Annotated in this window: 62 protein-coding genes (2 of these 62 only partly in view); 43 read left to right on the top strand and 19 right to left on the bottom strand. The window is 45.6% G+C overall.

The features are described from left to right. From AC58U0_RS20400 to AC58U0_RS20385, 4 genes are all read right to left on the bottom strand, one after another. Positions 1 to 479, bottom strand: partial view of an NAD(P)H-dependent oxidoreductase gene (locus AC58U0_RS20400; RefSeq protein ID WP_497380826.1) — the 5' portion only. Its footprint begins 115 nt before the window's first position; only the first 479 of its 594 coding nucleotides appear in the window; its start codon is at positions 477 to 479; the stop codon falls past the left edge of the window. Continuing rightward, positions 479 to 895: an SRPBCC family protein gene (locus AC58U0_RS20395; protein WP_497380825.1), complete on the bottom strand. Its 417-nt coding sequence runs from the start codon at positions 893 to 895 to the stop codon at positions 479 to 481. Before AC58U0_RS20395 ends, AC58U0_RS20400 begins: the two co-directional genes overlap by 1 nt. A 65-nt stretch (positions 896 to 960) precedes the next feature. Further along, positions 961 to 1614 carry a TetR/AcrR family transcriptional regulator gene (locus tag AC58U0_RS20390; RefSeq protein WP_497380824.1) on the bottom strand — a complete coding sequence of 218 codons (654 nt, stop codon included), beginning with the start codon at positions 1612 to 1614 and terminating at the stop codon, positions 961 to 963. Between the two features lie 98 nt (positions 1615 to 1712). Next, entirely contained in the window at positions 1713 to 2633 is a 921-nt protein-coding gene (locus tag AC58U0_RS20385) for an AraC family transcriptional regulator (RefSeq protein WP_497380823.1), read from the bottom strand. Positions 2634 to 2823: 190 nt separating this feature from the next. Here AC58U0_RS20385 and AC58U0_RS20380 point away from each other — a divergent pair, with 190 nt between their 5' ends. The 3 genes from AC58U0_RS20380 (at position 2824) to AC58U0_RS20370 (ending at position 5788) form a co-directional block, all read left to right on the top strand. After that, complete coding sequence (locus AC58U0_RS20380; RefSeq protein WP_497380822.1) at positions 2824 to 4005, top strand: MFS transporter; 1182 nt, start codon at positions 2824 to 2826, stop codon at positions 4003 to 4005. 71 nt (positions 4006 to 4076) lie between these two features. Next, positions 4077 to 5054, top strand: coding sequence for an aldo/keto reductase (locus AC58U0_RS20375; protein ID WP_497380821.1), 978 nt, complete (start codon positions 4077 to 4079; stop codon positions 5052 to 5054). Between the two features lie 251 nt (positions 5055 to 5305). Next, a complete protein-coding gene (locus AC58U0_RS20370) occupies positions 5306 to 5788 on the top strand; it encodes a CcdC protein domain-containing protein (RefSeq protein ID WP_497380820.1) in 483 nt (160 codons plus the stop codon). Positions 5789 to 5870: 82 nt separating this feature from the next. On the opposite strand, the gene AC58U0_RS20365 is transcribed toward AC58U0_RS20370, so the two are convergent. Next, positions 5871 to 6383 carry a CBO0543 family protein gene (locus tag AC58U0_RS20365; protein WP_497380819.1) on the bottom strand — a complete coding sequence of 171 codons (513 nt, stop codon included), beginning with the start codon at positions 6381 to 6383 and terminating at the stop codon, positions 5871 to 5873. A gap of 124 nt (positions 6384 to 6507) precedes the next feature. Next, positions 6508 to 7080 carry a CcdC protein domain-containing protein gene (locus tag AC58U0_RS20360; RefSeq protein ID WP_497380818.1) on the bottom strand — a complete coding sequence of 191 codons (573 nt, stop codon included), beginning with the start codon at positions 7078 to 7080 and terminating at the stop codon, positions 6508 to 6510. A 164-nt stretch (positions 7081 to 7244) separates the two neighbouring features. Here AC58U0_RS20360 and AC58U0_RS20355 point away from each other — a divergent pair, with 164 nt between their 5' ends. From AC58U0_RS20355 to AC58U0_RS20340, 4 genes are all read left to right on the top strand, one after another. Beyond that, the gene (locus AC58U0_RS20355) at positions 7245 to 7541 is read left to right on the top strand and encodes a hypothetical protein (protein ID WP_497380817.1); all 297 of its coding nucleotides are present in this window, start codon (positions 7245 to 7247) and stop codon (positions 7539 to 7541) included. Continuing rightward, positions 7535 to 8170: an HAD hydrolase-like protein gene (locus AC58U0_RS20350; RefSeq protein ID WP_497380815.1), complete on the top strand. Its 636-nt coding sequence runs from the start codon at positions 7535 to 7537 to the stop codon at positions 8168 to 8170. Before AC58U0_RS20355 ends, AC58U0_RS20350 begins: the two co-directional genes overlap by 7 nt. Positions 8171 to 8327: 157 nt before the next feature. Further along, entirely contained in the window at positions 8328 to 8798 is a 471-nt protein-coding gene (lspA, locus tag AC58U0_RS20345; RefSeq protein ID WP_497380814.1) for a signal peptidase II, read from the top strand. 103 nt (positions 8799 to 8901) lie between these two features. Further along, positions 8902 to 9237: a hypothetical protein gene (locus tag AC58U0_RS20340; RefSeq protein WP_060649317.1), complete on the top strand. Its 336-nt coding sequence runs from the start codon at positions 8902 to 8904 to the stop codon at positions 9235 to 9237. Between the two features lie 499 nt (positions 9238 to 9736). Here the strand turns inward: AC58U0_RS20340 and AC58U0_RS20335 are convergent, their stop codons facing one another. Continuing rightward, a complete protein-coding gene (locus AC58U0_RS20335) occupies positions 9737 to 11884 on the bottom strand; it encodes a DNA topoisomerase III (protein WP_497380813.1) in 2148 nt (715 codons plus the stop codon). A 202-nt stretch (positions 11885 to 12086) separates the two neighbouring features. On the opposite strand from AC58U0_RS20335, the gene AC58U0_RS20330 reads away from it, so the two are divergent. The 6 genes from AC58U0_RS20330 (at position 12087) to AC58U0_RS20305 (ending at position 19102) form a co-directional block, all read left to right on the top strand. Next, a complete protein-coding gene (locus tag AC58U0_RS20330) occupies positions 12087 to 13694 on the top strand; it encodes a sensor domain-containing diguanylate cyclase (protein ID WP_497380812.1) in 1608 nt (535 codons plus the stop codon). 108 nt (positions 13695 to 13802) lie between these two features. After that, a complete protein-coding gene (locus tag AC58U0_RS20325) occupies positions 13803 to 14858 on the top strand; it encodes a DUF7847 domain-containing protein (RefSeq protein WP_497380811.1) in 1056 nt (351 codons plus the stop codon). After that, positions 14851 to 15504 (top strand): DUF4129 domain-containing protein, encoded by a 654-nt coding sequence (locus AC58U0_RS20320; RefSeq protein ID WP_497380810.1) that lies wholly within the window; start codon positions 14851 to 14853, stop codon positions 15502 to 15504. The genes AC58U0_RS20325 and AC58U0_RS20320 overlap by 8 nt, the downstream gene beginning before the upstream one ends. Continuing rightward, a complete protein-coding gene (locus AC58U0_RS20315) occupies positions 15488 to 16852 on the top strand; it encodes a DUF4350 domain-containing protein (RefSeq protein WP_497380809.1) in 1365 nt (454 codons plus the stop codon). The genes AC58U0_RS20320 and AC58U0_RS20315 overlap by 17 nt, the downstream gene beginning before the upstream one ends. Before the next feature lie 5 nt (positions 16853 to 16857). Then, positions 16858 to 17778, top strand: coding sequence for an AAA family ATPase (locus tag AC58U0_RS20310; protein WP_497380808.1), 921 nt, complete (start codon positions 16858 to 16860; stop codon positions 17776 to 17778). Then, positions 17729 to 19102 carry a DUF58 domain-containing protein gene (locus tag AC58U0_RS20305; RefSeq protein ID WP_497380807.1) on the top strand — a complete coding sequence of 458 codons (1374 nt, stop codon included), beginning with the start codon at positions 17729 to 17731 and terminating at the stop codon, positions 19100 to 19102. The genes AC58U0_RS20310 and AC58U0_RS20305 overlap by 50 nt, the downstream gene beginning before the upstream one ends. Here AC58U0_RS20305 and AC58U0_RS20300 read toward each other — a convergent pair. Next, positions 19097 to 20068 carry a stage II sporulation protein M gene (locus AC58U0_RS20300; RefSeq protein WP_497380806.1) on the bottom strand — a complete coding sequence of 324 codons (972 nt, stop codon included), beginning with the start codon at positions 20066 to 20068 and terminating at the stop codon, positions 19097 to 19099. The genes AC58U0_RS20305 and AC58U0_RS20300 overlap by 6 nt on opposite strands. 128 nt (positions 20069 to 20196) lie before the next feature. On the opposite strand from AC58U0_RS20300, the gene AC58U0_RS20295 reads away from it, so the two are divergent. The 4 genes from AC58U0_RS20295 to AC58U0_RS20280 all read left to right on the top strand — a co-directional run bounded on the left by AC58U0_RS20295 (position 20197) and on the right by AC58U0_RS20280 (position 22671). Next, positions 20197 to 20994: an RDD family protein gene (locus tag AC58U0_RS20295; RefSeq protein WP_497380805.1), complete on the top strand. Its 798-nt coding sequence runs from the start codon at positions 20197 to 20199 to the stop codon at positions 20992 to 20994. A 14-nt stretch (positions 20995 to 21008) separates the two neighbouring features. Then, positions 21009 to 21689, top strand: a complete 681-nt coding sequence (locus AC58U0_RS20290; RefSeq protein WP_497380804.1) for an NAD(P)H-binding protein — start codon at positions 21009 to 21011, stop codon at positions 21687 to 21689. A 125-nt stretch (positions 21690 to 21814) separates the two neighbouring features. Next, the gene (locus AC58U0_RS20285; RefSeq protein ID WP_057307879.1) at positions 21815 to 22108 is read left to right on the top strand and encodes a Dabb family protein; all 294 of its coding nucleotides are present in this window, start codon (positions 21815 to 21817) and stop codon (positions 22106 to 22108) included. Between the two features lie 146 nt (positions 22109 to 22254). Continuing rightward, entirely contained in the window at positions 22255 to 22671 is a 417-nt protein-coding gene (locus AC58U0_RS20280) for an exosporium protein C (RefSeq protein WP_497380803.1), read from the top strand. A gap of 84 nt (positions 22672 to 22755) precedes the next feature. Here the strand turns inward: AC58U0_RS20280 and AC58U0_RS20275 are convergent, their stop codons facing one another. After that, positions 22756 to 23610, bottom strand: a complete 855-nt coding sequence (locus tag AC58U0_RS20275) for a helix-turn-helix transcriptional regulator (RefSeq protein WP_497380802.1) — start codon at positions 23608 to 23610, stop codon at positions 22756 to 22758. 147 nt (positions 23611 to 23757) lie between these two features. On the opposite strand from AC58U0_RS20275, the gene AC58U0_RS20270 reads away from it, so the two are divergent. Next, entirely contained in the window at positions 23758 to 25056 is a 1299-nt protein-coding gene (locus tag AC58U0_RS20270; RefSeq protein ID WP_497380801.1) for an alpha-glucosidase/alpha-galactosidase, read from the top strand. A gap of 61 nt (positions 25057 to 25117) precedes the next feature. Here AC58U0_RS20270 and AC58U0_RS20265 read toward each other — a convergent pair whose 3' ends face one another. The 6 genes from AC58U0_RS20265 to AC58U0_RS20240 form a co-directional block, all read right to left on the bottom strand. Then, positions 25118 to 25435 (bottom strand): dehydrogenase, encoded by a 318-nt coding sequence (locus AC58U0_RS20265; protein WP_497380800.1) that lies wholly within the window; start codon positions 25433 to 25435, stop codon positions 25118 to 25120. Positions 25436 to 25530: 95 nt separating this feature from the next. Continuing rightward, a complete protein-coding gene (locus AC58U0_RS20260) occupies positions 25531 to 27753 on the bottom strand; it encodes an MMPL family transporter (RefSeq protein WP_497380799.1) in 2223 nt (740 codons plus the stop codon). Between the two features lie 73 nt (positions 27754 to 27826). Beyond that, on the bottom strand, positions 27827 to 29206 hold the full coding sequence (locus AC58U0_RS20255) for a sensor histidine kinase (protein WP_497380798.1): 1380 nt from the start codon (positions 29204 to 29206) through the stop codon (positions 27827 to 27829). Then, the gene (locus tag AC58U0_RS20250; RefSeq protein ID WP_497380797.1) at positions 29203 to 29883 is read right to left on the bottom strand and encodes a response regulator transcription factor; all 681 of its coding nucleotides are present in this window, start codon (positions 29881 to 29883) and stop codon (positions 29203 to 29205) included. The genes AC58U0_RS20255 and AC58U0_RS20250 overlap by 4 nt, the downstream gene beginning before the upstream one ends. A 142-nt stretch (positions 29884 to 30025) precedes the next feature. Then, positions 30026 to 30472, bottom strand: coding sequence for a cupredoxin domain-containing protein (locus tag AC58U0_RS20245; RefSeq protein ID WP_497380796.1), 447 nt, complete (start codon positions 30470 to 30472; stop codon positions 30026 to 30028). Positions 30473 to 30582: 110 nt separating this feature from the next. Continuing rightward, the gene (locus tag AC58U0_RS20240) at positions 30583 to 31059 is read right to left on the bottom strand and encodes an HPP family protein (protein WP_497380795.1); all 477 of its coding nucleotides are present in this window, start codon (positions 31057 to 31059) and stop codon (positions 30583 to 30585) included. Positions 31060 to 31178: 119 nt separating this feature from the next. Here AC58U0_RS20240 and AC58U0_RS20235 point away from each other — a divergent pair, with 119 nt between their 5' ends. The 13 genes from AC58U0_RS20235 to AC58U0_RS20175 all read left to right on the top strand — a co-directional run bounded on the left by AC58U0_RS20235 (position 31179) and on the right by AC58U0_RS20175 (position 41653). Further along, positions 31179 to 32090 (top strand): LysR family transcriptional regulator, encoded by a 912-nt coding sequence (locus tag AC58U0_RS20235; RefSeq protein ID WP_497380794.1) that lies wholly within the window; start codon positions 31179 to 31181, stop codon positions 32088 to 32090. Positions 32091 to 32161: 71 nt separating this feature from the next. Next, positions 32162 to 32761, top strand: a complete 600-nt coding sequence (gene uptA, locus AC58U0_RS20230) for an undecaprenyl phosphate transporter UptA (protein ID WP_497380792.1) — start codon at positions 32162 to 32164, stop codon at positions 32759 to 32761. Between the two features lie 77 nt (positions 32762 to 32838). After that, positions 32839 to 33405: a thioredoxin family protein gene (locus AC58U0_RS20225; RefSeq protein ID WP_497380791.1), complete on the top strand. Its 567-nt coding sequence runs from the start codon at positions 32839 to 32841 to the stop codon at positions 33403 to 33405. An 11-nt stretch (positions 33406 to 33416) separates the two neighbouring features. Next, a complete protein-coding gene (locus tag AC58U0_RS20220) occupies positions 33417 to 34040 on the top strand; it encodes an MBL fold metallo-hydrolase (protein WP_497380789.1) in 624 nt (207 codons plus the stop codon). Positions 34041 to 34350: 310 nt separating this feature from the next. Further along, the gene (locus tag AC58U0_RS20215) at positions 34351 to 34647 is read left to right on the top strand and encodes a hypothetical protein (RefSeq protein ID WP_497380788.1); all 297 of its coding nucleotides are present in this window, start codon (positions 34351 to 34353) and stop codon (positions 34645 to 34647) included. 241 nt (positions 34648 to 34888) lie between these two features. Then, positions 34889 to 35317 (top strand): hypothetical protein, encoded by a 429-nt coding sequence (locus tag AC58U0_RS20210; protein ID WP_497380787.1) that lies wholly within the window; start codon positions 34889 to 34891, stop codon positions 35315 to 35317. 5 nt (positions 35318 to 35322) lie between these two features. Next, the gene (locus AC58U0_RS20205; RefSeq protein WP_497380786.1) at positions 35323 to 35601 is read left to right on the top strand and encodes a DUF2653 family protein; all 279 of its coding nucleotides are present in this window, start codon (positions 35323 to 35325) and stop codon (positions 35599 to 35601) included. 254 nt (positions 35602 to 35855) lie between these two features. Next, entirely contained in the window at positions 35856 to 36299 is a 444-nt protein-coding gene (locus AC58U0_RS20200) for a DUF1761 domain-containing protein (protein WP_497380785.1), read from the top strand. Between the two features lie 293 nt (positions 36300 to 36592). Further along, the gene (locus tag AC58U0_RS20195) at positions 36593 to 37756 is read left to right on the top strand and encodes a YhgE/Pip domain-containing protein (protein WP_497380784.1); all 1164 of its coding nucleotides are present in this window, start codon (positions 36593 to 36595) and stop codon (positions 37754 to 37756) included. Between the two features lie 27 nt (positions 37757 to 37783). Then, the gene (locus AC58U0_RS20190; RefSeq protein WP_497380782.1) at positions 37784 to 38380 is read left to right on the top strand and encodes a TetR/AcrR family transcriptional regulator; all 597 of its coding nucleotides are present in this window, start codon (positions 37784 to 37786) and stop codon (positions 38378 to 38380) included. 7 nt (positions 38381 to 38387) lie between these two features. Beyond that, the gene (locus AC58U0_RS20185) at positions 38388 to 39350 is read left to right on the top strand and encodes a PfkB family carbohydrate kinase (protein ID WP_497380781.1); all 963 of its coding nucleotides are present in this window, start codon (positions 38388 to 38390) and stop codon (positions 39348 to 39350) included. Positions 39351 to 40205: 855 nt separating this feature from the next. Then, on the top strand, positions 40206 to 40889 hold the full coding sequence (locus AC58U0_RS20180; protein WP_497380779.1) for a YkoP family protein: 684 nt from the start codon (positions 40206 to 40208) through the stop codon (positions 40887 to 40889). Then, positions 40886 to 41653: a polysaccharide deacetylase family protein gene (locus AC58U0_RS20175; RefSeq protein ID WP_497380778.1), complete on the top strand. Its 768-nt coding sequence runs from the start codon at positions 40886 to 40888 to the stop codon at positions 41651 to 41653. The genes AC58U0_RS20180 and AC58U0_RS20175 overlap by 4 nt, the downstream gene beginning before the upstream one ends. A 42-nt stretch (positions 41654 to 41695) precedes the next feature. On the opposite strand, the gene AC58U0_RS20170 is transcribed toward AC58U0_RS20175, so the two are convergent. The 4 genes from AC58U0_RS20170 to AC58U0_RS20155 all read right to left on the bottom strand — a co-directional run bounded on the left by AC58U0_RS20170 (position 41696) and on the right by AC58U0_RS20155 (position 45813). Beyond that, positions 41696 to 43495 (bottom strand): response regulator, encoded by a 1800-nt coding sequence (locus tag AC58U0_RS20170; protein WP_497380777.1) that lies wholly within the window; start codon positions 43493 to 43495, stop codon positions 41696 to 41698. 86 nt (positions 43496 to 43581) lie between these two features. Further along, the gene (locus tag AC58U0_RS20165; protein ID WP_497380775.1) at positions 43582 to 44178 is read right to left on the bottom strand and encodes a sensor domain-containing protein; all 597 of its coding nucleotides are present in this window, start codon (positions 44176 to 44178) and stop codon (positions 43582 to 43584) included. Positions 44179 to 44242: 64 nt separating this feature from the next. Beyond that, positions 44243 to 44770, bottom strand: a complete 528-nt coding sequence (locus AC58U0_RS20160; protein ID WP_497380866.1) for a DedA family protein — start codon at positions 44768 to 44770, stop codon at positions 44243 to 44245. Between the two features lie 23 nt (positions 44771 to 44793). After that, positions 44794 to 45813: an AI-2E family transporter gene (locus AC58U0_RS20155; protein WP_497380773.1), complete on the bottom strand. Its 1020-nt coding sequence runs from the start codon at positions 45811 to 45813 to the stop codon at positions 44794 to 44796. Between the two features lie 388 nt (positions 45814 to 46201). Here AC58U0_RS20155 and AC58U0_RS20150 point away from each other — a divergent pair, with 388 nt between their 5' ends. From AC58U0_RS20150 to AC58U0_RS20095, 12 genes are all read left to right on the top strand, one after another. Then, positions 46202 to 46909 carry a CpaB family protein gene (locus tag AC58U0_RS20150; RefSeq protein WP_497380772.1) on the top strand — a complete coding sequence of 236 codons (708 nt, stop codon included), beginning with the start codon at positions 46202 to 46204 and terminating at the stop codon, positions 46907 to 46909. 118 nt (positions 46910 to 47027) lie between these two features. Next, entirely contained in the window at positions 47028 to 48263 is a 1236-nt protein-coding gene (locus tag AC58U0_RS20145) for a CpaE/TadZ family protein (RefSeq protein WP_497380771.1), read from the top strand. Positions 48264 to 48288: 25 nt separating this feature from the next. Then, a complete protein-coding gene (locus tag AC58U0_RS20140) occupies positions 48289 to 49821 on the top strand; it encodes an ATPase, T2SS/T4P/T4SS family (protein ID WP_497380769.1) in 1533 nt (510 codons plus the stop codon). Positions 49822 to 49823: 2 nt separating this feature from the next. After that, a complete protein-coding gene (locus AC58U0_RS20135; RefSeq protein WP_497380767.1) occupies positions 49824 to 50756 on the top strand; it encodes a hypothetical protein in 933 nt (310 codons plus the stop codon). Positions 50757 to 50769: 13 nt separating this feature from the next. Further along, positions 50770 to 51669, top strand: coding sequence for a hypothetical protein (locus AC58U0_RS20130; protein WP_497380765.1), 900 nt, complete (start codon positions 50770 to 50772; stop codon positions 51667 to 51669). A 15-nt stretch (positions 51670 to 51684) separates the two neighbouring features. After that, positions 51685 to 51834, top strand: coding sequence for a hypothetical protein (locus AC58U0_RS20125; protein ID WP_164484210.1), 150 nt, complete (start codon positions 51685 to 51687; stop codon positions 51832 to 51834). A gap of 16 nt (positions 51835 to 51850) precedes the next feature. Further along, the gene (locus tag AC58U0_RS20120; protein ID WP_164484208.1) at positions 51851 to 51997 is read left to right on the top strand and encodes a hypothetical protein; all 147 of its coding nucleotides are present in this window, start codon (positions 51851 to 51853) and stop codon (positions 51995 to 51997) included. Beyond that, positions 51994 to 52419 (top strand): hypothetical protein, encoded by a 426-nt coding sequence (locus AC58U0_RS20115; protein ID WP_057307832.1) that lies wholly within the window; start codon positions 51994 to 51996, stop codon positions 52417 to 52419. The genes AC58U0_RS20120 and AC58U0_RS20115 overlap by 4 nt, the downstream gene beginning before the upstream one ends. 17 nt (positions 52420 to 52436) lie before the next feature. Next, complete coding sequence (locus AC58U0_RS20110) at positions 52437 to 52919, top strand: hypothetical protein (RefSeq protein WP_497380762.1); 483 nt, start codon at positions 52437 to 52439, stop codon at positions 52917 to 52919. A gap of 65 nt (positions 52920 to 52984) precedes the next feature. Further along, entirely contained in the window at positions 52985 to 54169 is a 1185-nt protein-coding gene (locus AC58U0_RS20105; RefSeq protein ID WP_497380760.1) for a M24 family metallopeptidase, read from the top strand. A 108-nt stretch (positions 54170 to 54277) separates the two neighbouring features. Further along, positions 54278 to 56065 (top strand): cache domain-containing sensor histidine kinase, encoded by a 1788-nt coding sequence (locus AC58U0_RS20100; protein ID WP_497380758.1) that lies wholly within the window; start codon positions 54278 to 54280, stop codon positions 56063 to 56065. Further along, on the top strand, positions 56037 to 56995 hold the 5' portion of the coding sequence (locus AC58U0_RS20095) for a response regulator transcription factor (protein ID WP_497380757.1). Its footprint extends 502 nt past the window's final position; only the first 959 of its 1461 coding nucleotides appear in the window; it begins with the start codon at positions 56037 to 56039; the stop codon falls past the right edge of the window. The genes AC58U0_RS20100 and AC58U0_RS20095 overlap by 29 nt, the downstream gene beginning before the upstream one ends.

Genomic DNA, 56995 nt, shown 5'->3' with positions numbered 1-56995 from the left:
ATTTGGTCATCCTTCGCCTTGACCGCACCATAAAATTTATAATGCGGTAGGAAAGTCATGCCGATTTGATTGGCAAACGCTTGAAAGGGTCGGATCAGTTCGCTGATTGTATAACCAATTAAGCCACCCGACTGGTAGGACGATTCATCGCCTCCAATCGACATGGCAAGGACTAATTCTTTCCCCGCAACGGCTTTACCGCCGGCTCCGAAAAGCCAGGATGTCGTAAACACGTCATCGAGCCATTGCTTGAGTAAAGACGGCATACTGTACCATTGGATTGGAAATTGAAATACGATGCGCTCGTGCCTGGCGATGAGGTCTTGTTCATTCTCCACGTTGATTTCATAATCGGGGTATGCCTTATATAATTCTTGAACTGTAATTTGATCGGGATATCCACGCAATTCCGCCAACCAGCGTTTATTTACACGTGATTGTTCGACTTTCGGATGAGCTGCAATGACCAGAATTCTCATCAGTTTCCTCCCTTTGTTTCGGCCTCGATAGTCTCTTTCATAACCTCTGCTCCGCGATTTACACGTGCTTGAATCTCAGCAGTGAGTTGCTCAGGAAGGAAGTCGGTTATCCAGACGAGCTTGGCGCCGCTTTCGCCATGGGGAAAGACATGGAAGGATGCATGATGATGCAGCAGCGGCATGAGTCCTTCTTGTACCGCGTAAGCCATTCGACGTTCCTTTTCATCAACGGATACGATGAACTCGCGGACCATGCCGCCATTTGGCAGGATGAGTGTTCTTTCGTGACCGTCCATAAGGGTATCTTCGGTATAGCCGGGTACCAGTCGATGATGGACAGCACCTACGTCGCTCACCGCGTCCCATACCTGCTCCGGCGAGGCATCAATCAAAATCTCCTTGTAAATTGTTGGCAAATGATCACGCTCCTTGAGTTCATTATATTTTTGATTGAGAACTCAGTCAACCATAAATTGTATATTTAATCCGGCTTGAATAACGAAATTGCCGATTCGGCGATCTGTTGGAATTTTTCCCCCATTAGGCTGTTAATTTCCGCCTCCTCCAAGCCCTGAGCGGCAAGATCTTGAAGCAGCTGATCCAGATAACTCATTCCTTGTGAAATAGCTCCCCAATATTGCATGGCCATAAGGTTCACGTCTCCCTGACGGATGACACCATGCCCAATTCCTTTGTCAATCGCTTGGACCATTGGCTTGATAAAGCTCTTCATCCATTCAAAGGGCGACAATTCTCCGGGCTCATATAGATGATGCAGATCCAGGCTGATTCGCATATAAAAACGCTGGGTCTGTGGATCTTTGATCACACGCTCACAGATGAGCATGGCATAGCTTTTGAATTGCGCGAGCACGGGTGAATCCTGTTCAAAATACACGGTTGTGTAGTGAAGGGACTGGTCCATCATGGTTTCGTAAAGCTCCCGAAAAAGCATCTTTTTATTCTTGAAGTAGTAATATACCAGACCATGTGCAAGACCCGCCTGATCTGCAACATCGCTCAATGTCGTAGCCGAATAGCCCTTTGCCACATAGACGTGAACGGCCGCATGTAAAATCTCTTGCTTACGTTGCTCACGAATAAACTCGTTCTGTTTCTTTGTACGGGGAGACATGTCATCACACCTTGTTTTGATTTTTTATTAAAAGTATACGTTACAGCGATCAAGATGGAAAACGCAAGAAATGATCACTACATCGTATGGCATTTGGATCATCTTACGTTTAGTCCTCGGTCATATTTTTCCTTCAGACGCTTTATGTCTGCTCTGGGAGGAGAACCAAACATACGAGAATATTCGCGGCTGAATTGGGATGCACTTTCATAGCCTACCCGGAATGCGACATCAGCGGCATCCGCTGACTCGGATAATAATAGGCGCCGAGCTTCCTGCAATCGTAATTGTTTTTGAAACTGAATTGGGCTCATAGCTGTTACCTCTTTGAAGTGTCTATGAAATGAAGAAATACTCATATTAGCTATTTCTGCAAGCTCTTCAATTCGCAAAGGCTTATCACAGTCATTGATAATTTGTTCGATAGCGTCCCTGATTCGATAGGTGCTGCTTCCTTCCATTGCGATTTGCGCAAGCGCAACTCCATACTGCCCTTGCAGAAGCCTGTATAGAATTTCCCTTGTGTAGACGGGAGCAAGGAACGGAATGTCTTTAGGATTGTCTAGCAAACGAGCTAATCTGATTATCGCATCTAGTATAGGCAACTCTATCTGACCGACAAACATAGCTCGCTTAGCATTTTCTTTCGGGGCGATTTGAATTTCGGAGTTATTTAAAACCTCTAAAATTTGACTTTGTGTAAATTCAAGTTTGAAACTCAAATACGGAACGTCAAGAGAGGCTTTTATGACTTGGCCGATCACCGGCAAGTTCATGGATGAAATAAGGTAGTCAGCAGGACCATACTCAAAACGCTCCTGTGCCAGCAATATCTCTTTTGAACCTTGAGCTATAAAACATAAGGAAGGCTTGTAAACTCTGTAGACGGGCTCAGTCACTTTAGAGTTGTGAATAAAAAATAAAGATGGGATAGCAGTCAGGTAAACTCCGTCATGTCCCGAGTGACGCTCAATCAGTTTGGCAAGCTCATTCTGCTGTTTTATTATTTCCTCAGACATAAGCTCCTCCTCGTAGTTTTTTTATCTTTTTCAATTATAAAGCATATACGTCTAAAGCGTTAGTGATAGTGAGAGGATTAGGCAATCATTTAAGACAAATGAGATAACGGTCTTTTTTTCATTTATTGCATAATTAGGTTACGTCATTTAACACACAAGAGTTCTTGATAGAACTTGAGGAGGAATGAAGGTGGAACGCATATGGACGAAGCCGTTTATTTTCATGACGGTAGGGATGTTTTTCCTATTCACAGGATTTTATTCGCTGTATCCGACGCTGCCGCTGTTCATCAAACAGATGGGCGGCAACGAAGCGCAGGTTGGTCTGGCGGCGGGCGCGTTTATGCTGTCTGCCGTTATTTTTCGGCCGATTGTCGGCGTGCTGCTGGACCGGTTTGGCAGGCGTCCGTTTATCATCTGGGGGCTGCTGCTCTTCACCTTGGCGATGTATATGTATGACTGGATCGGCGGAATCGTCGTTTTGATGGGGCTCAGAATATTGCACGGGATGAGCTGGGCCGTTTCCACAACCGCCGTTTACACGGCGATTGGCGATATGATCCCATCGGCCCGCCGCGGAGAAGGCTTGGGGTGGTTTGGCACGGCCACGACGATGGCGATGGCGGTCGGCCCGATATTCGGTATCTGGGTTACACAGAACCTGTCGTACCACGCTTTGTTTCTATTCGCCGTCGTCCTCTCTGCCGCAGCGCTGCTCTTGACGTTTGGTGCAAAAATGCCTTTCCGGCCGAAATCTGGTACAAGGAGAATCGATTTTTTTGAAAAATCGGTCTTGCCAGTCACGGCATCGGGCTTTTTTCATGCTATCGCTTATGGCGGCATTACCACCTTTGTCCCACTGTTCGCTAATTCGATCAAGGTCAATCCCGGCGCGTTCTTTCTGGCCTATGCCGCAACGCTTGCCCTGATCCGTCCCATTGCGGGAAAACTTTCGGACCGGCACGGCGAGACGTTTGTCATTGTACCTGCCCTTGTGATTACGATTTCGGCTTTGATTACCTTGAGCTTTTCGACCGGATTGTTCGGCGTGCTCGTTTCGGCGGTTCTGTACGGTATCGGTTTCGGTTCCGTGAATCCGGCTCTTCAAGCGGCAACGATACGTCTTGCGCACCCGGACCGTAAAGGGGTTGCCACGGCTTCTCTCTTGACTTCTACTGACCTTGGCATCGGGCTAGGTGCGATCATGCTAGGCTGGGTCTCTCAGTATACGAGCTACCAGCTAGTGTTTACGGTCAGCGCCGTGTCGGTCTCGTTTTCCTTGTTGCTGTTTACTTTCTTTGTAAAACGTTTGTTGAAAAACAATGGGCTTCGTCCTCTGAACACCGGTTCTCTTCCCTCCGAAGCCAATTAACGCAGCTCCGCTGCGGCTTGCATTCTTTTACTAGTGAAAAAAATATTAAAACTTAGGAGTGTATTGATTATATGGAGTATGTAAAACTTGGCCGCACCGGTTTAGATGTTTCACGAATATGCCTTGGTTGTATGAGTTATGGGGTACCCGAACGCGGAATCGCTCCATGGTCGCTGAATGAAGAGGAAAGCAGGCCATTCATAAAAAAAGCGCTAGAATTAGGCATTAACTTCTTCGATACTGCGAATGTATACTCTGACGGAACAAGCGAGGAAATTGTCGGACGTGCATTGAAGGAATTCGCCCGTCGTGATGAGGTTGTCATTGCGACAAAAGTATACTTCCGCATGCGTCCGGGTCCGAATGGTGCGGGACTTTCCCGCAAGGCAATCATCAGCGAAATTGATAACAGCCTAAGACGGTTGGGTACGGATTACGTCGATTTATACCAGATCCACCGCTTCGATAACACTACGCCTATAGAAGAGACGATGGAGGCACTCCATGACGTAGTAAAGGCAGGCAAGGCAAGGTATATAGGAGCATCCTCGATGTATGCTTGGCAGTTCTTGAAAGCGCAGCATGTCGCCGAACGCAACGGTTGGACCCGGTTTGTCTCCATGCAGAATTTATTGAATTTACTGTATAGGGAAGAAGAGAGGGAGATGCTGCCGCTGTGCCGCTCAGAGGGAATCGGTGTCATTCCATGGAGTCCGCTTGCTAAAGGTCGGTTAACCCGAGATTGGGATGAAAAGAGTGCCCGATCAGAGATAGACGAAGCCGGACAAAGACTAGTTGCTGCAATGGTAGACGCCGACCGCAAGATCGTGGAGAGAGTTGCCGAAGTTGCCGCTAAGCGGGGCATTCCTCGCGCACAAATCGCGCTTGCGTGGGTACTGCAAAAGGAGCAGGTAACGGCGCCGATCGTTGGCGCAACAAAGCTTAATCATCTGGAGGATGCAGTTGCTGCGTTGTCGGTGAAGCTGGATTCCAAAGAAATTACGAGCCTAGAAGAGCCATATGTACCGCACCAGATATATGGCAATTAAAACTAGATACTTCTTCACAAAAAAGGATTCGTTGCGTAAATACTTGATACAAGTAAAAAAAGCGTAAAAGATTTGGAACAGGTCATAGAAGAAATTATGAACAATAAACAATTCAGAATGGTATGAGCTCCTAGGGTCGAATAACGAATATGACAATTGTCACCTCGATCCGGTGACTTGATTCACTTTTGAAACACTCTCTAAAAGGTGATAATAAGACTATAAAATCCTTTAAGGGAGTGTTCATTACTATGAATTCAACAGTATCGATGATGATTTCGGCTTTGATTTTCTTTTTTATCTTGCGTGGACAATTAAGTGGCATGCGTAAGCCGCTAAAAAAATCAGGAGTAACGTTACTGTTGCCTATCCTATACATTTCTACTTCACTTATGCAATTGTTCGATCCATCGCTGCATATTCGTGAAGAGCAAGTCATCGTTGCTTTGTTGATTGGTATGATTGTTTCGATTCCGCTTATCTTGACGACCAACTTTGAAGTTCGAGACAATGGCAGCACGTTTATTAAGCGTAACAAAACGGTTTTTGTACTGCTGATCGTGATCTTTGCACTGCGTTTCCTCGCAATTGCGACTATAAAATCAATCGATCCAAGCACACTTAGCTTTATGTGCAACCTGGTGACCTTTGGCTACATCGCGACTTGGCGGATCATTAGTTTTATTAAATTCAAAGGTGTCAGCTCTTCGAAGCAAGCTGCGCTGAATATATAACACAACAATGGGAATAAGCTCTTCACCTTTTGGGTGAGAGCTTATTTTGTTTCTAGGGAATCTTAAGACCGGAGGGCGAGGTTCATTTCATTTTATCAAAACCGACATGAAAAATAATCATCAATAATCCGGTATAGGGTACCGACATGAGCAAACCGAATACCGGTTTGCGATAATGAATACGCAGCATGATAAACATGATCATATCGAAAAGTGACGACCAAAGCAGGTTCCAACCGTTATGATACGTGATTGATCCGCATTTCACAGATACAAATTCAAGCAAAACAAAAATACCGGTGAAAAAGATGATGTAATAAGCCTGGGAAAGGAGTTTACGATTTTGCGGGTAGTTCGATAGGTATACCCAAGTCGATACAGGCATGCCAATCAGAATAAGCAATAGGATTGGAATCGTTGCAATAGGAAGACCATTCGGCTCCATTTGCCAAAGTTGATATTGATAACAGATCAACTCATAGAGACTATTACTCAACGCAGCAAAGAGGAGTGTTGGGTAGTACTTCTCCCACTTTCGGTCCGCAAACCGAATAGCTGCTAGCAACCATAAAACCGAGTATAAAATCGCAACCAAGGGATTTCGAACTCCTTTGTTTATGTTAAGTCCTTATTATTCCATTTTCTCCATTAATCATACAAAAGCAGTCCAAAGCTAGATTTTCTAGTTTTGGACTGCTCTTTGTTTTCTTTTGAAGTTATTACTTAACCACATTAACATTAGCTTGTGAACTCGCAAGATCACTTGAATCATCTGAGACTAAAGGAGCTGGACCCAATTTGGCCTCTTCGCGAAGGAGATAGCTGAAAAATAAGATGTAGTAAGACACGATGATGAAGAAGACACCTGCGGTCAGTGGGTCTTTGGTAAATTGAGTTGGATCTACCGGATTCATGTTTGTCGAGTTGGTTGAAAGACTGATAAAGGCCAAGCGATAGACGATCCGGCCAAGAAATAGCACCAGAACCGTAATTTCGACCCATAAATGAGTGCGATAGTACCATCCGTCTGGACGATGTTCGAAAAGGGTATGGCGAATAGCGGTGAGTCCGAGTGCGATACCTGCCGCTAGGCCGATTACATAGCCAATGAAATGGATGGGATGAACAAAGCCTAGCAGGAAAATGATGGCCCCGAGGATACTAAAAAGAGTGAGGCGGAATTTAAGTCTGCCCGGGGATAACTTTTGAAAACCAATCGTGCGCTTCACTCTTCGGTAAATAAAAAAGCCAATGAATAGGAAAGGAATGGCATAATGCATCCAGTTTTGCATGAGAGCTCCTCCAAGAGAATCGTAGTTTTTTCTTATTGTAACAAATATAGGCAGTTTGTTAGATAAAAAATTTTATTCCGTTTACAAAAAACTGTCATACACTTAATAGTAGCGCTATAAACTTACTATTACACACAAAAAGTGCCGCAAGGAGTTGACAGTCAATGGCTCTAATCACCCATGTTAATGTATGTAATACAGAGAATGAAATTTACTGCTGTCTTCGTAATAAAATTGTGAAGCTTGACGATCAACAGAAAGAGCAATTTTGCACGGGATGTAAAATGTTTGCCGGTGATGCTGATGACCATGGAACGGGTGTATCCTGTGTATGGGAAGATGTACGTGTCGTTAGCAATCCTCATATCGCTCTAGACCCGCTTGAGGAGTTTATTCATAATCAAATCCGCCAAGTGCCGCCCGAGGGTCCGGCCTTATTTCTATATTCAACAGAATGGTAAAACACATCCTCTTTGATTTTGATGGGACACTGGTCGATTCTAGAGCATTGCTTGTTAAGCTTTATAATGAAATGGCCGTGCAGTATCAATTTCGCAGGATTCGCGATCAAGATCTCGCGCTTCTGAGATCACTTTCGATCACTGAGCGGGTGGATCGCTTAGGTGTTCCGGTACTCCAAATTCCCAAGCTAGTAACGGCTGGAAGACAGCTCTATCAGAACAATATTCGTACGCTGCACATTGTACCTGGGATGAAAGAGGTTATTGCTAGAATTTCCTCACAAGGGATGAAAAGCTCCATACTCTCTTCCAATTCCGAGGTGAATATTCGTCAGATTCTTAAAAATAATAAGCTGGATGGCGCATTCAAGGAAATCATTTCGGCTAAGCATATATTTGGCAAGCATCATTCCATTCGCAAAGTGATGAAACAATGGGGGACTCCCCCCTCGCGGATGGTCTATGTTGGAGATGAATTAAGGGATATCGAGGCTTGCAGGAAACTAGGCGTTCCCATAGTTGCTGTTACATGGGGCTATGATTCTCAGCATTTACTGCTCAGTGGAAAGCCTGATTACTTGGTAAACTCTCCGGGAGAGCTGCTAAAAACACTTCTGTCCTTAACCTGATAGGATGGTAAAAGAGGGAGCAAATAGCTATCACAGACTGAGTCTGAGGTAGTTATTTGTGTTTGCTTTTTGTAAGTGCTGTTGCAACATTCGCAGTCGAGCGGTGTCATCATGTAAAATAGATCTATGAAGTGATATTTTCTGGAGGAGGCGTCTGATGTTATTTTATCTCATCATATTGGTCGTGACAGCCATGGATCAAATTACGAAGGTATGGATTCGGTCTATCCTAAAAGTAGGCGAATCGATGCCGTTTTATAAAGACATCATTTCGTTTACGCATTATCAAAATAGTGGAGCAGCAGGCAGTTCGCTGCAGGGCTCAGCTCGTTATTTAGGAATTCTTGCTGTTGTGATTATTGCAGTTATTTTGTATTACCGGAAAAAAGGAAGCATTCAAGGATTCTTCAAAGAGTGTGGTGCCGCATTTTTCGTAGGCGGGGCTATCGGGAATGGAATCGAACGATTATTATTTGGCAAAGTGACCGATTTCATCGTGTTTCGCTCTGGCCATGGTGTGATGAATTTGGCTGACTTAGCCATTAATTTGGGTGTGGTGTTTTTTGTACTGGATATGTTTCTCTCTTACAGGCATAAGTTGCTGCCAAAAGAGAAAAAATTTCAATAAACATAGGTATATTAAACTATATAGGTAGATCAAAAGTACCATTTATGATATCCTTCAAGTAGACGGTTTTGATCGAGAAGACGTTAAACTGGAGGATGGTCACATGAGGCCGGATAAACAGATATTGATTGATGAATTTTTTGCAATGATTCGAAAATTGACGCGTACGGGTGCAGATATCATGTTAGTAAGGGATTTTTTCTGGAAAGCTTCCGAAATCCGTTCATTTATCCCTCCAACGGTAGAATTCATGACAGTTCTTAAAACGTACAACGCAGTCTTGTTTCATGAATTCCGAAAATCACTTGTCCCCAATACAAGTATGCATATGCTAGCGAATGTCCACATGGAAGCGGGAGAAGCGCTCATTAGTTTGGGAATTACGAGTTTGGAGCAGCTTCAACTAGCGGTAAAAGGAACAGTAGCTGTGAGTAGTTAAGAAAGTTAAACCAAGCGATGACGCCAGTCTCGCTTGGTTTTTTTGTTTGGAGAGGGAGAGGCTGGGTAATCTATCCTGCAGCAAGTGCAGCTAATCATCATTTTCGCCTATATGGAGGTTTATGGGGCTGTCCTAGAAATGATAAATACATTAGAGGGGCAGCCTCTTCATGGATACAGCATCCATCTACTAATGGTAGAATGATAGGCTTCCACTAAAGGGAACGTAGAGACGTTATTTACGTGCAATATGATCTAATTCAAGCAAATGAGGAACGTAGAGACGCTATTTCGTTGTAATTAGCTTCGAATAGCTCAAATTTCAAGGAATAACGCTCTCACGTTCCGCTACTTCAATTTTTCGCTCATTTCATCCACTTTAGCGGCTTGTCGTTCCGTAAAGAACAGCGGTGACTAAAAGGACCTCCCCTTATTGGCGGAAGTCCTCATGGTTACGAGTAACCATCTTCAAGGTAGATACCTCATTGGTTACACGCACGCTATTCGTCTTTCTTCTGCTGCAGCGCAGCCATCAATTTGTCAGCAAGCGAGTTGCCCAGCTGGGTTTGATCGGAAAACTTCTCGATTAGCTGACGGTTCGCTTTGGCAGAGGCGCGACGGCCACCGCCGGTTGATTCGTTGTCTATTTTCTCCACGACGTTGCAAGGACGGCATTGGAAATACTTGCCGGATTTGCCGGTGTGGATTTCCATTTTCTTGTGACACTGCGGGCATCGGTGGTTGGTCAGTTGTCCGTCAGCTTCGCGCTTATAGGAGCATTCGCGGCTGGAGCAAACGAGATAACGGCCTCGTTTTCCCTTTACCTCTTGAAGAAATTCCCCGCAATCCGGGCATTTGCTGCCCGTTAAGTTATGCGGTTTATAGGCGGCAGAGCTTTTCTTGACCTCATCTACCAGCTCGGCTGCTTTTTTGCGAATGCCGCTTAGGAATTGCTCCATACTGCCTTTGCCTTTGGAAATGCGTTCTAGCTCCAGCTCCCAGCGGGCTGTAAGCTCAGGAGAACGCAGCTCCTCCGAAGCGAGTTCTATGAGCTGAGTGCCTTTGCCAGTCGGAACGAGTAATGAGCCTTGGCGCTCAATGGTGTCGGAAGACACAAGCTTTTCAATAATGTCAGCGCGTGTAGCGGGTGTGCCAAGGCCCCATTTTTCCATTTGAGAAAGCAAGGAGGCCTCGTTGTATCTAGCCGGCGGTTTCGTCTGACGGCTTAATTGACGGGCGTTACGTACGGTTACGGCGTCTCTTTCGGCAGCTTGGGGCAGCAGCTGGGCAGAGTCTTCATCAGACTCGGCTTCTTCCCGATCGGGATCAGTGAAATCAGTGGCTCCGTACACGTCTTTCCAACCTGCTTCTTTAACCACTTTACCTGATGCATACAGCTTCTCTCCGGCTATTTCCACAGTCAGCTTGGTTTCATCATAGCGGCAGGGACCGCAGAACAAGGCTAGGAATCTCCGCAAAATGAGATCATAGAGCCGGCGTTCATCAGCGCTTAAGGTGGCGAGCGAGATGGCTTCACCGGTTGGAATAATCGCATGGTGGTCGCTTACCTTGGTATCGTCGACAATGCGTTTCGTAATTGTTAATGGTTTGCGTATAAAAGGAGCCGCAAGCGCAGCATAGGGGCCAATAGCTGCGCCCTTGAGTCTGCCAAGCAGGGTCGGCACCATGTCCGAGGTCAAGTAGCGTGAATCGGTACGCGGATAGGTGACCAACTTGTACTGCTCATATAATCTTTGCAGCACATTCGAAGTCTGCTTGGCTGAAAAGCCAAATTTGCGGTTGGCATCGCGCTGCAATTCAGTTAGGTCATAAGCAAGCGGATGCGGAATCTGCTTCTCGGTTTTTTGCACGTGCAGGATTTTGCCGCTCTGGCCCTGCAGCTTCGCTTTTAAGGCATCTGCGCGCTCGCGGTCAAAAATGCGCGTATCGCCTGTTTTGGGGTCTCGCCACACCGCGCGGAAAGAGCCCAGATCGGCTTCGATTAACCAATAGTCGACGGACCGGAAATCCCTGATTTCCGCCTCGCGGTTGATCATCATAGCCAGCGTAGGCGTCTGCACACGCCCAGCCGACAAGGACGCGCCGAACTTGCTGGTCAGCGCGCGGGTCACATTCAGGCCGATCAGCCAATCGGCCTCGGAACGGCAGACGGCTGCTTGATACAGCCGGTTGTAGTCCGTGCCCGGCTTCAGCTGCGCGAAGCCTTCGCGAATTGCCTGATCCGTCTGCGACGAGATCCAAAGCCGTTTGAACGGCTTCTTCCAGCGGATCAGCTCCATAATCCAGCGCGCGACGAGCTCGCCTTCGCGCCCCGCATCCGTGGCAATGACCAGCTCTGCAAGGTCACCCCGGCGGCTGAGCTGCTCGATCGCACGGTACTGCTGCGATGTTTCCTTCATCACCTTAAGCTTCATGCGATCAGGGATGATGGGGAGATCTTCCAGGTTCCAGGTTTTGTACTTAGGATCGTAATCATCGGGCTCGGCAAGGGTAACGAGATGGCCAAGTGCCCAAGTAACGACATATTTGGCACCTTCGTAATGGTGTTTTTGCTTTTGGTTGCAGCCAAGGACGCGGGCAATTTCTTTGGCTACGCTTGGTTTTTCGGTAAGTACAATAATTTTCATAGGGAAAATGACCTCATTTCTGCTTACAAATTAGCATAAGCGAAAAAAGCATGCTTTTCAATGCACGGAAGCTCGGAACTGAAGCTCAAATCAATTCGGATAAGAGCTTTTTTATGTTAAAAAAAAGGAGAAAATTGTCTGTTCTTGTCCTAATATAAGGGTATAATGATGAAATAAGGGATGAAGAGGAGCAAACATCTTAATGAGACCCATGTTTTCTTATTTTACTAATCAAACGATAAAAATGAGGTTTCAATTATGGATCGTTGTTGTCATAGTGACACTAACGTTTTCAATTATTGTCCCTTTTTATTTTATAGAGAAGAAAGATCGCTTAGATGAAGCTGAGAATCAGTTAAAGCAAGTCATCACCTTGCAAAGTCTATATATCGAAAGATGGAATAAGGAAAAACTGGATACAATTAAACGCTTCGCCGTATCCGACCATGCAAAATTTCATGAAATAGGCGAGTTGAAAAGAGAATTTCAAGATTATTCACGTGTGAATTCTGAGTTCTTGTCGATAACTTACGTGGAGAAAGACGGGTATATTCGTTCGGAGGCAGATCCAGCTATTTCGTATTATGTTGGAGATAGGGAGTATTTTAAACAAGCGCTTGAGAAGAAAAGCTTTATCTCTGGCGTTATTATATCCAAAGATGCTGGAAAACCCATCATAACGTTCTCAGCCCCCGTGCTTGGCGACCATAATGATTTCAAAGGTGCTGTGCTGGGAATAGTCACACTGGAAATGCTGAATGGTTTAATGAAGCAGCTAAGTTTTGGTGAAACAGGGGAAGTCTATGTGTTGGATTCGGATGGGTATATTGTCACTGCCTCAAGTGATATAAGAAAAAGCGGAGAATTCGTCGATGTCCCGATGAAAACTGAAATTGTGCAAAGAGCCAAGACAGGGAGCATTTCAAATGATTCTTACATCGGATTTCGCGGTGAAAGGGTATATGGTCAGTACAAATGGTCTACGGGAAAAAGCTGGATTGTCGTAGGTGAGATCACACAGAGAGAAGTGTTTCAGAAATTAAATCAATTAAGCATTGCGATTATTATCATTGCATTTATTGCACTTATTCTCAGTATCGGTGCTGCCGTTACGATTGCATCTAGAATGGAGAGGCCGATTCGATACTTGCTTCGCGGTACCAAAATCATTCAGAACGGGAACTATGATTACCAGATTGATGCGGATAAAATTCGAATGGCTCCGATTGAATTACGACAGTTGGTCAATACATTCAACCTCATGTCTAACAAGCTCAAAGCGAATATTTCTTTATTGGAGCATTCCGCATTGGTAGATCAATTGACAGAGATTCATAATCGCCGTTATATGATGCAAGAAGGCAATAAACAGCTTCAAGCCTGTATTGGTGCTGGGAAAATGTGTTCCGTCATGATGCTTGATATTGACCATTTTAAGAAAATCAATGATAGCTATGGGCATTTGGTGGGTGATCGCGTCCTACATCACGTTGCTTCTATACTACAGCGGCATTCGGGAACAGATACGATTGTTGCACGCTATGGAGGCGAAGAGTTTATCCTGCTTGCTCTGCGTAAAAATGCACAAGAAAGTGTAAGCTTGGCAGAGGATCTGAGAATACAAATCATGGAAGAACCCTATTTGGATGAGCAGGTAACCGTACATCTTACAGCTAGCATAGGCATAGCAGAATATTCTCCTACACTGGAGTTCGGTACGATGGTGCTTGAAGATATGGTTTCCAGAGCAGATCATGCCCTCTATCGCGCGAAATCGGGTGGAAGAAACAGAGTAGAACTAGATCGATGATGGGTATTGATCTAGTTTTTTTGTGTAGAATTTGATGGTCAGGAATTGGAGGGTTTGGTGTATAATAGTCAGAGAGTATTTGAATTACCAACATTTAGGGGGTTTACCATGCAAAACGCATCATTAAGACCAATGGGAATTGGAAGAATCTTAGATCGCAGTTTCCAGTTGTATCGTAAGCATTTTGTGACATTGACAATTATCATGCTGATCTTGTATGGTCCATTTTACTTGCTGCAGCATTTGCTTACGTATCAAGAGACGGCAAGTACGTCTTCATCCATTCTAGATCAGATTCGCAGTGGAGCATCCATGCAAGATTTGCTGGGATCAGGTTCTTTCCTGCAAAATAATCCGACGCCAAAAGACTTAGGGAAGACACTCCTCTTTGTATTGGTTTTAGTACCAATCATGATTCTTGGTCTTATGCCAGCTTCGGTAGCTTCTGTCTTACATTTGGTTAAAGCGAGCCTCTTCGGCGAAGAAACACCGGGAGTTGGGGGGCTATTGTTCAAATCGTTCCGTCGATTTTGGCCATTAGCAGGAAGTACGTTTTTGTATGGCCTTATCATGTTCGGATTATACATAGGTCTCATTGTTATTATTGCCATTTTTGCTATCGTCTTTGCGATAGGAGGAAACTTATCCAGTTCGGTAGGAGGTTTTGGCGGGGGGGCAGTGGCACTAACGATTATCTTCTTCGTCATCCTTGGTCTTGGAGCCATCTTCACCTTTTCCTATTTGTTCATTCGCTGGTGTTATTATTTACCTTTCGTCTCGCTTGATGAAGAGTCTGTTGGTCTAGGCCGCAGTTGGAAATTGACCCGCAAAAGCTTCTGGCGTTTATTTCTGATGTACTTCGTACTTACGCTCATTTTGTATCTTTTCCTGCTCGTCATTCAATTGATTATTGCTGCAATTTTTGGTTTAGGACTTGGCGCCCAGTTATTACAAAGTTTAATTTCAATCTTGGTCATGTCCTTATGGTTTCTGCCTTATGCGGTTAGCTTCTTCGATCTCAAGGTTCGTAATGAGGGGCTGGGACTTGAATCGTTGATAGAAAGTACCATACAAACTTCTCCAACTGAATCAGCGGAAGAACTGGAGCCGTTTGATACTTTTGAAGATCTTCGTCCGATAGACTTGGATAAAAAGAATGATTGATGCAGCTTTAGAGACTTCTTTGCAAGAGGATAAAGAGCATTTAAAGCAAATCTTAAATCAAAGCGAATACTCGGCTTATGAGATCAAAGAGAATAGTTCGTTTTGGGCATGGTTGAAGCCGCTTTTTCGTAAAATCCGGAGCTGGCTGCCAGATTTTCAAGTTTCTGATTCGGTAACGGACTGGCTGACGATTGGTGTTGTCGTTACACTTCTTGGAATTGCTGCATTTGCGATTTATTGGTTCGTGAAGCAAATGATTTGGCAAAAGAGAATCCGCTCTGACGCTTACTTGCCTGAAGGGGAAATAAGCCGTTCTTATCGCTTCTATTGGCAGCAAGCAGCGGAGATGAGGGGAGCAGGGTACTTACGAGAGGGTGTACGCGCTGTCTTTCTGTCGCTTCTGTTCTTTATGGAAGCTAAACGTATGATTCGTGTGGAGAAATGGAAGACGAACTGGGAGTATGCGCAGGAGCTGGGAAGTTCAGCTTCTTCCCTAGTCCCTTTGTTCCATGATAGCTCGCTTTTGTTTGAGCGTATTTGGTACGGCAAGGAAGTTGTAACAGAAGAGCAGTTCACTTCCATGTATGCACAGGTTGCCCGTGTTATCGGCAGGGAGGAGGGGGCTGCACATGAGAGGGCTGAATAAGCTGCATGTGGGACTAGCACTCAGTATCCTGCTATTTCTCGCATTAGGCTACTGGTTAGTGAAGCCAAAGCTTCCAGATCAACCTCCTTATCTGTCCTTCTCAGCAGATATTGACGGCACGAAAGCTTGGAAAGAGCTGCTGAGTACGAAGCAGAAGGCAGTAAAGGAATGGAGATTGAGCTGGAAAAACCTGCCGAATGGTGAAAAGATGCTTTTGGTTGCCACACAGCCGTTTGGTGTAACAGAGGCCGATCGCGAGGAGCTTCTGGACTGGGTTCGGAAGGGTAATGATGTGGTTCTGTTTGATCGCAATCCCGAAGGGTGGGAGCCTTGGGCGACTGTGTTGGCGGGGGAAATTGGGACGGGAAGTACGGAAAAGAGTACGAGAACGAAAGAAAGTACGAAGGACAGTACGAGAGACAGTACGAAAGAAGGTACAGAAGAGAGTGCGAAAGAGAGTACGAAGGACAGTGCGAAAGACAGTACTAAGGACAGAACGAAAGAAAGTACGAAAGACAGTACGAAAGACAGTACGAAAGACAGTATAGAAGAGAGTTCAAAAGAAAGTGCATCTGTCTCGACGATTAGGGTCTCGACGGATTATACGACAGCAGAGGGGCAACTGACGGGGCGGGTGGATACACCGTACCGGATTAAGCCCGGTGGAAACGGGCGGGTGCTGTTCGAAGATGAACATGGCGTGCTCGCCAGCCGTATAGAAGAAGGTTCGGGCATCATCACCGTGGTGCTGACCCCGAACTGGATGCAGAATGGGACGATTGATCAGGAGTCCCATTTCGAATTGATCTGGCCGCTGTTCGCGAAGTCCTGGGACGCCGTGTGGGTCGATGAGACCCATCACGGCTTCGGGACGAAGCCCGGACTGCTCGCCGTCTATCCCGCGTGGCTCGTGCTCGCCAGCGTGCAGCTTGGTCTCGCGCTGCTGCTGTGGCTCTGGCTGCGCGGCAAGCGCTTTGGCCCCGTCTACACGCCGCGGGCGTGGACGGTTCGCCGCGGCGACGAAGGCGTGCACGCCGTCGCCGCTTGGTACGAGCGCCTCGGCTACCAGCACGAGGCGCTTGCGCACCAGCAGCTGTTCCTGCGGCAGCTGCTGCATCAGCGCTGGGGGCTTAGCCCCGGCGCAAGTGCTTTGCAGGCCGCGGAAGCTGCGCGCGGCCGGATGTCTGAGGCGCAGGCGGCGCAGCTCGCGCGCCTGCTGGAGGAGCCGCTTGCTAGCAGCGGCTCTGCCGGGCCCCGCGCTGCGAAGCAGCGGGGCGTGAGCACCCAAGCGTTCGTGCAGCGAACGCGGGAGATGGGCGAGATGATCGCCTACTTGGAGAAGGAGTGAGCGCAATGAATGAATTAATCCAATCGATGGAGCAGCGCTTGTTCGGCCAAAAGCTGAATATAAGGCTGCTCGTAACCGCCCTATTGGCAGGGGGTCATGTACTGCTTGAAGGTGTGCCAGGTCTCGGAAAGACCAAGATGGCGCGCACCCTTGCGGAATTATTAGGCGGCGACTACCGCCGTATTCAATTTACGCCAGACCTAATGCCCGGTGATATTACGGGCAGCGTCATTTATCATATGCAGGATCATTCATTTACTACGATTCAAGGTCCTATTTTTACAAATGTTCTGTTAGCCGATGAAATTAACCGTTCCGGACCGAAGACACAAGCGGCTCTGTTAGAAGCGATGGAAGAGCGCCAAGTCACAATTCAGGGGAACACATATAAGCTGCCCAATCCGTTCTTTGTCGTAGCCACCCAAAATCCCGTTGAATACGAAGGTACCTATCCACTTCCGGAAGCGCAGCTCGATCGCTTTTTGTTTAAGCTAGTGCTTGATTATCCTGGTGAAGAAGCGGAAGTAGAAATTCTTCGCCGCCACGTACCATTTGAGCAGCTTCAAGAGGAGTCACTCGCGGCCATTCTGACCCCAGAACGCATCACCGAGCTGCAGCGCCGGCTTTTTGATGTTGTCGTGGAGGAATCCTTATACACCTATATTGCCACAATTATTCGCAAAACCCGCGAGTCCAAACGCGTACAGCTGGGAGCAAGTCCCCGGGCAGGAATTGCCTTGCTGATGGCAAGTAAAGCTTGGGCTTTACTGGATGGGCGAACGTATGTGACGCCTGACGATATTAAGCTTGTAGCGCGACCTGCACTGCGGCATAGACTGCTGTTAACACCGCAAGCGGAATTGGAGGGCGGAACAAGTGACCACATCATCCAAGAGACGCTCGGCTCTATTCCGGTTCCTCGATAAATTCCTGCTTCAGGATTTTATTCTGCCAACGAACCGATTCATTTTACTCGTACTCGCAGGTGCTGTAGTCACCTTAATAGCTTCCGTATTTGATGCCGCCCTACCTGTATTCTGGAGCTGGAATGCCCTGCTTTGCGTGCTTAGTGGCGTAGATCTTTTGCTGCTTCCTAAACGCAGCAGTTGGGGAATCCGGCGTCAACTTCCGGAGCAGATGGATGTCAGAAAGAGCTTTGAGGTGAGTCTTGAGCTTGAATCCGAGGAACAGCCGTCTGTTCATGTTGAATTAATGGATCATTTGCCCCAAACATTCAGTATGGTCCGCAATCATATGAGCGGTGTGTTCCGAGGAACCTCAGCCTCTTTCTTTTATACAACGTTGGCTCTCGAAAGAGGGGAATACGTCTTCGAACACGTATATTTGCGTTACTTCGGAGGCATGGGTCTTTGGAAGAAGCAAGTGCGATTGAAACAAGTAGATAAGATTGATATCTATCCTGATTTATCTCAGGTACGAGGTGTACTAGGCGCTGTACAGGATGCATTAATACTAGAAGGCCAGCGTCTATTCAAAAAACAGCGCAGCGGCTCCGAATTTCACTATATCCGTGATTATGTGCAAGGCGACGACATTAGGCATATTAATTGGAAAGCGTCTGCTCGCACGACGAAGCTGATGACGAATCTTTTTCAGCCGGAAAAAGGGAAGATCGTGACCCTAGTATTGGACTGTGGCCGGCAAATGGCTATCGAGCTTGAGGGACAAGTGAAGCTTGATCGGACACTGGAAGCTGCATTAACACTTGCTGCCGTAGTCCTTAAACAAGGGGATCAAGTTGCGTTAATTGCTTATGCAAGCCAAGTGAACGTGTACGTGCCAGCTGGAAAAGGGCTTTCCCATCTTCAGGAGTTGACGAGGGCTGTTTATGATCTGCGTACGGATTTCGTGGAATCTAACACACAGATCGCCTTCTCTCATGTGCTGCGTTTTTTGAAAAAACGCTCGCTTGTCGTACTATTTTCCGATATGGAAAGTTATCTGTATGATCAAGAGCTGCTGCCTTATGTGCAGCGGTTGCGCAGAAGTCACCATGTGCTGCTCTTGTCCTTGCAGGATCCGCTTCTTCATCAATGGGTGCGTATTCGTGCCGAAGACAGCCGCCAGGCTTATCGGCAAAGTATTGCCCACCAATTTACGACAGACCGTTATGCCTATGTAAATAAAATGGCCGGCCGAAGCATTCCAGTGATGGATGTCCCTGCCGACCAGCTGACGCTTAGTGCTGTTAATGCGTATTTGGATTTGAAATCACGAGATCGTTTATAGCATTAATTGTTTTTGTTTAGCTGTTTTGCTTATGCCATATCCGTAATAGAGTCCGAGTAACAATAAAGTCACTCCGGCTATGAGATATTTAACCTCAAGGGACATCGTGGACGGTGTAATATAACCTTCAATAATCCCTGCAATGATGAATAAAGGAATAGTGCCGATCAGGAGCTGGGCAGATTCCTTGGCCGACTCTAGAAAACGCAGCTTGCGCGGATAGGGTCCTGGAACGAAGAATCGATAGCCCATATATAAGCCGGCGCCGCCTGCGATGAAAATAGCGGTAAGCTCAATAATGCCATGCGGCAATATGTAGGCCCAGAATACATAGCTTTTCCCAGATTGCATAAAGACCGCAGCCAAAGCTCCTACAATAAGTCCGTTGCTTATCATTAAATAGATGGTTCCGATCCCAAGCGTTACACCGCTTATGAAGGCGAGAACAGCGACCCGAATGTTGTTCGTCATGATGGCTGTGGATACGAGTGGGGAATGCAGGTCGCCGCGTGGATCGGCTGTTTTGGAAGGGTCAATACTGTCGGCCATTGCCCCAGGCATGATCATGGACAGATTTAACGGATCGTTCCATACGGATAGGAAACCCAACAGCCCACCAAGCAAAAATAAGAAAAGGGCAAAGCCCACAAAAAGACTTCTCACGCGTATTAGCGATGGAAAATAGTGAAGGAAAAACTCCTTCATCTGTTTACTGCTTTTGTTATTTTCTTTATACATCGCATTATGGGCTTGAGATACGAGATGATTCAAATATAGGGTTGTCTCATCCGTAGGCATGTGAGTTTGTAAGGTAGCAAGATGAGCGGATGCGACTTTGTAAAGTTCAGTGAATCGATTCACATGGCTGGCTTGCAAACTGCTCTTCCGTTTACTAAGCTGAATCAGCAGCTGCTCGAGCTCTGTCCATTGCGATTTATGTTCTCGAATAAAGCGCGAGATATTCATGAGGGGACCTCCTAAGAGTTTTGCTTTAGCAAAACTTGCATCGTAAGCATTATCTCCGAGTTTTGCTTGTTCATTTTAGCATATCAATGACATTCGTTACCATAATTTTGAAATCATAGGGAGATGCTATGAACGAGTCTCTGGATAAAGAACTAACCATCGTTACACCTGAGCAGGTGCAATTGCAATTCCAAACCGCAGGCATTGGCAGCAGAGCGATAGCGCATCTACTTGATTGTTTGATTTTGCTTGTGATGAATGGCCTTTTATTCTTATTCGCTATTTTGATGAGCAGGTTATATTCGGGTGACTGGCTGCCTGCCCTTGCAGATTATTTGATCGCGATTGCCATCATTCTTTGGATTGTAGTGAACTTAGGCTATTTCGTTTGCACGGAAGCCTTCATGGGAGGGCAAACGCCAGGGAAAAGAATCCTAGGACTTCGCGTGCTCCAAAATAACGGACAGTCTGCAACCTTATTATCGGTCTTGATTCGCAACTTGTTTCGTTTGCTGGATATGATGCCAACTTTCTACTTCCTAGGTGCTGTTAGCATCATCTTTAGTTCAAAAGATAAGCGCATCGGTGATATGGTTGCCGGAACCATTGTTGTGATTGAAGCTCGTTTTGAGCGAATGAAACGTCGAAAACATATCGACAAGGCAATCTCCAAAAAGAATTTCCCCATACTCACTGTTGAGATAGAGGAAGCCAAAAGACAAGAGGTCACTGCGGTAGATTGGCAGCTTTTGCAAGCTTGGGTTGAGCAAATACCGACGATGCACAATGTAAGACTACAGGAGTTAGCCATACCGATTGCTCAACATTTTGCTAAGAAGTTAGGCCATGATCTAGGATTTACACTGGATCCTGCCGCATATTTAGCCCAGCTCTATGAGAAGCTGAGAAACGATTGGGAAGTTTAATTAGGAGGACTAATATGGGAATGACGGCCATTGTAGCAGGTGGTACCGGATTAGTTGGCCGTGAGCTGATCAAGCTGCTTTTAGAAGATCAAGCATACACGAAAGTGATTGCACTGGTTCGTAAAAATATGCAAATTAGCCATCTCAGCGGAAGTGAGAAATTGCTTCAAATTGTAACCGATTTTAACAATTTAGAGGCTGTTATTGAACAGTCTGACATGGAACATGCGCATGTGTTTTGCACGCTGGGTACGACGATTAAAAAGGCAGGATCGCAAGAGCAGTTTCGGAAAGTAGACTTGGCGTACCCTTTGAAATTGGGTCAAATCGCTAGTGCGGGTAAGGCAGATGCATTTGCCATTGTGACTGCGATGGGAGCGAACCGAACATCCTCGATTTTCTACAATCGGGTAAAGGGAGAAGTGGAGGAGGGCCTCAGAGAGCTTAAGCTGCGTGCGCTTTACATGCTTCGTCCTTCACTCCTTCTAGGTGATCGAGATGAGACTCGAAGGGGTGAGAAATGGGGGAGTGTGGTAGCGCGAGCCATTTCCCCGCTTATGATCGGTGGACTTCGGACTTATCGGCCCATCCATGCGAAAACGATCGCCACGGGATTAATTAAATCCGCAAAGTCAGGCCAGATAGGTCCACATGTGCTACTGTCAGCTCAGATTGCTGAGCTTGCTTCGAAATAGAAGCTCCATATCGACGTGTACACGCCTTCCTGATATGATTAAAGACGTTAATCTCGATTTCCGAGCTTATTCGAACGTCATCATAAACGTACAAAGACATTTTTAGGGAAAGTAGGTTTTATATCATGATCGATCATATTGTACTAGTTAAATTCGGTGAAACAACGACGCAGGAGCAGCTCCAAGAAGTCGTTGATAGATTTAAAGCGTTAAAAGAACATCTAACAGGCATCGTAGATATTCAAGCAGGCATTAACTTCTCAGAGAAGAACAAAGGCTACCAGGTTGTTTTATCTGTACGTTTTGAGGATAGAGCAGCGCTTGAGGCATACGGTCCAAATCCGGAGCACCAAGCAGTTGCTGCATATATTAGAGAAGTAGGTAGAGAAGATAGTTTGATTGTTGATATTGAAATTTAATCATACGAAAAAACTGCTGATAAGGATTCGTCCTTGTCAGCAGTTTTTTTATGCGGATAATTTCAAAGATGATTATTTTGTCCAATCTATTAAACTACCAACTTCATACAATATATTATCTTACAAGAAAAGGAGATGAAAAAAGCATGACAACCCATATTGAAGATTACTTTGGTCTTACAGTTACGCCAGTTACAGATGGGGTGCAAATTCCTGTCCCATTAACTCCGGCAGGAGTAGGACTTGCGGAAGTCAGAGTGAATGTCCCAGCCACACATCCTCAAGTTGTAGAATTGAAAGCAACAGTTGGATTAAGAGGAGATTTAGGTACAGGAAGTGTATTATTACGAATTTTCCGCGATGGTCAAGTTATTTACTATGCACGAATTGGTGTTGAATCTGGCTTTGAGAAATACTATGTTCCGACAATTCAAGCAATCGATGTGAACCCACCAGCAGGATCTCATGGCTACACGTTATCTATTGAGTCTTTGACTGCAGGTTTAACAGCTGTTGTTATTGGTCCTATTACATTGAGCGCATTAGTTATTAACGCCCTCTAATAAAGAAGCCTCCGATCCCAAACGAAAATTGAGGGATCGGAGGCTTTCTTTTCCATATAGATGATAATTCATAGAGAAGACCTATTAGACTTTATGTTCCTTACGATAAACCGAAGGTGCTGCTCCATACCATTTACGAAATTGTTTGGAAAAATAGAGGGCATCGTTAAATCCGACAGAAGCGGCCACTTGGTCAATGGTCATGGACGTCTCTAACAGTTGTTTTGCCCGTTCCATGCGAACTTTTAACAGATACTGCATAGGGGCTAAGCCCGTAGATTGTTTGAACATTTTACATAAATACGTACGGTGATAACCTAGGTTGTGTGCGAGTTCCTCGATAGAGACTGTCTGTGTGTATTGTAATTCTAAGTATCGAATGGCTTGTCCAACCTGACGCTCGATATCGGTTTCACTCGTTGGTTTAACGTCAATCAGGTGGCTATTCATGCGCCCGAGTTCCCGGATTAAGAGGCGAAGCCATGCAGCGGATTCCATATCCTCAAGCACAGGAGTCTCAGACTGCTGAAAGCTGGAGCGAATATGGCGGTAATAATGACGTATGGAGCGGGGGTTACTCCCCGAAATGACGGCCTGATGGGGTGAAACGCCGATTTGCGAAAGCAAGGTTTCTGCTGAGCGACCTGTAAAGGCGACCCACGTATAGTGCCAGGGATGATGGCTGTCCGCTATATAGCTGAATAACTCTCCGGGATAAATAACGAAGGTGTCTCCGGCGGAGCATTGGTAAGTGCGGTTATGCATCTCGAACGTGCCTTCTCCCGCTTGCACGGTATGGATAAGGTAATAATCATGCACGGCAGGTCCCATTTTATGAAGAGGAATAGGCTTGCCTTCTCCACTGAAAAGTACGGATAATTCATTGGTGCTATGGAGTGGATTGATATGAATGGCGAAATAGGAATGATCCTGATTCATAGAAGCCTCTTTTTAGTTTTTGTTTCTAGGGTACATCAATAAACTACAAATGTCCATATAGGAGTTCATTCAATCCATGTATTTGGGAGTTGTCCTGCGCTATAGTGAGGATAAGAAATAAGACCATACATTGGAGGAGATTCACACATGTCCAAGATTACTTTTTTAGGTGCTGGAAGTACGGTTTTTGCGAAAAATGTACTTGGTGATTGTTTGCACACACCTGCGCTGCAAGGCTTTGAAATCGCTCTCTTTGATATTGATCACGAACGTCTGCAGGATTCAACCAACATGCTGAATAACATCAAAAAAACTAGCGGAAGTACATCGGTTATAAAAGCATATACAGACCGTAAAGAAGCACTAAGCGGAGCTAAATATGTGGTGAATGCTATCCAAGTAGGTGGCTATGATCCATGTACAATAACCGATTTTGAAATCCCTAAAAAGTACGGCTTGCGTCAAACGATTGCCGACACGGTCGGTATCGGCGGTATTTTCCGAAATCTGCGTACGATCCCTGTGATGCTGGATTTCGCAGCGGATATTCGCGAGGTATGTCCAGATGCCTTGTTCCTCAACTATACGAATCCGATGGCGGTATTAACCAATGTCATGAACACATATGGCGGTGTTCGCACAGTTGGCTTATGTCACAGTGTACAAGCGTGTATTCCGGAGCTTTTCAAAAGTTTAGGCTTGGAAAAGGAAGGCGTTAAAGCCAAAATTGCCGGTATTAACCACATGGCATGGCTGCTTGAAGTAACTAAGGATGGCGTTGACCTTTATCCAGAGATTAAGAAGCGGGCTGCGGAGAAGCAGAAGGAAAAGCATAAAGACATGGTTCGCTTTGAAATGATGCTGAAATTCGGCCATTATATTACGGAGTCGTCCGAGCATAACGCAGAGTACCATCCGTATTTCATCAAACGCAATTATCCAGAGCTTGTAGACCGCTTCAATATTCCGCTTGACGAGTATCCACGCCGCTGCATCGAGCAAATTAGCAGATGGAAACAAATGCGCGAAGATCTGGTAAATGATGCGAATTTGACACATAATCGTTCCCATGAGTATGCTTCATACATTTTCGAAGCAATTGAGACCGATATTCCGTTCAAAATCGGCGGTAACGTGATGAATACTGGTTTAATTACGAACTTACCACGCGAAGCATGCGTTGAAGTTCCTTGTTTAGTAGATCGTAACGGTGTTACACCTACTTACGTGGGAGATCTGCCTCCGCAGCTAGCGGCGCTTAACCGTACGAATATCAATACGCAGCTGCTGACGATTGAAGCAGCTATCACACGTAAACGCGAGCATATTTATCACGCGGCTATGCTGGATCCACATACATCAGCAGAGCTGTCGATGGACGATATTGTTGCGATGTGTGATGAGTTAATTGAAGCACACGGCAAATGGCTGCCTGAATATCACTAAAATGTTCATTTGAAAAAGAAGGTCGTGGCGTATGTCTAACATACCCATGGCCTTCTTTGCTTTAACCACCGAATGCGTCACGAAACGCATGGTTTAATGCTTCAAGCTCCACATTCCAAAGCGGGGCCATTTCTGGCCCTACGTTTTCGTCGAACCAGTCGGAAAGCGCTTTGCGGTTGCTGCCGTTCTCCATGATGAATGGGAGATTCACCATCACCTTTTTCACATAGAGCTCCTCAGCAGCCCTAATCTGCTCGGGGGAAATCCATACTTTCAAGCGCTTAACGGTTCGGTATAATTCCTTGCTGCAAGCCCTCCGAATCCCACGTGCACTGGGGAACTGCTGCTTATGTTTTTCACTCGGCTTGTTATTGATCATGACTGTATCCACACTCCCTCTATGCTATTTGTATGCATGGAGAGGGCGCAGAGCCACTGGGGACAGGAACCTAAGCCGCCCATTTGGGTAGAGGATTATAGATTTACTGCCTTATTTTGTTGGAGCTTGGTGTCTGGTCCTTTTGGTCCCAGGTAAGTCATCAGTGCTGGAAGCAGCATGCCGCGAACGAGGAAGGTATCGATTAAAATCCCGGCAGCTATGGCGAAACCGAACAGCATCAATTCTTGAAGCGGTTGTGTCATCAGCACACTGAAGGTAGCTGCAAGGACAATACCAGCAGAAGAGATGACCCCGCCTGTCAAAGCGACGCCGCGACCGACTGCTTCCTTCCACACATAGTTCTGAGCTTCCTCTTTAATCCGAGAGACCAATACAATGTTGTAATCGACTCCTAACGCGATGAGAAAGACGAACGTGTAGACAGGCAATCGATAGCTAAAAGCATCATAGCCAAATCCGTAATGGAAGACACTCCATACTAGCCCCATAGTTGCCGCATAGGATAACAGCATGGTTGCGATCATTGTGAGAGCCAATCGGATAGATCGGGCCTGCCAAATAAGCATGAGAGTAATAAATGCGGTAATTAGCGAAAATAGGACGAGTGTATCACGTTTATTCATAAATCGGACATCCAGTTGATCAGCCGTTTGGCCTGCATAATGAAGGGAAAACTGAGCAGGATCGAATCCGCTGTCTCGGAGTAATTGTTCACTATCCGCACGCATTTGGTTAATCAAATCCAGTGCTTCCTGATCGTATGGGTTTTGCTTCAACGTCATCTGGAGTTTGATGGTATGTTTTTGCTTAGAGAGAATCGTTAGGGCAGTTGGGCTACCCGGAGTCAGCAAATCCTGATTGATTTCAGGTGTGATGCCGCTGATCCCGTTTCTTTCTTTCATGGCATTAACCAATAAACTAGCCTTATCGATAAAAGCGGTATCCAAAACGATCTCTTTCTCCGACTTCAAGAGGACCGTAACCGGGGCTAATTGACCTTGCGGGAAGCGCTGCTGTAGAAGCTCGAAGCCTTGTCGCGACGAAATATCGTTAGGAAAGGACTTCATTAAGTTAAATGAATAGTTCATGCTTAACGTAGTAAATGAGGGAATAATTAATACTATTAATAAAAGGACGGCTGTGAAAGCAGGTTTTTTTGTTATAAAAGCACTAATTTTTGCCCAGAATCCCTTCTGTTTCACTTCAGAAAGTGTCATCTCCCTCTTTGGAATCAGGGGCCAGAAGGCTTTGCGTCCAACAAGTGCAAATACGGCAGGGATTAGGGTCAATCCACCTAGCAGGATGATGATCATGGCAACTGAAAACACAGGCGCAAAGTGATGGTAAGGTTTGAAAATGGCAGCGAACAAAGTGAGCATGGCGATAAAGACCGTCCCGCCGCTGAATAGGATAGGTTCAGCTACTTTCGAGAAAGCAGTAGACATCGCGTCGTATTTGGAGTCTGTTTTCCTTAATTCGGACCGGTAACGAGCAACGATAAATAAGCAATAATCGGTTAGCACCGCGAAAAGCAGAATCATCATGATGGAAAGGGATTGCTTCTCGACGAAGAACCAGCCCATTTTACCCGCCAATCCGAGGATTCGGTCCACAACTTGATACACCATGCCGGCAATAACTAAAGGCAGCAGGGCGAGCAGAGGCGAACGATAAATGATGATCAAAATGACTAAAATCAAAACAACCGTTGCTAGCATTAAGACGAAGTCAGCTTTCTTGAAAAGCATGATTGTATCGGAAGAGATGCCGGCAGGCCCTGTGATTTCAAGCCCGACAGCCCCCAGGCCAATCTGATCTGCAGTATGTCGAATTTGCTCAAGAGTTTCATAGACTTGCCCGGATTCCAAATCCTTTTGCAATGAGACGGTCAGCAGGAGTGTTGTTTGATCCTCGGAAAATAAGGAATCCTGTTGTGGTTTGGGTAGTTGATGGAAAGGTACGGCGCGCGTAACCAAGGGCGGCTTCTGATCGGAGCTAAGCCATTCACTTATTTTTTCGATATTTCTGCGTTCTACATCTGTTATTGCGTTCTGTCCATGGAAGACAAGAAGGGCTGTTAAGCCATCTTGAGATGGATAGTCTTCTTTCAAAATTTGCTGAGCTGTCGCGGATAGCGTATTTTCATGGATGCTGCCTTCTCCGCTTTTTGCAACTTCCTTTGAGGATGGCGCAATTGCGCTTAATAAGATAATAGCAGCTAGCCAACTGATCAAAACGATTTTGACTCCTTTGGAGCTGCTAACAAAACGAGCTAACTGTGGTAAAAAACGATTCATTGTGTTCGTATCTCCTCTCCTTATTCTCGTTAGAATTGTAGGAAAGGAATATGAACGGACGATGAATGTTCGATTACAATCGTGGCAGGCGCACTGTGAACGTAGTGCCTTTATCGACTTCGCTCTGCACATCAATGCTTCCCTGGTGGAGCCGGATAATTTTCTGTGCAATCGATAATCCCAAGCCGCTGCCGGAACGGGCACGGTTTCTTGCCTTATCTGCTTTATAGAAGCGATCAAAGATATGCGGCAGCTCAGCTTCCGGTATCCCAATCCCTGTATCGCTGATCAGAATGAGGATCTCCGTCTGCAGCTTTTGAATCACAATCCGCAACGTATCCCCAGGCAGCGAAAACTTGATGCTGTTCGTGATGAAATTCAGCCAAACTTGATGGAGCAGTTGGGCGTCCGCAGAGATTTCTATTTCCGGCAGTTCAAGTTCGATCTCTAGCTCTTTCTCAGTCCATTCCCACTCGGTGACAATCAGAATCTGGCGAATTTGCTCATCAAGTCGATAGACGCTTCGCTTAATGACATGGCTTTCTTTGTCTAAAGAGGCTAGCGTTAGCAGCTGCTTACTGAGTGAGGACAACCGCTTGCTTTCTTCTAAAATGATATGAAGATACCGTTCTTTCTCTTCCTCAGAGGTTTCCTTGTCCAGAATCGACTGAGCGAAGCCTTGTATGGATGTTAAAGGAGACTGAATTTCATGGGAGACGTTGCCCACGAACTCCTGACGCATGTTATCCAGCTGTTTGAGGGATTGGGCCATGTAGGTGAAGTCTCTGGCCAACTCTCCAATCTCATCTTGCCGGGAAACGTCCATGGCACTTTCAAAATTTCCTTTGACGATCCGTTTCGTTGCATCGGTTAACTTTTTGACAGGCTTAACAATATATTGCGAGAAAATAATAATAAAGAGGATGCTAAAAAGAAACGTAAGCCCTAACAGAAAGGCCATGAGGATTCGAACGCCGCCAATTTGCTGCGTCAGATTAGGCCGCACGAATAGCGCATAAGGTTTTCCCTTTAATTGAATAGGGACGCCTATGCTATTTTGCAGGCTATTTTCAAAGAATCCGGTCACCATGAGAAAATGACGCTCTTGCAAAACGCCTCGATACGGTTCTCCGGCTAAGACAAGCCTAATCTGTTCCGGATCCATCTGGGTATGTTTGAACGGAGTCCCGTAGAAGGTTCCTTCCAACCGATCGTTAACGGCATAAAGTTGAAATCCCATATTGGCGATATGAGTAAAATAAATTGCCGGCTCCAGATCAGGCACTTGTTCATACAAGGTACGGATCTCCGTTGTGATCTTCCAAAGCTGATCTTCATTTTCGCCTCTTAATTTGACCGAATAATAGCCATTCGAGAGGAGCAGGGCGAGCATACTGCTGACCATCGCAATGACAATAAAGGTAACAACGATGCGTGTATATAGTGTCTTCACCGTTCGGTCACCTCAAGCTTATACCCAAGTCCTCGTACAGTTGTAATGACGAAATCATCGGTCATCTCAACAAAGCGTTCGCGTAAACGCTTGATATGGACATCAATAGTACGGCTGTCGCCTTCATAGTCTGTTCCCCAGAGCATTTGAATCAGCTGTTCCCGCGTGAATATGCGTCCTGGATGACTGGCTAATTGGGCCAATAGCTGAAATTCTTTAAGGGGAAGCAGAAGTATTTGGCCTCTGGCGATCACTTCATAGCTTTTGCGGTTGATGATCGTTTGGTTCAAGGTAATCACCTCGGAGGAGACAAGCTGGTAACGGCGCAGTAAAGCTCTCGCTCGGAACAACAATTCCTTGGGCTCAAAGGGTTTAACCATATAGTCATCAGTCCCTGACAGAAAACCTTTCTCTTTATCTTCGATTTCTCCTTTGGCTGTTAAAAGAAGGACAGGAATATCATAATGCTCGCGGATTTCCGAACATAGCTCCAGGCCATCGCGCAGCGGCATCATGACATCGACAACCGCCAAATGAATTTGCTCGGTTTCCATCAACCTAGACGCTTGTTCTCCGTCACTTGCTTCAAACACCGCATAGCCTTCCTTTGAAAATAAGAAACGGAGCAATTCCCGAATGTGAGCATCGTCATCGACAACTAGAATATGAGTTTTCAAAACTAAAACACCTTCTTCATTAAAATCATTGAACTTTGCAACAGTGTAAACGAAAAAAAACCTTATTGCTACTCCAGATATCAAAATCCCACGAGGGAGTTAGGAGACCTGAGAGCAGATAAGGTTTTCGTCAGAAAAGCGGCTAATCCACCACGATATAGCCGATCATCGGACCGCTATGGGCAATATCCGTGTGCGTTAAGCAGATAAGGCGGTAAGTCCCTTCCTGATTGGCTGTAAAATGTACAACGGTTTCTTTCCCTTTCTTGACTTCACCGCTAATATTTAGCCCTTCGATGAGAAAAGGGTGGCTCTGACCGTTCACGCCATAGATACTAAGTTTGATTCTCTCGCCCTTTTGGACAACGACAGTGCCTGGATCCCATCGATAGGCTTCGATTGTTTTACCGTCTGCCGTGGTTGATTTAAACTCTCCGACAACCATGTGAATCGTTCTTTCCGCAGTCGGGTCGGCCGCCGTTGGAACGATGCTCCCACGGTTCATATACAGCAAGCCGGAGAGGAGCAGCAGCAGAGCAGCGGCTGCCAGATAGAGATGCTTACGTTTAACAATCCATACTCGGGACATGGTTGGTCCGCCTCCTGTACAAGGTTCTTGTACATCTTATGCGGAGGCTTGTCAGCGCATGATTATGATCTGATGAACAGTTCAAGCCTCTGTTCAAGTGAGGGTTCTAATTACCACCATGCTGTGGGGTAATGGGTTCGGGTTGCCCGGTGATAAACGAGGGCAACCAGCACGAGCACCGCGGCGCCGAGCAGCACCGGCGTGAGCAAGAAGCCCCAGCCCGCGCCCGTGAGCATCACGAGCAGCGGGTCGGCGCCGGCCGGCGGATGCAGCGTGCGCGTCAGCTGCATAAGCGTGATGGCGGCGCCAACGGCAAGGGCAAGGCTCCACGCGTGGACGCCGAAGGCGGAGAGCGCGCAGAGCCCGACGAGCGTGCTCAGCAGGTGGCCGCCGACGAGGCTGCGGGGCTGCGCGAGCGGGCTCTGCGGGAGCGCGAAGGCGATGACGCAGGAAGCGCCGAAGGGCGCCATAAGCAGCGCGACTCGGGCGAAATCGCCGAGTAAGCTGCAAATCAGAATGGCGAGAAAGCCGCCGATTCCGGGGATGAGCAGAGTGAATACTTTGGGGAATGATGCAGGGCTATTCATTGCTTGTGTACACCTCTTTTCCATTATTAATTCTCATGGTATCATGAGTTGAATCATTTGAATAATGAATGATTGTGATAGTAGATATTCGATAATCCGATAGGTAGGGGTGGCGGACAATGCTTGAACATATGGACGGGCGCAGCATGAAAACCTTCATCACGGTGATGGAGGAGAAAAGCTTCAGCAAGGCAGCCCTTAAGCTCGGATACGTGCAATCTACGGTTACGATGCATATTCATCAGCTTGAGCAAACATTGGGTCAAGCTTTGTTTAAGCGTTTGCCCCGAGGCGTAGAATTAACTGACGCGGGCCGAGAAGTTGCCCCTTATGCGTATCGATACCTACAGCTTGGTGAATCCCTTCAAGATAAATTAACTGGCTTGCATGAACCCAAAGGCGTGGTGCGGCTCCGAGCGCTTGAATCCTTTTGCGTACCGCATTTCCCGCAGCTGCTGCCTACTATTTTTGAACAGTATCCTCAGATTCAATTGCAGCTGGAAACCGGCTTTCAACGCGATATTATCCAAGAAGTGTCTGCGTACCGCGTTGACCTTGGTATTGTTCCACGCGACCCGAAAGCTAACAATCTTACTTTTATACCTCTTATCCAAGATGAATTGGTATGGGTAGGGGCTCCTGCATTGGTAAGTCGGATGGAGAACGATGGTTGGGAAGCGATAGCGGATACCAAGGTAATCGGTTTTGGAAGCCGCTGCATTTACCAATCGATGGCCTCTCAGGTCTTAGCAGACAAAGGGTTAGCCACCTTTACAGCCATGGAGTTCGACAGCACGGAAATGATTAAACAGACCATGATGTTTGGAATGGGTCTTTCCTTAATGCCGTTAACATCCGTTCAGGAAGAGCTTCAATCAGGCAAATTGTTGAGACTGCAATTGGAGAAAACAATTCTGCTAGAGCATGGGCTCATTCATCGCACTGGTAAAGACTTAAGTGCACCCGTACAAGCTTGCAAGGAGCACATTATATCCTACTTTTTAACGCAAAAAGAGCGTGAAACTGGTTGATAGGAGCCCGTCTGTGATAGAATGTTTTATAGACTAGAAACGGATATTCTAAGTGGAGAGAGGTTTCATGGATGAGTGAGTTGATTCACAATGTACTGCTTTATTTGGAAGGGCTTGGGTATTGGGGGATTTTCCTCGGATTAATGCTGGAAGTTATCCCTAACGAACTGCTTTTGGCTTACGCTGGCTATCTGGTGTCTAAAGGCGAAATTAATTTTTTAGGCGCTATTATTTGCGCAGTAATCGGCGGTACCTTAGCACAAGTGGTGCTCTATTGGATCGGACGCTACGGAGGCAGACCCTTCCTTGAGAAGTACGGCAAATATTTACTTATCAGCAAGCATCATATTGATGTTGCCGAGTCGTGGTTTAACCGCTATGGGACAGGCATGATCTTCACAGCTAGATTCATTCCTATTGTCCGGCATGCGATATCCCTTCCCGGCGGTATGGCCAAAATGCCGCTAGGTAAGTTTACACTCTACACAGGTCTAGCACTAATTCCATATTCTATTCTCTATGTCTACTTGGGCATGAAGCTCAAAGATAACTGGGAAACGATTGACGAAATCGCAGGACCTTACATTAAGCCATTAATTATCGCTGCGATTGTCTTAACAATCTTGTATGTGGGTTATCAATTATATTTGAAAAGAAAAGCGAAGATATAAGCCACAAAGATTTGGAGCTTTCGCTTGCATTTGCTACAATAAAAGAAACGAAAAACGAAAATGGAGGATGATTAGCGATGAGTAAGAATCTAGCAAATAAACTACGTACGGGCTTAAAGCCGCAACAGTTCATTGACAGCATGGAGAAAAATCAAGAACAATTTTTAGCTTATTACAATGGATTTGAATGGAATAATGAAGACGATAAGGAGTATTTTGATTCTCTAAACAACCGGGATGATCTGCGCTGTCTGATCGTTGCTGCGGATTGGTGCGGCGACGTTGTTCGCAACATTCCTGTCGTATTCAAGGCGCTGGAGAACAGCGGTATTCCTACGGAAGTACTTATCATGGAACAAAATTACGACGTGATTGACCAGTTCCTGACGGGTGGCGGTCGTGCGATTCCAATTGTTATCTTTACAGATACAGGCGGTTTTGTTTTGGGACAATGGGGTCCGCGTCCTGAACACGTGCAAGCTGTTATGAATCAATTCAAAAAAGAAAATCCAGATCGTGAAGCGGCAGATTATAGCGAAAAAATTCAAGTAGCCAGAGCCGAAATGGGCCGTCAATATGGTGAAGGTAACGGATATCATGCTGTTATTGTGAAGGAACTTCGTGAATTAATCGAGTCGTTCTAAGGTGCATACATATGATTAAAATTGAATCTTTTGTTCTAGGACCGGTAAGTACAAACGCGTATTTGTTATCTGATCCAGAAACGAAAAAAGGCATTATCATAGATCCTGGCATGAATCCTAAATCACTTATCAAAAAGATTGCCGATTTGGATATTGTAGCGATTCTCCTCACGCATGCTCATTTTGACCATATCGGTGGGGTCGATGAGATCCGAAAGCTCAAACGCTGCCCCGTGTATATTCACGATTTAGAAGCCGATTGGCTGACAAATCCGAAGAAAAACGGCTCAGCACGCTGGCCTGACCTAGGTGCTCCGATTGAAACGGACCGGGCTGAATATGCGCTAGACGAAGGCCAAACGCTCGAGTTTCTTGGCATTAAGCTTAAGGTATTCCATACCCCCGGTCATTCACCGGGAAGTGTGAGCTTCTTATACGAGAAGCACCTGTTCAGTGGAGATGTGCTGTTCAAACTGTCAGTAGGTCGAACGGACCTTCTCGGAGGGGATAACAACGTATTGCTGGATTCCATCCAAGATAAGCTGTTTTTACTCGATGACGATGTCATTGTGTATCCCGGACATGGCGCCAAAACAACGATTGGTTTCGAACGTGAAAACAATCCATATGTGTAAATATGAAAGGACTGCTCCCGCCCGAGGAGCAGTCTTTTTTTAGTTGAAAATGAGCTAAGAGGAACTATGATTTCGCTATTTATCGAAAAAGTTACCTTTTTGAGGGTTAGGGGAACATGGATGCTCGTTCGCCCATGACACATAACCATTTTATTTGGATCTGGGTATTTACCGTGTTCAAGGTAGGTGCTCCCCCATAGACTGATGTTGTAAGCTATTCACCCAACCTAAACGAAAACAAGTAGTTAAAGGCCATTTAATTTTATGATGAAAGTTTTCCTAAAGGAAAACTTTGAGGAGGTGCTCTTTCATGGAATATGTAAAAGCTCCAACGTACCCGATAGCCCCAATGCCGATGCCAACTCCAATGCCAATGCCTATGCCAGCCCCAATGCCGCTATCGGTTCAGCCGCAAGCTCCTATGATGCAAAGCCCGGTCCACAATGATATCCACTTGCACGCATCCTATCAACAAACATCGTATGTTTTCCCGAAACCGGTTGTGCATCACCCTGTAGCTAAAGTCAGCTCTTATAACTCAGTAGGAAGTATTCTCGTTCTGTTCATTTTGCTTGTTATTATTACACGTGGGTTTTGTAAATATTAATTCGCTGATCATCAGTAAAAAAGTAATCCACCTCGGGGACTTTCAACCGGAGTGGATTACTTTTTTTTATATTCGGAGTGGACTTAGGAGCCATAAACTTGGAAATCAAATAACGAATATCTGTAAGTTGTTGTTCAGTGTTGGCGGAACCTTTGAAACGAATTCTCGAGTGAAACGTATAGAATGGGACGAATTTGATAAAACTTTCATATTAACTATACACCTGGAGGGTCATGACACGATGTTCAAGAAAATAGTAATGCTGATTATGGCAAGTATGTTGGTTTTCTCCTTTACCGTGCCAACGCTGGTAGAAGCGAAATCTTCTTATAAAGCGCCGCGCAAAAGTTACACACCTACAGATCAACAAAAAGCGCCTACAAATAACGTCTCTAAAAACGAACCGAGTAATTCGACGACAAAAACGCCCGGCGTTCCAAGACCAGCAGCAAAGCCTGGATTTTTCAGCGGCGGTTTAATGAAAGGGTTATTAATCGGGGGAATGGCTGGTCTATTGTTCGGAGGCTTATTTGGAAGCATGGGAGCACTTGGTCATATACTTGGGTTATTAGTGAACGTGCTTGCCGTTGTTGTCTTGGTAGTTGTTATTAAAAAAATCGTATCTTTCTTTAGACAAAGAAGAAAGTTGAATCACGATCAGGAGAGGTAAAAAGCATGCGGTTAACGGAACAAGAAATCGTTAATGCGATTTGCTTGTATATGGCGGAACGCAAACGTCTCAAGCCAAATGATGTTGATGTTGAGTTGATGTGGGACGAGGATCTGGGCTTCTCGGCTGAAATATTTGCCGAAGGTCGTAGTCAAATCCTTACCCAAGGGAATCTGCATGAAGCCATCGTGCAATTTTTGTTCAATCAGTATCAGATACGAGCTTTTTGGGATCAAATCCAATTATCTTTGGAAGAAGAGATTATCGCTGAAATAGCGGTTTAATCCACATTCATCATATTTACCTGCAAAACCACTTTTCGCCAACGGCATAAGCCTTGGGAAAGTGGTTTTTTACATGAAGTCGTACATTAGAGAAAGAAAGATCAAAAAAATGATTGCGTAGTAAAGTAGCTGGCTGCTTTTAGGGTTTGACATGAAACCAAATGGTTGTATATAATCTAATTGGAAACCTATTGGTTTCGTATTACTACGGCAAGAGATCATGCCAAAAAATATCAAAAAAAGAGGGTATCTGAATGTTGTTGCAAGGGATCAATTATTGGGCAGTCTTAGTAACAGGCATTTTATCTTTAGTGCTTGGATTTTTGTGGATGGCGGTTATTTGGAAGCACCCTTATCAGAAGCGTATGTACGAGGGCATGGACTTGTCCAAAGAGGCAAGTTCGGCAGGCAAGATTCAATCTTTCGTGATTTATATTTTTGTCTTATTCATAACCTCGATTGCATTCGCAGCCTGCTTGGAACTTTGGAGAGCAGGGGGGGAAGCCTTCGGTTACGATGGAAACAGTTTGTCGAGTGCTTTCTGGTTTACCATGCTGCTAACTGCCGGCTTTACGCTTCCATTCACGGTCGGTAAAAAAGTATGGCAATTCAAAAGCTGGCTCGTTGTGGCCGTAGATACTTCATATGAGATCGTTCGTTTTACGATGCTGCTTCTGATTTTCTGGTTCTGGAAGTAAGCTTTTAATTACTTTATAAAAACACTGCCTATTGAAAAAATAGCAGTGTTTTTATTTTGTGTCGGGTACCATCAATATTATCTCATTAAATACCGCCTAAATTGTGGGGGGAGGTTTTTGTCATTTATGACATCAGGTTCTTCTCAACAACCTTAATAACCGACCGACGATAACAGCAACAATCATCGGTCGTTGCAACAAATAGGCAATATCTTGACAGCTTTTTAACTCCGCCCTATAATTTAAACAAACGTTTAATTTAAACAATCGTTTAACAAAGAGGAGTGGTTAAAATGAACCAAGCACTAGGTGCATTTCTAAAACAAGCAACGACGAAGGTCGGGATTATCACAGCCATTACGTTTCAGTTGTTATTTAGCTTAATTTGGATGACGGGTTATAAGGGAGTAACCGATAATACGAGCCAATTAAAGATCGCGATCGTCAATGAAGATCAAGGCTTAGGGAGCAAAATTGTTCAAAACCTGCAAAGCAATCTTCCTTTTCAAACGGAGTTAGTGACTACTAATGAACAAGCACAAAATCTGTTAAATGATCGTCAAGTTCAGATGGTTATACATATTTCGGCTGATTTCTCTAAACAGCTTCAAACACCAGGACAGACGGTACCCATTACCTATACAATTAATGAGTCTAACTCTTCTATGACGAAGTCCGTGATGCAAGCGGTAGCCGGGAATGTCACGGCGTCTGTTAACAAAGAGGCTGTAGCAGCTGGGGCATCAGCAGTTCTAACACAGATGAATCCGAAGCTGCCAGCCGAGCAAGCAGGTCAAATCGCGCAAGGACTTGCAAATAAGGTGACCTCTGACATTCAAAGCACAAATAAAGTAAAGGATATGCCGAATCAAATGCTTCCTATGATGCTCGTGCTTGCTTCTATTGTGGGTACGATGATCATGGGAATGAACTTTAATTTATCTACAAATATTCTCGGTGCATCTGTTAATAAAATTGGCAAAATGACTGCAAGAATCGTTGTGACTATCATTGCGGTTGTTGTAGTGGGACTGATCAGTACAACGATGGTCGTTGCCTTGGGCGGGCATGTGGAGAAAGGCTTTTTATCCCTTTGGGCGTTCGAAACCTTATTCTTACTCACCTTTGCGCTCGTCGCTCAAATGTTTTTGACATTGTTTGGGAACGCAGGTATGCTATTTAACATCGCGATGTTGTCCTTGCAATTGGTGTCTTCTGGCGCTATTGTGCCAAGAGAGCTTTTGTCGCATTTTTATCATACAATCAGTAATGCTTTCCCAGCTACCTATGCAGTGAATGGGTTAATGAATATCTTGTTTGGTGGACCAGGTGTTGCAAAGGAAGTTAGTTTCTTGTTTCTTATTGCCGGAGTTGCACTAGTCATGGATATTTTGGTTGTGTCTGTGAAAAAGGCAAAAGCAGTACCTACTATGGAACAACGTCCACAAACCGCTTAGTTCAAGTACGAGAAGGGCGTTGATAAAATGGCTGAGCAAGAATTAGAGATGAAAATGAAAATTCTTATGGCAGCTAAGAAGCTGTTTGCGAAGAATGGTTATGATGCGACAAGTGTTCGTCAAATATGTGAGGAAGCTGGGGCCAATGTGGCTCTGGTTTCCTATTATTTTGGTGGAAAAGAGAGCGTTTTCTATGAGATATTTAAGCAGTGTTTTCCGATTCACAAGCTAGATGATTTCTTTGCTATTGAGGACCCAGTCATTGGTATCCGAACAATTATACGAGAAGTTATTCAAATCAGAACGGCGGATCCTCAGTTAAATACTCTTTTACAGATGGAGATCATTACGATAAGCCCTCGTGTTGAGAAGATAAGAGAGCTGGTTTATCCCATATGGAAAAAGGTAAGAGAGTTTTTGGAAAAAGGCAGGCAGGAAGGGATTTATCATTTTGAATCCTTAGATAGCACGCTTATGTTTGTACTTGGCTCGATGTTTTTCTATAAACAGAGGGAGTTTTTTGAGTTTTTGTTTACAGAGGAGCGGCCGGATACGCAGAAGTTAATTGAGCAAACAATCACCTATGTGATGAACGCATTAGGATATCAAATTAAAGGGGATTGATGGAACAATGAGTAAAACGTGTATCGTATGTTTGGGTGAGCTTTTGATAGATTTCGTACCGGAGGTGAACGGGCAAGCGTTGGCTGACGTTACGAGCTTCCAGCGGGCGGCGGGCGGAGCACCGGCCAATGTTGCTGCGGCGGTCGCCAAACTGGGCGGCGACGCAAGGTTTATCGGTAAAATCGGCCGTGACCCATTCGGCGATTTTCTGGTGCGCACGCTTGATGAAGTTGGCGTGCATACGGCAGTTGTGCAGACCGATGAGGCGAAGACCGGTCTGGCGTTTGTTTCATTACGCGCGGATGGAGAGCGCGATTTCTTGTTTTTCCGCGACCCGGCGGCGGACATGCTGCTGCGCGCAGACGAAGTCCAGGCGCAGTGGCTGGAAGACGCCGCGGTCTATCATTTCGGCTCGGTATCGCTGATCGCCGAGCCTTGCCGCACCGCGACGCTGGACGCAGCGCGACGAGCGAGAGAACTTGGCGCATTGGTGTCGTACGACCCCAATGTGCGCTTGGCGCTGTGGCCGAGCGCTGACGCAGCTCGGGCAGAAATCCTTGCGCAGCTTCCGCTTGCGGATGTGGTCAAAGTCAGCGAGGAGGAAGTCGAATTCCTCCTCGGCGTTGACGCGACCACAGGTGCGCAGCAGCTGCTGCAGCGCGGACCTAAAGTGATTATCATCACTTTAGGCCCTGAAGGCTGCCGTGTCGTGACTGCACGGCAGGATGTTGTCATCCCCGGCACGCCTGTGGCAGCCGTGGATACGACTGGCGCCGGCGACAGCTTCGTCGGCGGCATGCTTTATCAGCTGGTATCGCTTGGCGCTACACCAGCTACTATTGTTGACGTGCTCGCTGAAACAGGAGCGGTCCAACAGGTTTTCGCCTTCGCCAACCGCGTAGGCGCAATTACGACGACGCGCAGGGGAGCGATTCCTGCGCTCCCTACACTTGCGGAAGTGCAAGGCTAGCTTTGTGATCCAGAGGCAATGCCGACTATCCCCAAAGCTCAGAAATGTCTCCAGGGAAAATTTCATCCATTTAACAACCGGAAGTTAACGGGATGGAATATATTCTGACGTATATGCAATTCTGAGTGAAAGGGATAGTGTTGTGAGACCAAGCAGTAAGAATTATCAATGCCGAGGGATTAATTCATGAAAGCCAAGCATATCCTCACTATCCCCAAAGCTCAGAAATGTCTGCAGGGAAAATTTCATCCAATTAACAATCGAAAGTTAACGGGATAAAATAGATTGCAGACGTATATGCAATTCTGAGTGAAGGGATAGTGTTGTGAGATCGAGCAGTAAGAATTATCCATGCTGGTGATCGATTCATGAAAGCCTAGTCTATGCCAACTATCCCCGCAGCTTAGAAAACAAGCACCCTACCTTCTACATTCCTTCCCGGAATTAGACGATAGGGTGTTTTTTGGTATGTAAAAACCCTTAAATCGACAACGTTCATCGAGTAGATCTGTCATATGACATTATGGCACTAGCCGATTTTACATCACAAGAACTAGCATAAGAGTTGTAAGGGATTTCTAAATGAGTGAGGAAGAGATGGACATAAACCAAAGTATCCGGAAACACCTGAGAAACTTCTGTTTTTTGTTGCTCCCGTCTTGTGTGTATGGAATCTGTTAGATTATTTTTCATTCTTAGGGATGGAAATCAGAACGCTTGGCGACTCGTTCTACGTCATGCTAGCAGGTGCAATCCTTATATGGTTCGGTCCTTATTTGGGTAATGGCTTGGTGAGGATGATTGGGAACCATACGCGTCGTTTAGTTGAAGGTTATGCTAGAAAATAAGGAGAATATGTATATTAAACGGGAGTGGGAAGAGATCATGACAGCGTCACTTATGAAAACATCCTTACAGTCCCTCTGGATGATGTGGGAGCACGTTTTTGACTTCTTAAACAGATTTCGAAGCGAGTCTGTGTGGGGATATGGCATATGTAAATTGGTGGTCAGGCAGCATCGCGGAAAAAGTATTATATGTCAAGATGGGTGTCGGATACTCGCCGGAGATTGGGTGGGCGAACTTCATCTGGATAATCGGCAGGTACTGGAGCTTACACGTACGGTCGGTGCCGATCGAGCAGGGTTGAGTACTGCACGCTTGTTTCGCCTTGCAATCAAGCAAATAAGTCAGGAGCTGGATAGCAATCCGGAACTGGTGAAAGTTCAGGCTTTAACCGGGATTACGCTGCTTCACCGGGGGATCATTCACGGAATAGGGTTTGAACAGCATCCCATCGAGTCCAAATGGCAGCAACAATTTTATGCGAGTTATCTTCGCATTCTTCTTCGTATGCTGCATCCGGAAGGGAAACAGCGAGTCGTGCAAAGCACCGGGAAGTTATCTCCCGTGATGCTGGTGATAAGCAAACAGTCTCTGAAGGAACGTTTTACGGTACGGAAAAAGGATTCAAAACCATTACCTCTTGATAGTTACCAGGATTTGCAGAGTCAAGGGAAGAAAGAGGCGATCTCATGATACAGAAGTTCATTCATTTATCCATATATGTGATGATTCTTTATATGATCGTTCCTTTTATTCTTACCCGAATATGTAGGTGGGGCGTTCACTCCAAGGGAAAGGTGGCGAAGGGAATTGCCTTTACTTTCGATGACGGTCCTGACCCTTGCTATACGCCTAAATTGCTGGATTTATTAAAAGAGCATGGAGTAAAGGCCACCTTCTTCGTACTAGGCAGCAAGGCCGAAAAACACCAGGAGCTGATTCAGCTCATGCATCGGGAGGGGCACCAAATTGGTATTCATAACTATACGCATACGTCCAACTGGATTTTGTCCCCATGGAAGAGTAAACGGGAGCAAGCAGATCGTACCGCTGACATTGTTGAGCGAATCACAGGGGAGCGGCCTACCTTTTACCGACCGCCCTGGGGGCTTCTCAATCTAGGAGATCTCCTCTTGATGAGAAAGTCTTATCGGATCGCACTTTGGTCGGTTATTGTAGGAGATTGGAAACCGTCGGTCAGCGCACAAAAAATGAAGCGTGCCTTGTTGAAAAGGATTAAAGCTGGTTCCATCGTCGTTCTGCACGATAGCGGTGATACACTTGGAGCAGATGAAGAAGCACCGCGGCACATGATAGCAGTACTGAAGGAAGTTTTGGAAGAAATTCAAATGAAGGGTTTGAAATGTCTGCGCACGGATGAGCTGCTGGGTAAGGAAGCGAGGGGGATTAGAGATGTCGTACCGAGAGCCAAATCTTCTGGTCAGGTCCATATGTAGGTTCGCTCAGTAAATGAGAAGGTAAGGATAGAAAGCCAGGATTTATGAGAGAAATCCGGCTTCCAATGCCTTCTGTATAGCTTCTTCCCGGTTACGAACGCCTAGTTTCATATAGGCCGTTGAGGCATAGTTCCTCACTGTGCCATCAGATAAGTATAATTTTGAAGCGATGGTTTTATAACGCAGACCTTTGGATACAAGCTGTAAAATTTCAATTTCGCGTGGAGTCAGGTCGTAGTTCTCGATTGTTTTCGCTTTAAATAATTCGATTTCACTCTTATCCATTTCGAGCCTCTCAAACAATTTATGCGACATCTCCTGATCAATCAGTGTGCCCCCGCGATAGACAAGACGAATGTTTTCAGCAAGCTCACGCGGTTCAATCGATTTCAATAAGTAACCGTGTGCTCCGCTTCGCAGAACTTCCAGGGCTTGTTCGGTATCCTGAAACGTGGTCAGAATCAAAATGCGGATGTGAGGCCATGCTTGCTTTATTTTTTTTGCTGCTGAAATCCCATCCATGTGGGGCATGTCCAAATCCATGAGCACCAACTGAGGCTGACACTGCTCGCATAACTCAATGGCTTGTTCGCCATCCTCGGCTAATCCCACCACTTGCAAATCCTTGTGTTCCTCGAGAATGGTCCGCAGGCTTTCCCGGATGAAGGGTTGGTCATCGACGATCAGTAAGCGAATAACTTCATCCGATAATTCCACTTGCCTTGGCAATGTGCAGGTAACCAGTGTTCCTTCACCACGCTCCATATAAACAGAGACTTGCCCTTGTAGATTCATGGCTCGCTCTTTCATCGCGTTCAAGCCGAAACCATCCTGCCATTTCTCACTCCCTGTACCATTGTCCTGCACGTCAAGTCTAGTGTGCCGCTGCTCAAATTGCAATGAAACGGTAATTTCCGTAGACTGTCCATGACGCACAGCGTTAGTTAATGACTCCTGCAAGCAACGAAAGAAAGCCATTTTGGCTTGCTTGGGTAACGGGTACTCTTCACCAAAAGTTCGGAAGCGAACGCTCACTTTGGCATGTGCTTGAAATTCTTCTCCTAATTGCTGCAACGACTGAAGCAGCGGAAGCGTCTCCTGCGGTGACTCTAATTGATGCAAGTATCCTCTGACTTCGTTCATGCCCTTGCGAGCTAAATTCAACAGAGAATCGAGCTTCTGTTCCCCGGCTTCCATAGAAAGTTCCGGACGCAAAGTTTCTAATCCCATGATAATAGAGGTATAGGAATGTCCAACCGTATCATGAAGATCCTTGGAGAGCCGATTGCGTTCTTCAGCTAGTGTGATGCGTTCGATTTGGGACAAATACTGTTCTAAAACAGTATTCTGTTCACGGATGACCTCACTTTGCCGATGATTGACCACCAGTAAATGAAAGGCAAACCCAATGGCATAAGCGAGTCCGATGTGGCTCATCATGATCCAATAATTGTTTTGATGAGAAAGCAAATTTATGAAAAGAGGTATGAGAAAGATCGTGACGGGCCCTGACCAACGATAGGATTGGTGAGCGCTGTTCACTGCAATCAGGAAAGCATATGTCAGAAATGAGAGATAAGCTTCCGGGAACAAAGAAGTTAAATACAAGATTAGTCCGCCAGAAAAAATGATTTCTGTAAGTAGATAATACTTATAGTTGAGCAACAAACAAAGCCAAGGAACAGAAAAAGCAATAATCTGCCAAAAAATCAAAGCCCACAGCGGCAGCGGTATTTCAGCATGCAAATGCACGGTGGTAACCATGAGAGAACTACTACCAATAAGTCGGAATATGAGCATAATCCAGTCATACCAAAACCACTGTTTTACAGCTTCAAACAAGTCTATCATCCCCTACTAAACCTTCATATTCTTGCTGTTTCCTAACCAGTATAGAACAAATTATTATCAAACGACACTTTTCTCAGCTAATCGTGGAATTGGTTTAAACTTTTAATCATTTGACGTGTGTAACCGCCGATCAGCCGTACCAACCCATTTGCTAGCCAAGCGCTCACAAAAGTAAGAAGAATCCCCACTACCGATACAAGAAGAGATTTCGTGAATGTATCTATCGGTATTCCAATGATGTGCATGTCTAAAAAAGGAAATAACAACGGAGCTAGGATAAACAAAAGAGGCGTCACGTAGAGTATGGTTGCACTTAGGAGACAAAGAAGTCCAATTAAAAATTTCAACATCAACCAACAGATAGAGATCCAGTTGCGGGGATCTTGAAGCTCCTCTTTGGCTTGCTCCCAGAAAGACGCATATAGTCTTATTTCCCGTTCGTAGGGCGGAGTGTTGATATCGGTATAAATCTTCGTTTGTATACGTTCGTATCGTACGAAAGTTGGCGTGGTTCGCAGTACTTGGGTGAGTAGTGGAATGCCTACCACTGTAAATGAAAGACCTAAACCTAAGGTAAGGGTAACTAGAAAGAAACAAAAGTAAAATAACCCTGTAGCAAAAGTAAATAGCAAGAAGTAGCCATTTTGGATGAAACTAATGATCTTTTTTTTCATAAATGATTCATCAACCCTTCTATTTAATAGCCGTAATCCAAAAGTCTGCCTCAAAACAGTGTCGCTAGAAGAACAATCGAAGAAGTGAAGCATGATAATTGGAAAAATCGACGGATGCTCCGAGGAAATACCCGATTGAAATAAAAATAAGGGACCAACCCAAAGCCCCTACTCCCGAGTAGAGCAAATATTTTCGTGGGCTCATAGCGCTTACTCCTGCCAAATAACAGGTTACATGGCGGAGGCCTGGAATGAAGTAGCCAATGCAAATGGCCCAAGGGCCGTGGTGCTTGAACCAAGTCTCCGTTTTTTCCAGCCTTTTTGTCGTAAGCTTGATCCATTTTCCATATTTCCAGAGCAGCGGCTTGCCGAATTTCCGCCCAAGGGCATAGCTGCACAGCATGCCGGTCATGGCCCCGAAGAAGCTAACTGCAAGGGATATCGGGAAAAGAAGCAGCCTAAGAGAAGAGAGATAGCCGACAATCGTCATTAGGATTTCATCAGGGACAGGCAAGCCAATAATACCAAGAGCCAAACTGAAGAAAATGGCGATGTATCCGTATTGTATAATGATGTCTTGTAGGAAAGTTATGGCGAGCACGCTCCATTCTACTTTTACAGGTGTTGGAAAGTTTGGGCTTTTCCGATTTTTTGAATATCCAGAATATCAAGTAAAAAAACAAAGGTTGGAATGCCGATGATCAATCCCCAAATGCCAATGAAATGCTCAGAAAAGAGCAGAACGAGAAAGGTGTAGAAGACGGGCAAATGCGTTTTGGATGCCATCAGCCGGGGATTGAGCACATAGGCCTCCACTGTATGAATAATCGTCACAGTAATAATTAGGTAGATGATATAAGTGAAACCGCCCAAGCTGAACGCAATCATGCTTAATGGAATCAGGGATAGAAAGACGCCTGCCACTGGAATAAGCCCCAGGACATAGATAAGTAGGGCCAAACCGATCAGATTGGGAAAGCCCATCAGCCATAGCGCGAAGGTCGTCATCAGGGAGTTGATCAAGGCGATCAGCAGCTGGGCTTCGATCACTTTGCCGAACGTCTGAACGAGCTTTTTACCGAAAAATTCAACTTCTCTGGAGAACCAGCCCAGCTTGCTAGTGTGGAATTGTGCTGTGAATCGAATGACGTTCTCTTTGCCCAAAAGCAGGAAAAGGCTTAGCATTAAGGCCAAAAAGACTTGAAATCCGAGATTGCCGATTTTGATCATAAAGTCGAACCCCGGTTTCACTATGCTCGGAAGGTCGAGGCTATCCAACCAAGCGGTTACGTAGCCTGCCACTTCGTTTTGAGGTTTGTCATAGAGCTGATTGACAAGTTCGAACAGTTGGGCAATTTGGCCAACCAGGGCGGGGAAAAATTTTGCACCTGCAAGAATCAAAAGTGCTAGAAAGGTAGCATAGATAAGCGCAAGCAGAAATTTGGAGTTGACCGGAACAATTTTTTCGATCCATCGCTTACTGTATTGGTGCAGCCGATTCATCAGATACGTCAGCAAAAAGGTCAGTAGAACAAGGTTCAGCATACTGCGAATAAAAAATAGAACAAGGCAAAACAATGCTAGTACCGCAAATCGCTGCACTTCTTTTTTTTGCAAAATAGCCATGATATTCATAAACGACTTCCTTTCAGGACAACAATTTCTACAGTAATAGCTGTATCTTAAAGGTCTCTAAGTAATTAAATCTAGTGCAGAAATGTCATATGACACTTTGGAGAGGCTCGGCATCGGGATGGAGAAAGGCATATGTTGGATAGAGCCTTTTCTGTGGTATCTACAATTCCGAATGATTGATTGTGGAATAGTGCCTAGACAGGGGTAATCCCCTAATCACCACAGCTTGTAAATATATGTTGAAAAATGGAAGTTTATGTGATACTTTTAGGTTATAGCTTATGAACTTTATATCAAGATTGTTTTGATTTGCGAAGAACGCAGATTTCGGATTTATATCCGGGGTTTGCGTTCTTTTTTGTTTTTGCGAGAAAAAGGGGGTGAGGTTTTGAATCGCAGGAGAAGCCTGCTTATTAGTTTAGTAGCTGCGGTTATGGCGGGTTTGCTTGTGTATGGGGTGTATGTCATGCAAGTGAATCAGGTCGAGCTGCAGCAGACTGTTCAGGTTGCGGTTCCGAAGGATTTTATTCGGGCCGGTGTCTTGATTCGTGAGGATATGGTGGAATTTAGAGCTGTTCAGAAGGGCAGTTATACAGAAGGCATGATGACGAAGCTGACGGAGGTGGTTGGGCAGGAGACGTTGATACCGCTTGGTAAGCAGGAGCCTATTTTGAAATGGAAGGTGAATCGTTATCATCTGCTCCCCAATGAGCAGCAGGCTACTTTTCAAATTCCCAAGGAATATTTGTTATCGGTTTCAAATGGTATTCGCGCCGGGGATCGGGTGCGTATTTACGTGTCGGGTGCTGATGGCAGCTCGCGCAGGCTTTTTGATGAGAAGGAAATTACGGTTGCTTCCGTGAAGTCCTCGGCGAATGTGGAGGTGGACAACCCGAAGAGTTCTAATCTGCTATCCAAGGTGGAAGGCGATAAGGAAAAGATGTATGCTTCCCGATTGGAAGCGAACGGCGCTATCGACCAGATCAACCTTAACTTAGCGGAGAGTGAGTGGCTTCAGATTGATCAATTATGCAGCTCGAAGAAAGCGAAGTTAGTCATCGCGTTCAGTTCCTCTTCTATTTTGGAGGGGGAATGAAGGGGGAGTAAGGTGGAATGTGGGGGAACGAAGGTAGGAGATTCAACGAGAGTAAGATGGAAGGCAGAAGAATGAAAAGGTGTATGTGAACAGCGAGGAATGAAGGGAGGTAAGAGATGTGCATATAGGACTGCTATCAACGGATCAACGATTAATTGATGAGATTACGAATGTGGTTTATTCGAAACCGTTAAACTGGATGATCTGTTCGGCTGCGGATGATTTACGAGGTAAATTAACGGAGATGCCTTATTCGCATACGATCATTTCGGATCGGGAGATGGATTTTGGGGATTTTGAAGAGTTCCTTTCGGAGTTACAGCAGCAATACACAGGTTTAAAAATTATTGTTCTGCTCTCGAACTATCACGACGCTTCCATTAATGAAAAATATTTAAAAATGTGCAAGCTGATGAGGCTTGATTATGTCCAGCCAGGGCGCAGCACCGCTGTTATTGCTGACGATATTCGGGCTTGGGTTGATGGTTCTGGGGTAGATCATGCGAATCAACAATCGTCAGGGAAGCTAATTACTTTCATCGGCTCAACGCCGAATATAGGTACGACATTAGCTTCATTTGGTGTAGCACACGCGCTAGCCTTAGAGACATCAATGAAAGTCGGATATTTGTGTCTTAATCTAAAAAGTTCTAAACTTCATCGTTATTTAGGCCGAGATGAGCATGTTTTTACGTTGGATGGTCTGAGAGCGGAGCTGAAGGCGCAAAGTCTCACACCGGAAAGGCTGCAGCAGGTATGCGATAAGCCGAAAGAGGCACAGGGGCTGCATATCCTATATGGGAATATGCTTCGAGAACAGGCAGAGTTTTTTACGCCATCGGAGATTATTCATTTGTTGCGTGTGGCACGGGGCACTTTTGATGTATGCATCATAGAAGTAAGCGCTTATTGGGACAATGCGGCGACCGTTTGTGGACTGCTGGAAGCAGATAGCAAAATTGTGGTAACGACAGCGGATATCGCTCATTTTCAAGAGGATTTTTCGAGGTGGATCAGGCAGGTTGGCGCTTTTTTTGGTCTTCAGCCGGATGGGTTTGAGTTAATGGCTGTTCAAACGGATCGGCATGCCAAGCATAGCGAGTTCACGATTAAAGATATTCGCAAGGAAACACAGCTGCATCTGATAGGTCAAGTATCTCGGCATGCTGATGCGCTTTCTCGTTGTAATCAAGGCAAACTGTTGGACATGTTCGTGCCGACCCACGCCATGCATGAGGAGGTTAGGGCGGTTTCTCGAAAATTCATAGATTACTATAAGCTGCCAAGGAAGGTGAGTTTACGACAAGTAACATGGCTGCAAAAGATCATAACAGGCAGACGTGCTGCAACTTAAATTAAGTAGGGAAGAGGTGAAGGGAGTGAGTGAGGAAAGGTTTTCAATTATTACATACATGCATGAACGCAAAAGCGAGGGCGCAGTAGCTGATTTGGCTCCAAAAACTGAGCAGGAAAAGAGAAGAGGATCAGAATATGGTTCGGTGAGATCAGGTTCTGGGGCAGAGCAGGGCGGGCGGACTCTGGACTCTTTGGGAGAAGAGGAAGATGGCGAGGGAAGTCCAAGAGCTGAACTGCAGATGCAGGGGGGTGCTCTTTTTAACCAATGGGTACAGGATATTCGAAGCGAACTTGTTTCGATGAAGGGCAGGACTGAGGCCGAAAAGCAGCTGTATAACGAGACGTTGAATCGTGCGATTCTTGGTTATGAGGAGGATCGAGGCAAGCTTCTTGCGATTATCCATGATCTGGTTTCGAAAAGAAGGCTTTCGGATGTGCCTCCGAGGACGAGTGGTTATACGACTTTACCTGAAGCCATTTTTGCAGAGATTATTGGGCTGAACGTTCTTGAACTTGTACTAAAGCATAAGGAGGGACTTGAAGAGATACAGGTTGTGGGGAGACAGATTTTTGAAGTGCGCGGCGGGATGGCAATGCCGTCTGCCTATTCGTTGCCTTCTGTTCGTGAATTAGAGAGGATTCAGCAGAATTTGGTTCTTTTTAACAATGACACTTTGAATCCCAGGAAGCGATGGGCAGAGGTTGTGCTGCGGGACGGATCCCGCGTTACGATGACGGGGTTCGGGTTCACGGCTGAACCGACATTAACGATTCGCTTTTATACGATTAAGCGGTTTGATTTGGCGTCCCTTGCTGCTGCTGAACTAGCCACGATGGATAAAAGGATGGAAAAGCTGATTCTGATCTTGATCCGATCCTATTTTAATATGGTGGTTATCGGTCCTACCAACTCGGGGAAGACAAATTTAATCAAAGCGATTATTGCCGAAATGGACGATAATGAACGAATTATTACGATCGAGTCGAGATTCGAGTTGAATTTAAAGCGAGATTTTCCGCATAAAAATATCGTCGAATACGAAATTGACGAGGAAGATCCGCGGCATTCTGGGCTGCAAGCTTTTAAATTGGCATTGAGGCAATCGCCAAAGCGCATTTGTCATGCTGAAATTCGGGACGATGACGCGAACCTTTATGTGAGGGCTTGTACGCGGGGGCACGAGGGCAGTATTACGTCGGTTCATGTGAGTGAACTTGAGGATGTGCCTGATGCGATTACAGATATGTGTATGCTGGATGGCAGGGGGATGAATCCACTTCGACTAACAAAACGGATTACAGAGTTTGTGACACAAATCGGTATGGAGATGGCTGTCGTTGATGGAAAAAGAAAGATTGTGCGAATCGTCGAATATCGCTATGAAAATGAGGAGGTTTGCGTCACGGATCTCGCAGTTTATGACAAGTCGACAGATGAATGGACATTTCCCGGGAAATTGTCGCATCATGCATCGCGGAAAATCGTTAAGTACGACAAAGAGGGGCTTGCTTTGTTGAGGGAACTCGGATTTATTGAGAAAGAAGGCGAGTATTAATCATGATTTTCGCCAAATATGTCTTTCTCTTGTTGTTATTTGTTTTAGTTTTTGTACTTATTCAATCGCTTTTACACGTACTTATCCGACAACGCAAAGCCAGATATAGGCTGCATTATGTCAAAACCTCCACGTTCGTCGCTAGATTCAGCGAATATTTGGGAAATAGGAGCTCTTTATTTAAGCATATAAAGGAAATGATGGAATCCGTCGAATCCAAAATGAGCATGCGAGGCATTATGACAGTCAGTTTCGTTTTGTTTTTAGTCGGATTATTGGCGGGGACGTTGTTTTTTCAGACGTTAAAAGGGGTCGTTATCGTTACTTCTATCTGTGTTTCACTTCCTTATATGCTGCTACGGTTGAAGCTTGTCAGTGTCAGACTGCAAACCCGATTGGAGTTTCTTCCGGCCGTTGAAGTATTTTATCAGTACTATATGGTGGATCCAAATAAAAATATGAAAATGGCACTTAAATATTGTTTAGAAGAGAATCGAATTCTTTATCCGATCAAGCCCGTATTTGAACAATTATATCGTAATCTCATGACGCAAAGGGATACGGAGGAGAGCTTACGCATTTTCTCACTCACTTTGGGCCATACATGGGCCGATTATTTTGTCGGTGTCATGCGTGTTGCTTTGACGGAAGGGAGCTTTGTCGGTGAAAGCTTAAAGGATTTGATTGTCGATATGCGGAAAGCGCAGCGATTCGATCAGTTGGAACGAAATCGACTTCTAGAGATACGTATTGCTAATTTTACGCCCATATTGTTTCTTGCCTTATTCTTATTTATTAATTTCAAGGTAAACACGGAGAACGCTTATTTCTATTATATTGTTGACCCTGGCGGGCGAAACATGATTCTCGATGCGCTTCTCCTCATTTTCATCTCGTTTCTAATGGGCATGTACTTATCAATGCGAAGAATGTGAGGGATTTACTTCCATGATTATTGAAAGCACGCAACTAGCTAATCTGCAGATGGTTTCTAATTTGCTGCTCTTTCTTCTTTTCATGACTGTTTTTTATCACTTTTTGATGCAAATGCCTGCACGTAAGAAGAGATGGAGATCACTACATGTCAAAAGAGCACTGCAAGAAACAAAACTTCCTTCATGGATGTTTACATGCTTAGGTATGAGTACGAAAATCGTGGAGGAAAAGCGCCAACTGCTGCTGGGGTGCGGTATTTGGATGAATGCTAACCTTTATGAAGGTATGAGAAGGATAGGGATGGGTGGCGCACTTATGCTCGGTGCTGTTGGGTATTTAGCTCTGGAGTATCCGATGCTTACTTTGTATATACAGCCGATTTATGTCATGGTGGGGACTGCTTGCTTACTCATTTTTTTGGTTTTTGACAAAAAGGTGCTGGCTCAATTAAAGGAAAAACGATCGCATCGAATAGTCCGAGAGATTTACGTGATTAGTCATCATCTTCTCTATTACAACGATTCTGGGCTGAATTTACATGCCAAGCTATCTTTATGTGTTTCACAAACGCGCTCCATCCGGTCGCACTTTCAATTGATGTTGAATGAATGGTATCAAGGCTCGGAGGAGGCTATTAACCATTTTAAAATCAGACTAGGGACAGACGATGCACACAGCTTTGGGGAAACGCTGAATGCTTTGAGGCTGAATGAGCATGGCAGCTATTACGAGTTGTTGAAGCAAAGAATTCAGGACTACAAAGAAAAAATGGAACTGGTTCGAGATAGTAAAAAAGAAACCGTGTCTTATCTTTTGTTTGTATTAGCAGGATTGCCGATTTTGAACACATTTCGGGTATTCATGTACCCGTGGATTGCTGAAGGTCAGCGATTATTTAATGCGATTAACTAAGGGGAGAGGGAAGTTATGAGAAATATTTTGATTACAGTTATGATGCTAATTGTTGTGGCATTACTTTTTACATCGATTATTAATGATGGATCGACAGGGATGAGGCGGAATATTTCGACGCACGGAACGCAGGCAAATACGGATATAACGGCTTTAAGGCCATAATGAAGGAAGATTTGCTGTGAGATCGATCCTCGTTACGGTGATGTTGATTATGGTGGTGATTGTCATATATAACAGTGTGGTTGGCGGCAGCACAGGTACTCGGAAGCAAGTAAGCAACAGCGGCGCAAGGATCAATGGGACGATTGAGCGGATTAACCCATGAAGCAGATTTTGGTGTTTATCTTATTTGCGACGATGCTTTGTTGGTTTATGTTTGCACCGGTTTATAAGCATGTCATTATTGTTCGGCAGGCTGTTTTGCAAAAAGAAGTCGATTATTTGCTTGAAATCGGTGCTAATGGCAGACACGGTTATATTAATAGCACTATGATTCAGGAGTCTAGGGATCGGATGGCGGAAAGAGGCTTCATTCCGGGAGATCTCGTTTACACGGTAAATACGACTACGGGGGTCGGGGGAATGGATCCAGGGATGCCCGTTTGGCGAGGAACGGGATTGAGTTTAAAAATGACGTATCCGTATCATCGACTTTTTGTCATTGATCAGCTTGTGGGGATTACGGTTCCTTCCGGATCAGATCGTATGGGGGCAACAGGCATGAAGATGAGTGAGTATGTGCCTTGAGGGCCTGAGGTGATATCTTGTATAAACTGCTTTTAATCGTCTTGATGAGTGTCGTGTATATGTCGCTATATGGGCTGCAAACGGACGAGGAATTGGCGATGCATACGCTTTTTCACGGGAAGCATACATTGAATAACTCTGTGCATGCGGCAGCCCAGCAAAGTGATCAAGTAAAGCTGGCAAGCGGTATTCACAGTATTGATGAGACGAAGGCCAGAGATGTGGCCATGCAATATTTGCAAGCTAATTTGAGATTAAATACGGCGAATGATCCGCTGCCGAATACGTTTTTGCGCAGCAGGGTTGTCGTGGAATTATTTAAGATTATTAATGATAATGAGGTATTCCCTTATACGTATGTGAATGCGGGAAATGGCTACTCTGTAACGCTGGATCGACCTGGTGTGATTATGTTCATCCGGTTGGAGTTTCCGCGGACTTATACGGTTTTGCAGCCGATTACGTGGACGATTAAGTCTTCGGCGGAGATGGTGTTTTGACCAGGTTATTTCATTGTATAATGAGAGGGTGAGGTGTGAATTCAGGGTTACGAGGAGAGATACATATGACTATTTTCCAGCAACGGCAGCAGGCGCTGCAGCGTGAGATGATTCAGCGGGGTTGGTCCGGCTTCTTGGTCACGAACAACGTCGATATATATTACTACTGCGGATCGATGCAGACGGGGTATTTGTTTATTCCGGCGGAGGGAGACGCGCTTTACCTCGTACGCCGAAGTTTGGTCCGAGCGGAGGAGGAAGCGTCAGCGGCGGTGGAAGCGCTGGGGTCTTTGAAGACGCTGGGTGAGCGTCTTCGCGCGCGCTGCGCGGGTGGATCCGCGGCTGCGGGCGTGCTGCGGATCGGGACTGAGCTGGACGTGTTACCCGTCCAGCTGTATGTGCGGCTGCAGGCTGCGCTGCCCGGCGCGGCCTGGGAGGACGGCTCGCTGCTCGTGCGCGAGCAGCGAATGATCAAATCGCCGGACGAAGTCACGGCGATTCGATCGGCTGCGCGCGTCGTCGACGCAGCGCTGGAAGCGGTCATCCCCCACATTCGTGAGGGGATGGCGGAGTTTGAGCTGATGGCGCTCATTGAGCATCAGCTTCGGCTGCGCGGGCACCAAGGGCTGATGCGCATGCGCGCGTACAATTCCGAGTTGATAACCGGAATGGTAGCGGCAGGCGCGGCGGCAGCGGTGCCCACCTATTTTGACGGGCCGGCCGGGGGCACTGGGCTTCACCCGTCCAGCCCGCAAAGCTCAGGCCGCGCGCTGATTGGGCGCGGCGAACCGATTCTCGTCGATATCGGCTGTATGGTCGACGGCTATCTCATCGATCAGACGCGCACGCTCGTGATCGGCGATCTAGACCCTGAGCTGCAGCGGGCCTATGACGTGGCGGAGCAGGTGCTCCGCGCCACGGAAGCCAGGCTGCAGCCTGGCGTTATCGCCGAGCATCTGTATCTGCTCGCGCTGGATCAAGTGCAGGAAGCGGGGCTAAGCGCCCACTTCATGGGGTACGGCGCCGACCAAGTGAAATTCCTTGGTCATGGCATTGGGCTCGAAATCGACGAACTGCCCGTTCTCGCCAAAGGCTTCAAATACCCGCTGGCGCCCGGCATGGTCATCGCGATCGAACCCAAATTCACCTTCCCCGGTCGCGGGGTGGTGGGCATAGAGGATACGTATTTGATTACCGAAAATGGTTATGAAAAGCTGACCATTTCGAGGGACGGTATTCTCCGAGTATAACGAATTTTTCATAAGAGAGACTGGCGGAAAATCATGCCAGTCTCTTTGTTTTTAATTAACAAGCAAGTATACTTGACCCATATGAACATCATAAGGGGACAATGGACAATGAAATTGAGACATTTCATACCACAAACGTTAAAGTACAAGCTATTCTTAGCTTTCCTAATCGTTATTCTGCTGCCCATCATTATCTTAAATATGACGCACGTTCAAAAGTTTGAGACGTTAATGAGAGAACAAGTTAGCAGCCAAAATCTCGAACAAATGACAACGATTACATCCTCGCTTGGCAGTTTATTAAGTGTTTCAGAGAAGACCTTTACCCTGATTGAACAGGATTCTTTTGTAACTGCGATTTTGAAAAAACCCGAAGCGGGGGGTTCTTATGCCTCTTTCCAACAAAGACAGAAAATTGAAGAGAAGTTTAATGCTATTAATAATAGTGTGTTTATTGCTAATTCCTACGTCTACTATACCGTTCTCGATTCGGAAGATCATGTTTACACGTCATATGGACCTACTCATATATTAAACCACTCTGTTCTTTCGGCAATGCCAGTGATACAGGATGCTTTCCTTGGGAAGTCCCTTTCCAAATGGCAGCTAGAAGAAGGCGGACTAACCTCAGCCTTTGGTATTCAACCCTCTTTATTAACCATGTATAAAGGATTACGAGATGAAAATAATCGGGTATATGCCGTTGTAAGAATCGGCGTTGACTATCAAAGCTGGCTTCGAAGCGCTATTCCTAGTCCGATTAATGATGAATTGTATGTGTTGGCTTCCGCAGAAGGAGAAATCTATGGGCGCAGCAACACATCCAATGCTCTTGCACTGCCAAACCCATTGAATACGTTAGGTTGGGAGCCGACCGGAAGCAAGGTCGAGAACGACCATATCATTAGTTATTCTAAAATTCCGAGCTTGAATTGGTTTCTAGTCAAGAGCATTCCAACCAAATACCTGTTTCACAAAGTGAATCAGCTGCAGCAATCCTATATTTTGACAACGCTAATTATTGCCGTTTTGTTTATTGTCATGACCTTTCTGATCTCGACCACCATCACCAGGCCCCTGCAGCTTTTGCAGAGGAAAATGTCAGATGTCGTGAGGCGGAATCTGAAGATTCAATTGCCTGAGGAAAGCTATAAGGGGGAAATTCTAACCTTTATTCAGGCTTTTAATAAGATGGTCAGAGATGTGGAGAGTCTTCTTAATCGGTTAAAAGAGGAAGTGCGCCACAAGGAGGCTATGCGGTTCCAAATGCTTTTGTCACAGATGAACCCGCACTTTCTGTTAAACACGTTAAATACGGTGAAATGGCTTGCCATTGAACTCGGTAATCGTCAAATTCCTGAAGTATGCGAGTCGCTCGGCAAGTTATTGGAAGCAGGAATGCGATTGGATGTGGATTTAATTCACCTCGAGCATGAGATTGAACTTGCCCAAAGATATATCCGTATTCAGCAGCTTCGCTATGACCGCGAATTCGATGTTTATATCACATTTGACCCCGAGCTTCGCCATGCGCTTGTTCCTAAGTTGAGTTTGCAGCCGCTAATTGAGAATAGTATCTATCATGGGTTTGCGAAGATCGAAAGGTCAGGGAGCATCCAAATTAGAGTTCAAAAACAAGAAAATAAGCTTGTTATTGAAGTGGAGGATAATGGCGTTGGAGTAGGTAATGCTGGGCCAACATCCGGTAAAGGAAATGGTATTGCCTTGAAAAATCTCGAAGAGAGACTCGTGCTCCTGTTTCGAAAAGAAGGAACTTTGGCTATTGAATCCATTCCCATTGGGACATTAGTTCACATTCGCATTCCGTTCTTGTTGTCTCCACCCTATTCGAAAGGGGAAAGCTTACATGTGGACAGTTCTCTTGGTAGAAGATGAAGCCTTCGTACGACGAAGTATCCGAAAGGGAATGCCCTGGGAGGAAAATGGCTTCAAGGTGATAGGGGAATGTGGGAATGGCCAAGAAGCTTTGGCATTTATCAGGAATAAACAGCCGGATTTGGTTATTTGCGATATTATGATGCCTGTCATGAATGGTGTAGAGCTTCTTTCACAGGTTCGCCGGGAGAAATTAGGAACAGCCTTCATCATGCTCACTGTCATGAATGATTTTGAGTTTATCCAGCAAGCGATGGAGCTAGGGGCATCGGGTTATGTGCTTAAGCTTTATTTGACTCCGGAGAAAATGACCGAGGCGCTGACGAAGGTAAAACGGGAGTTAGAAAGAAATTTACGCCTTATTTCTCAAGAAATAGACGATTACTGTGAGACTTTATATAACGAACCTAACGATCAGGTGCGGGCGATTGAAAGCCCGGCTTTTATTCGGGATTCTTTTAACCCCAATCGGCTTATCCTTATATTGCATGGACAAACCATTTTCGATAAGCAAGATTTGCTGCAGCTGCCTTTATTCGATACGGAAATGAATGCAAGGATGCATCTTTTTACCAAGATAGGGATGACCACAGTCCTATGCGCTGTTCCAGAGGAAACAAAGATTAGAATAAGGGACTCCGAGCAGCGTTGCGATTTCGTTGTTTTAATCTCAGAGCGGTTGTCTGATGAGGATATTCACACGGTTTGGAAAACCATGGTTTCTCGGTTGACTGAACTATGGTATGCAGGTAGATCGGGTATTTTCTTCCACCAGCCCAAAATCTTAAAGGCTCATGTATATTCCAACCTGCCTTGGTCGCTGGAGAAGAACTTAATCCAAGCTTTTGAGCAGATGAACCAAGGGTTACTTGATCTTTCATGGCAGGAAATCTGGGCGTGGATGAGGGACGTTGAACTGTCTTTGCTTCG

Source organism: Paenibacillus sp. J31P190, from assembly GCF_059692075.1.
This window is presented reverse-complemented; position numbering and strand designations above follow the sequence as displayed.

What these genes read in the sequence shown, in the direction of transcription:
- AC58U0_RS20210 (WP_497380787.1), top strand. Translation starts at nt 34,889, where the DNA reads ATGTTCAAGAAAATAGTAATGCTGATTATGGCAAGTATGTTGGTTTTC.
- AC58U0_RS20190 (WP_497380782.1), top strand. Translation starts at nt 37,784, where the DNA reads ATGGCTGAGCAAGAATTAGAGATGAAAATGAAAATTCTTATGGCAGCT.
- AC58U0_RS20290 (WP_497380804.1), top strand. Translation starts at nt 21,009, where the DNA reads ATGGGAATGACGGCCATTGTAGCAGGTGGTACCGGATTAGTTGGCCGT.
- AC58U0_RS20195 (WP_497380784.1), top strand. Translation starts at nt 36,593, where the DNA reads ATGAACCAAGCACTAGGTGCATTTCTAAAACAAGCAACGACGAAGGTC.
- AC58U0_RS20200 (WP_497380785.1), top strand. Translation starts at nt 35,856, where the DNA reads ATGTTGTTGCAAGGGATCAATTATTGGGCAGTCTTAGTAACAGGCATT.
- AC58U0_RS20125 (WP_164484210.1), top strand. Translation starts at nt 51,685, where the DNA reads ATGAGAAATATTTTGATTACAGTTATGATGCTAATTGTTGTGGCATTA.
- AC58U0_RS20100 (WP_497380758.1), top strand. Translation starts at nt 54,278, where the DNA reads ATGAAATTGAGACATTTCATACCACAAACGTTAAAGTACAAGCTATTC.
- AC58U0_RS20300 (WP_497380806.1), bottom strand. Translation starts at nt 20,068, where the DNA reads ATGAATATCTCGCGCTTTATTCGAGAACATAAATCGCAATGGACAGAG.
- AC58U0_RS20385 (WP_497380823.1), bottom strand. Translation starts at nt 2,633, where the DNA reads ATGTCTGAGGAAATAATAAAACAGCAGAATGAGCTTGCCAAACTGATT.
- AC58U0_RS20330 (WP_497380812.1), top strand. Translation starts at nt 12,087, where the DNA reads ATGAGACCCATGTTTTCTTATTTTACTAATCAAACGATAAAAATGAGG.
- AC58U0_RS20370 (WP_497380820.1), top strand. Translation starts at nt 5,306, where the DNA reads ATGAATTCAACAGTATCGATGATGATTTCGGCTTTGATTTTCTTTTTT.
- AC58U0_RS20265 (WP_497380800.1), bottom strand. Translation starts at nt 25,435, where the DNA reads ATGATCAATAACAAGCCGAGTGAAAAACATAAGCAGCAGTTCCCCAGT.
- AC58U0_RS20355 (WP_497380817.1), top strand. Translation starts at nt 7,245, where the DNA reads ATGGCTCTAATCACCCATGTTAATGTATGTAATACAGAGAATGAAATT.
- AC58U0_RS20390 (WP_497380824.1), bottom strand. Translation starts at nt 1,614, where the DNA reads ATGTCTCCCCGTACAAAGAAACAGAACGAGTTTATTCGTGAGCAACGT.
- AC58U0_RS20275 (WP_497380802.1), bottom strand. Translation starts at nt 23,610, where the DNA reads ATGAATCAGGATCATTCCTATTTCGCCATTCATATCAATCCACTCCAT.
- AC58U0_RS20155 (WP_497380773.1), bottom strand. Translation starts at nt 45,813, where the DNA reads ATGAATATCATGGCTATTTTGCAAAAAAAAGAAGTGCAGCGATTTGCG.
- AC58U0_RS20165 (WP_497380775.1), bottom strand. Translation starts at nt 44,178, where the DNA reads ATGAAAAAAAAGATCATTAGTTTCATCCAAAATGGCTACTTCTTGCTA.
- AC58U0_RS20105 (WP_497380760.1), top strand. Translation starts at nt 52,985, where the DNA reads ATGACTATTTTCCAGCAACGGCAGCAGGCGCTGCAGCGTGAGATGATT.
- AC58U0_RS20375 (WP_497380821.1), top strand. Translation starts at nt 4,077, where the DNA reads ATGGAGTATGTAAAACTTGGCCGCACCGGTTTAGATGTTTCACGAATA.
- AC58U0_RS20270 (WP_497380801.1), top strand. Translation starts at nt 23,758, where the DNA reads ATGTCCAAGATTACTTTTTTAGGTGCTGGAAGTACGGTTTTTGCGAAA.
- AC58U0_RS20130 (WP_497380765.1), top strand. Translation starts at nt 50,770, where the DNA reads ATGATTATTGAAAGCACGCAACTAGCTAATCTGCAGATGGTTTCTAAT.
- AC58U0_RS20325 (WP_497380811.1), top strand. Translation starts at nt 13,803, where the DNA reads ATGCAAAACGCATCATTAAGACCAATGGGAATTGGAAGAATCTTAGAT.
- AC58U0_RS20175 (WP_497380778.1), top strand. Translation starts at nt 40,886, where the DNA reads ATGATACAGAAGTTCATTCATTTATCCATATATGTGATGATTCTTTAT.
- AC58U0_RS20115 (WP_057307832.1), top strand. Translation starts at nt 51,994, where the DNA reads ATGAAGCAGATTTTGGTGTTTATCTTATTTGCGACGATGCTTTGTTGG.
- AC58U0_RS20205 (WP_497380786.1), top strand. Translation starts at nt 35,323, where the DNA reads ATGCGGTTAACGGAACAAGAAATCGTTAATGCGATTTGCTTGTATATG.
- AC58U0_RS20295 (WP_497380805.1), top strand. Translation starts at nt 20,197, where the DNA reads ATGAACGAGTCTCTGGATAAAGAACTAACCATCGTTACACCTGAGCAG.
- AC58U0_RS20310 (WP_497380808.1), top strand. Translation starts at nt 16,858, where the DNA reads ATGAATGAATTAATCCAATCGATGGAGCAGCGCTTGTTCGGCCAAAAG.
- AC58U0_RS20320 (WP_497380810.1), top strand. Translation starts at nt 14,851, where the DNA reads ATGATTGATGCAGCTTTAGAGACTTCTTTGCAAGAGGATAAAGAGCAT.
- AC58U0_RS20360 (WP_497380818.1), bottom strand. Translation starts at nt 7,080, where the DNA reads ATGCAAAACTGGATGCATTATGCCATTCCTTTCCTATTCATTGGCTTT.
- AC58U0_RS20335 (WP_497380813.1), bottom strand. Translation starts at nt 11,884, where the DNA reads ATGAAAATTATTGTACTTACCGAAAAACCAAGCGTAGCCAAAGAAATT.
- AC58U0_RS20235 (WP_497380794.1), top strand. Translation starts at nt 31,179, where the DNA reads ATGCTTGAACATATGGACGGGCGCAGCATGAAAACCTTCATCACGGTG.
- AC58U0_RS20215 (WP_497380788.1), top strand. Translation starts at nt 34,351, where the DNA reads ATGGAATATGTAAAAGCTCCAACGTACCCGATAGCCCCAATGCCGATG.
- AC58U0_RS20240 (WP_497380795.1), bottom strand. Translation starts at nt 31,059, where the DNA reads ATGAATAGCCCTGCATCATTCCCCAAAGTATTCACTCTGCTCATCCCC.
- AC58U0_RS20350 (WP_497380815.1), top strand. Translation starts at nt 7,535, where the DNA reads ATGGTAAAACACATCCTCTTTGATTTTGATGGGACACTGGTCGATTCT.
- AC58U0_RS20340 (WP_060649317.1), top strand. Translation starts at nt 8,902, where the DNA reads ATGAGGCCGGATAAACAGATATTGATTGATGAATTTTTTGCAATGATT.
- uptA (WP_497380792.1), top strand. Translation starts at nt 32,162, where the DNA reads ATGAGTGAGTTGATTCACAATGTACTGCTTTATTTGGAAGGGCTTGGG.
- AC58U0_RS20315 (WP_497380809.1), top strand. Translation starts at nt 15,488, where the DNA reads ATGAGAGGGCTGAATAAGCTGCATGTGGGACTAGCACTCAGTATCCTG.
- AC58U0_RS20285 (WP_057307879.1), top strand. Translation starts at nt 21,815, where the DNA reads ATGATCGATCATATTGTACTAGTTAAATTCGGTGAAACAACGACGCAG.
- lspA (WP_497380814.1), top strand. Translation starts at nt 8,328, where the DNA reads ATGTTATTTTATCTCATCATATTGGTCGTGACAGCCATGGATCAAATT.
- AC58U0_RS20185 (WP_497380781.1), top strand. Translation starts at nt 38,388, where the DNA reads ATGAGTAAAACGTGTATCGTATGTTTGGGTGAGCTTTTGATAGATTTC.
- AC58U0_RS20135 (WP_497380767.1), top strand. Translation starts at nt 49,824, where the DNA reads ATGATTTTCGCCAAATATGTCTTTCTCTTGTTGTTATTTGTTTTAGTT.
- AC58U0_RS20225 (WP_497380791.1), top strand. Translation starts at nt 32,839, where the DNA reads ATGAGTAAGAATCTAGCAAATAAACTACGTACGGGCTTAAAGCCGCAA.
- AC58U0_RS20260 (WP_497380799.1), bottom strand. Translation starts at nt 27,753, where the DNA reads ATGAATCGTTTTTTACCACAGTTAGCTCGTTTTGTTAGCAGCTCCAAA.
- AC58U0_RS20280 (WP_497380803.1), top strand. Translation starts at nt 22,255, where the DNA reads ATGACAACCCATATTGAAGATTACTTTGGTCTTACAGTTACGCCAGTT.
- AC58U0_RS20245 (WP_497380796.1), bottom strand. Translation starts at nt 30,472, where the DNA reads ATGTCCCGAGTATGGATTGTTAAACGTAAGCATCTCTATCTGGCAGCC.
- AC58U0_RS20220 (WP_497380789.1), top strand. Translation starts at nt 33,417, where the DNA reads ATGATTAAAATTGAATCTTTTGTTCTAGGACCGGTAAGTACAAACGCG.
- AC58U0_RS20180 (WP_497380779.1), top strand. Translation starts at nt 40,206, where the DNA reads ATGTATATTAAACGGGAGTGGGAAGAGATCATGACAGCGTCACTTATG.